The sequence below is a fragment of the Micromonospora sp. NPDC049201 genome, from assembly GCF_055586805.1.
The window spans coordinates 1-55156 of record NZ_JBVJHM010000008.1 but is presented as its reverse complement, the minus strand read 5'-3'; the positions used below and the strand labels follow the sequence as shown (position 1 = coordinate 55156).

Annotated in this window: 55 protein-coding genes and 1 tRNA gene; 24 read left to right on the top strand and 32 right to left on the bottom strand. The window is 71.7% G+C overall.

Going from position 1 to position 55156, the window contains the following annotated elements; all coding sequences use genetic code 11:
* Positions 1-31: 31 nt before the first annotated feature.
* Positions 32-1363 carry a hypothetical protein gene (locus ACZ6O5_RS18440; RefSeq protein WP_465978581.1) on the top strand — a complete coding sequence of 444 codons (1332 nt, stop codon included), beginning with the start codon at positions 32-34 and terminating at the stop codon, positions 1361-1363.
* Between the two features lie 224 nt (positions 1364-1587).
* On the opposite strand, the gene ACZ6O5_RS18435 is transcribed toward ACZ6O5_RS18440, so the two are convergent.
* Together ACZ6O5_RS18435 and ACZ6O5_RS18430 are read right to left on the bottom strand one after the other, a co-directional pair.
* Positions 1588-3066: a glutamate-cysteine ligase family protein gene (locus ACZ6O5_RS18435; protein ID WP_465978579.1), complete on the bottom strand. Its 1479-nt coding sequence runs from the start codon at positions 3064-3066 to the stop codon at positions 1588-1590.
* Between the two features lie 256 nt (positions 3067-3322).
* Positions 3323-3904, bottom strand: a complete 582-nt coding sequence (locus ACZ6O5_RS18430; RefSeq protein ID WP_107158171.1) for a YceI family protein — start codon at positions 3902-3904, stop codon at positions 3323-3325.
* 101 nt (positions 3905-4005) lie between these two features.
* Here ACZ6O5_RS18430 and ACZ6O5_RS18425 point away from each other — a divergent pair, with 101 nt between their 5' ends.
* Positions 4006-4500 carry a MarR family winged helix-turn-helix transcriptional regulator gene (locus ACZ6O5_RS18425; protein WP_107158170.1) on the top strand — a complete coding sequence of 165 codons (495 nt, stop codon included), beginning with the start codon at positions 4006-4008 and terminating at the stop codon, positions 4498-4500.
* Positions 4501-4721: 221 nt separating this feature from the next.
* On the opposite strand, the gene ACZ6O5_RS18420 is transcribed toward ACZ6O5_RS18425, so the two are convergent.
* From ACZ6O5_RS18420 to ACZ6O5_RS18390, 7 genes are all read right to left on the bottom strand, one after another.
* A complete protein-coding gene (locus tag ACZ6O5_RS18420; protein ID WP_465978576.1) occupies positions 4722-7262 on the bottom strand; it encodes an ATP-binding protein in 2541 nt (846 codons plus the stop codon).
* 101 nt (positions 7263-7363) lie between these two features.
* Entirely contained in the window at positions 7364-8512 is a 1149-nt protein-coding gene (locus ACZ6O5_RS18415) for an acyl-CoA dehydrogenase family protein (protein WP_281933805.1), read from the bottom strand.
* Positions 8513-8630: 118 nt separating this feature from the next.
* Positions 8631-10163 (bottom strand): acyl-CoA carboxylase subunit beta, encoded by a 1533-nt coding sequence (locus tag ACZ6O5_RS18410; protein ID WP_465978575.1) that lies wholly within the window; start codon positions 10161-10163, stop codon positions 8631-8633.
* A 223-nt stretch (positions 10164-10386) separates the two neighbouring features.
* Positions 10387-11298, bottom strand: a complete 912-nt coding sequence (locus tag ACZ6O5_RS18405) for a hydroxymethylglutaryl-CoA lyase (RefSeq protein WP_405094102.1) — start codon at positions 11296-11298, stop codon at positions 10387-10389.
* 35 nt (positions 11299-11333) lie between these two features.
* Positions 11334-12671 carry an acetyl-CoA carboxylase biotin carboxylase subunit gene (locus ACZ6O5_RS18400; protein ID WP_465978574.1) on the bottom strand — a complete coding sequence of 446 codons (1338 nt, stop codon included), beginning with the start codon at positions 12669-12671 and terminating at the stop codon, positions 11334-11336.
* Positions 12672-12730: 59 nt separating this feature from the next.
* Entirely contained in the window at positions 12731-13372 is a 642-nt protein-coding gene (locus tag ACZ6O5_RS18395) for a TetR/AcrR family transcriptional regulator (protein WP_465978573.1), read from the bottom strand.
* 42 nt (positions 13373-13414) lie between these two features.
* Positions 13415-14581, bottom strand: a complete 1167-nt coding sequence (locus ACZ6O5_RS18390) for an FAD-dependent monooxygenase (RefSeq protein ID WP_465978572.1) — start codon at positions 14579-14581, stop codon at positions 13415-13417.
* Between the two features lie 93 nt (positions 14582-14674).
* On the opposite strand from ACZ6O5_RS18390, the gene ACZ6O5_RS18385 reads away from it, so the two are divergent.
* Positions 14675-15262 (top strand): TetR/AcrR family transcriptional regulator, encoded by a 588-nt coding sequence (locus ACZ6O5_RS18385; RefSeq protein ID WP_465978571.1) that lies wholly within the window; start codon positions 14675-14677, stop codon positions 15260-15262.
* A gap of 35 nt (positions 15263-15297) precedes the next feature.
* On the opposite strand, the gene ACZ6O5_RS18380 is transcribed toward ACZ6O5_RS18385, so the two are convergent.
* From ACZ6O5_RS18380 to ACZ6O5_RS18340, 9 genes are all read right to left on the bottom strand, one after another.
* Positions 15298-16200, bottom strand: a complete 903-nt coding sequence (locus tag ACZ6O5_RS18380; RefSeq protein WP_107158164.1) for a sulfurtransferase — start codon at positions 16198-16200, stop codon at positions 15298-15300.
* Positions 16201-16294: 94 nt separating this feature from the next.
* Positions 16295-19234 carry a hypothetical protein gene (locus ACZ6O5_RS18375; RefSeq protein ID WP_465978570.1) on the bottom strand — a complete coding sequence of 980 codons (2940 nt, stop codon included), beginning with the start codon at positions 19232-19234 and terminating at the stop codon, positions 16295-16297.
* 164 nt (positions 19235-19398) lie between these two features.
* Entirely contained in the window at positions 19399-19845 is a 447-nt protein-coding gene (locus ACZ6O5_RS18370; RefSeq protein WP_465978569.1) for a hypothetical protein, read from the bottom strand.
* A 3-nt stretch (positions 19846-19848) separates the two neighbouring features.
* Positions 19849-20619, bottom strand: coding sequence for an SGNH/GDSL hydrolase family protein (locus ACZ6O5_RS18365; RefSeq protein WP_281933824.1), 771 nt, complete (start codon positions 20617-20619; stop codon positions 19849-19851).
* A gap of 193 nt (positions 20620-20812) precedes the next feature.
* Positions 20813-22000 carry a TolB family protein gene (locus ACZ6O5_RS18360; RefSeq protein WP_465978567.1) on the bottom strand — a complete coding sequence of 396 codons (1188 nt, stop codon included), beginning with the start codon at positions 21998-22000 and terminating at the stop codon, positions 20813-20815.
* Positions 21997-22527: a SigE family RNA polymerase sigma factor gene (locus ACZ6O5_RS18355; RefSeq protein ID WP_107158158.1), complete on the bottom strand. Its 531-nt coding sequence runs from the start codon at positions 22525-22527 to the stop codon at positions 21997-21999. Before ACZ6O5_RS18355 ends, ACZ6O5_RS18360 begins: the two co-directional genes overlap by 4 nt.
* 102 nt (positions 22528-22629) lie before the next feature.
* Complete coding sequence (locus tag ACZ6O5_RS18350) at positions 22630-23145, bottom strand: putative immunity protein (RefSeq protein ID WP_465978565.1); 516 nt, start codon at positions 23143-23145, stop codon at positions 22630-22632.
* Positions 23142-23708 carry a putative immunity protein gene (locus ACZ6O5_RS18345; protein WP_465978564.1) on the bottom strand — a complete coding sequence of 189 codons (567 nt, stop codon included), beginning with the start codon at positions 23706-23708 and terminating at the stop codon, positions 23142-23144. Before ACZ6O5_RS18345 ends, ACZ6O5_RS18350 begins: the two co-directional genes overlap by 4 nt.
* Positions 23705-24055, bottom strand: a complete 351-nt coding sequence (locus ACZ6O5_RS18340; RefSeq protein WP_465978562.1) for a hypothetical protein — start codon at positions 24053-24055, stop codon at positions 23705-23707. The genes ACZ6O5_RS18345 and ACZ6O5_RS18340 overlap by 4 nt, the downstream gene beginning before the upstream one ends.
* Before the next feature lie 95 nt (positions 24056-24150).
* On the opposite strand from ACZ6O5_RS18340, the gene ACZ6O5_RS18335 reads away from it, so the two are divergent.
* Positions 24151-24954, top strand: a complete 804-nt coding sequence (locus ACZ6O5_RS18335) for a helix-turn-helix domain-containing protein (protein WP_465978560.1) — start codon at positions 24151-24153, stop codon at positions 24952-24954.
* Positions 24945-25154: a DUF397 domain-containing protein gene (locus ACZ6O5_RS18330; RefSeq protein ID WP_465978558.1), complete on the top strand. Its 210-nt coding sequence runs from the start codon at positions 24945-24947 to the stop codon at positions 25152-25154. Before ACZ6O5_RS18335 ends, ACZ6O5_RS18330 begins: the two co-directional genes overlap by 10 nt.
* A gap of 16 nt (positions 25155-25170) precedes the next feature.
* Here ACZ6O5_RS18330 and ACZ6O5_RS18325 read toward each other — a convergent pair whose 3' ends face one another.
* The gene (locus ACZ6O5_RS18325; RefSeq protein WP_281933871.1) at positions 25171-25545 is read right to left on the bottom strand and encodes a VOC family protein; all 375 of its coding nucleotides are present in this window, start codon (positions 25543-25545) and stop codon (positions 25171-25173) included.
* A 111-nt stretch (positions 25546-25656) separates the two neighbouring features.
* Between ACZ6O5_RS18325 and ACZ6O5_RS18320 the strand changes: the two genes are divergently transcribed.
* The 4 genes from ACZ6O5_RS18320 to ACZ6O5_RS18305 all read left to right on the top strand — a co-directional run bounded on the left by ACZ6O5_RS18320 (position 25657) and on the right by ACZ6O5_RS18305 (position 29058).
* Positions 25657-27426 carry a proline--tRNA ligase gene (locus tag ACZ6O5_RS18320; protein WP_465978555.1) on the top strand — a complete coding sequence of 590 codons (1770 nt, stop codon included), beginning with the start codon at positions 25657-25659 and terminating at the stop codon, positions 27424-27426.
* 55 nt (positions 27427-27481) lie between these two features.
* A complete protein-coding gene (locus ACZ6O5_RS18315) occupies positions 27482-27901 on the top strand; it encodes a CBS domain-containing protein (RefSeq protein WP_405091806.1) in 420 nt (139 codons plus the stop codon).
* 78 nt (positions 27902-27979) lie between these two features.
* The gene (locus ACZ6O5_RS18310) at positions 27980-28405 is read left to right on the top strand and encodes a SufE family protein (protein WP_465978553.1); all 426 of its coding nucleotides are present in this window, start codon (positions 27980-27982) and stop codon (positions 28403-28405) included.
* Between the two features lie 20 nt (positions 28406-28425).
* Complete coding sequence (locus ACZ6O5_RS18305; RefSeq protein WP_465978551.1) at positions 28426-29058, top strand: DsbA family oxidoreductase; 633 nt, start codon at positions 28426-28428, stop codon at positions 29056-29058.
* A gap of 36 nt (positions 29059-29094) precedes the next feature.
* Here the strand turns inward: ACZ6O5_RS18305 and ACZ6O5_RS18300 are convergent, their stop codons facing one another.
* The 4 genes from ACZ6O5_RS18300 to ACZ6O5_RS18285 form a co-directional block, all read right to left on the bottom strand.
* Entirely contained in the window at positions 29095-29643 is a 549-nt protein-coding gene (locus ACZ6O5_RS18300; RefSeq protein WP_396772569.1) for a YbaK/EbsC family protein, read from the bottom strand.
* Positions 29644-29740: 97 nt separating this feature from the next.
* Positions 29741-29890, bottom strand: coding sequence for a hypothetical protein (locus ACZ6O5_RS18295; RefSeq protein ID WP_199199841.1), 150 nt, complete (start codon positions 29888-29890; stop codon positions 29741-29743).
* 70 nt (positions 29891-29960) lie between these two features.
* Positions 29961-31334 carry an MFS transporter gene (locus tag ACZ6O5_RS18290; RefSeq protein ID WP_465978549.1) on the bottom strand — a complete coding sequence of 458 codons (1374 nt, stop codon included), beginning with the start codon at positions 31332-31334 and terminating at the stop codon, positions 29961-29963.
* Between the two features lie 54 nt (positions 31335-31388).
* Positions 31389-31649: a hypothetical protein gene (locus ACZ6O5_RS18285; protein WP_281933880.1), complete on the bottom strand. Its 261-nt coding sequence runs from the start codon at positions 31647-31649 to the stop codon at positions 31389-31391.
* 158 nt (positions 31650-31807) lie between these two features.
* On the opposite strand from ACZ6O5_RS18285, the gene ACZ6O5_RS18280 reads away from it, so the two are divergent.
* A complete protein-coding gene (locus ACZ6O5_RS18280) occupies positions 31808-36280 on the top strand; it encodes a cation-translocating P-type ATPase (protein WP_465978546.1) in 4473 nt (1490 codons plus the stop codon).
* A 7-nt stretch (positions 36281-36287) separates the two neighbouring features.
* Here the strand turns inward: ACZ6O5_RS18280 and ACZ6O5_RS18275 are convergent, their stop codons facing one another.
* On the bottom strand, positions 36288-37235 hold the full coding sequence (locus ACZ6O5_RS18275; protein ID WP_465979058.1) for an L-threonylcarbamoyladenylate synthase: 948 nt from the start codon (positions 37233-37235) through the stop codon (positions 36288-36290).
* Positions 37236-37378: 143 nt separating this feature from the next.
* On the bottom strand, positions 37379-37960 hold the full coding sequence (locus ACZ6O5_RS18270) for a helix-turn-helix domain-containing protein (protein WP_465978544.1): 582 nt from the start codon (positions 37958-37960) through the stop codon (positions 37379-37381).
* A gap of 64 nt (positions 37961-38024) precedes the next feature.
* Between ACZ6O5_RS18270 and ACZ6O5_RS18265 the strand changes: the two genes are divergently transcribed.
* Entirely contained in the window at positions 38025-38615 is a 591-nt protein-coding gene (locus ACZ6O5_RS18265) for a dienelactone hydrolase family protein (RefSeq protein WP_465978542.1), read from the top strand.
* Between the two features lie 11 nt (positions 38616-38626).
* Here the strand turns inward: ACZ6O5_RS18265 and ACZ6O5_RS18260 are convergent, their stop codons facing one another.
* From ACZ6O5_RS18260 to ACZ6O5_RS18245, 4 genes are all read right to left on the bottom strand, one after another.
* On the bottom strand, positions 38627-39013 hold the full coding sequence (locus tag ACZ6O5_RS18260; RefSeq protein WP_405091798.1) for a VOC family protein: 387 nt from the start codon (positions 39011-39013) through the stop codon (positions 38627-38629).
* Positions 39010-39312, bottom strand: coding sequence for an ArsR/SmtB family transcription factor (locus tag ACZ6O5_RS18255; RefSeq protein WP_465978539.1), 303 nt, complete (start codon positions 39310-39312; stop codon positions 39010-39012). Before ACZ6O5_RS18255 ends, ACZ6O5_RS18260 begins: the two co-directional genes overlap by 4 nt.
* A 407-nt stretch (positions 39313-39719) precedes the next feature.
* Positions 39720-40409, bottom strand: coding sequence for a hypothetical protein (locus ACZ6O5_RS18250; RefSeq protein WP_465978537.1), 690 nt, complete (start codon positions 40407-40409; stop codon positions 39720-39722).
* 755 nt (positions 40410-41164) lie between these two features.
* On the bottom strand, positions 41165-41443 hold the full coding sequence (locus tag ACZ6O5_RS18245) for a hypothetical protein (RefSeq protein WP_465978535.1): 279 nt from the start codon (positions 41441-41443) through the stop codon (positions 41165-41167).
* 601 nt (positions 41444-42044) lie between these two features.
* On the opposite strand from ACZ6O5_RS18245, the gene ACZ6O5_RS18240 reads away from it, so the two are divergent.
* The gene (locus ACZ6O5_RS18240; RefSeq protein WP_465978533.1) at positions 42045-42692 is read left to right on the top strand and encodes a hypothetical protein; all 648 of its coding nucleotides are present in this window, start codon (positions 42045-42047) and stop codon (positions 42690-42692) included.
* Between the two features lie 91 nt (positions 42693-42783).
* Positions 42784-43929, top strand: a complete 1146-nt coding sequence (locus tag ACZ6O5_RS18235) for an ImmA/IrrE family metallo-endopeptidase (RefSeq protein WP_465978532.1) — start codon at positions 42784-42786, stop codon at positions 43927-43929.
* Positions 43930-45436: 1507 nt separating this feature from the next.
* Here ACZ6O5_RS18235 and ACZ6O5_RS18230 read toward each other — a convergent pair.
* Both ACZ6O5_RS18230 and ACZ6O5_RS18225 read right to left on the bottom strand, forming a co-directional pair.
* A complete protein-coding gene (locus tag ACZ6O5_RS18230; protein WP_465978530.1) occupies positions 45437-46084 on the bottom strand; it encodes a 2'-5' RNA ligase family protein in 648 nt (215 codons plus the stop codon).
* Positions 46085-46093: 9 nt separating this feature from the next.
* The gene (locus tag ACZ6O5_RS18225; protein WP_465978528.1) at positions 46094-46879 is read right to left on the bottom strand and encodes a GntR family transcriptional regulator; all 786 of its coding nucleotides are present in this window, start codon (positions 46877-46879) and stop codon (positions 46094-46096) included.
* A 206-nt stretch (positions 46880-47085) separates the two neighbouring features.
* Between ACZ6O5_RS18225 and ACZ6O5_RS18220 the strand changes: the two genes are divergently transcribed.
* The 11 genes from ACZ6O5_RS18220 (at position 47086) to ACZ6O5_RS18170 (ending at position 55010) form a co-directional block, all read left to right on the top strand.
* Complete coding sequence (locus ACZ6O5_RS18220) at positions 47086-47484, top strand: transcriptional regulator (RefSeq protein ID WP_107159292.1); 399 nt, start codon at positions 47086-47088, stop codon at positions 47482-47484.
* A complete protein-coding gene (locus tag ACZ6O5_RS18215; protein WP_465978526.1) occupies positions 47484-47690 on the top strand; it encodes a hypothetical protein in 207 nt (68 codons plus the stop codon). Before ACZ6O5_RS18220 ends, ACZ6O5_RS18215 begins: the two co-directional genes overlap by 1 nt.
* A gap of 265 nt (positions 47691-47955) precedes the next feature.
* Positions 47956-49596, top strand: coding sequence for an FtsK/SpoIIIE domain-containing protein (locus ACZ6O5_RS18210; protein ID WP_465978524.1), 1641 nt, complete (start codon positions 47956-47958; stop codon positions 49594-49596).
* Positions 49593-49904 carry a spread protein gene (locus tag ACZ6O5_RS18205; RefSeq protein WP_465978522.1) on the top strand — a complete coding sequence of 104 codons (312 nt, stop codon included), beginning with the start codon at positions 49593-49595 and terminating at the stop codon, positions 49902-49904. The genes ACZ6O5_RS18210 and ACZ6O5_RS18205 overlap by 4 nt, the downstream gene beginning before the upstream one ends.
* A gap of 25 nt (positions 49905-49929) precedes the next feature.
* A complete protein-coding gene (locus ACZ6O5_RS18200; RefSeq protein WP_465978520.1) occupies positions 49930-50118 on the top strand; it encodes a hypothetical protein in 189 nt (62 codons plus the stop codon).
* Positions 50115-50642: a hypothetical protein gene (locus ACZ6O5_RS18195; protein ID WP_465978518.1), complete on the top strand. Its 528-nt coding sequence runs from the start codon at positions 50115-50117 to the stop codon at positions 50640-50642. Before ACZ6O5_RS18200 ends, ACZ6O5_RS18195 begins: the two co-directional genes overlap by 4 nt.
* Positions 50642-51256, top strand: a complete 615-nt coding sequence (locus tag ACZ6O5_RS18190; protein ID WP_465978516.1) for a hypothetical protein — start codon at positions 50642-50644, stop codon at positions 51254-51256. Before ACZ6O5_RS18195 ends, ACZ6O5_RS18190 begins: the two co-directional genes overlap by 1 nt.
* A complete protein-coding gene (locus ACZ6O5_RS18185) occupies positions 51253-51690 on the top strand; it encodes a hypothetical protein (protein ID WP_465978514.1) in 438 nt (145 codons plus the stop codon). The genes ACZ6O5_RS18190 and ACZ6O5_RS18185 overlap by 4 nt, the downstream gene beginning before the upstream one ends.
* Before the next feature lie 217 nt (positions 51691-51907).
* Positions 51908-53665: a replication initiator gene (locus ACZ6O5_RS18180; RefSeq protein ID WP_465978512.1), complete on the top strand. Its 1758-nt coding sequence runs from the start codon at positions 51908-51910 to the stop codon at positions 53663-53665.
* Positions 53665-53862 carry a helix-turn-helix domain-containing protein gene (locus ACZ6O5_RS18175; RefSeq protein WP_465978511.1) on the top strand — a complete coding sequence of 66 codons (198 nt, stop codon included), beginning with the start codon at positions 53665-53667 and terminating at the stop codon, positions 53860-53862. Before ACZ6O5_RS18180 ends, ACZ6O5_RS18175 begins: the two co-directional genes overlap by 1 nt.
* A 35-nt stretch (positions 53863-53897) precedes the next feature.
* Positions 53898-55010, top strand: a complete 1113-nt coding sequence (locus tag ACZ6O5_RS18170; RefSeq protein ID WP_465978509.1) for a tyrosine-type recombinase/integrase — start codon at positions 53898-53900, stop codon at positions 55008-55010.
* A 55-nt stretch (positions 55011-55065) separates the two neighbouring features.
* Here the strand turns inward: ACZ6O5_RS18170 and ACZ6O5_RS18165 are convergent.
* A tRNA-Ala gene (locus ACZ6O5_RS18165) sits at positions 55066-55141 on the bottom strand.
* Positions 55142-55156: the final 15 nt, after the last annotated feature.

Here is a 55156-nt window from a genome sequence, read left to right as displayed (position 1 = left end):
GGGCCGACCTCGGGACGCTACGCTGCCCGGCATGGCCAGACGGGGCTGGGGAGGATCGACCGCTGCCGCGCTCGGCGTCGCTGCCGGCGCGGGCGCCGCTCAGCTCGGCTTCGGCTACGGGCTGGGCATCATCAACTGGGCGCCCACCGGCACCGTACGCGTCGAGTCGGCGTGGGTGGCGAGCCTCGCCTGGGCCACCTGGATCGCCGCGACCTCGGTCATCGCCGGTGCGGTCTGCGCCCAGCGCCTGCGCGGTGGTGGGGACGAGCCGGTGGGTGTGCTGCCCCGGCTCGGGCTCACCCTGGCCGCCGGTGTCGGCGCGCTGGTCACCGTGCTGCTGGTGGCGGTGCCGGCCCGGGCCGCGCGGGTGCCGGACACCACCGCGCCGCAGACCGTCGCCGCCGCGTACGCGGCGGCGGGGCTGGTGCTCGGTGTGCTGCTGGCGACCTGGGCGTTGCACACCCGTGCCGCCGCCACCAACCTGATCGCCACCACCGGCTGGCTCTGGCTGCTCGCCGTGGTGTCGGTGGTGGACGGGGTGCTCTCCGGCCGGGGCCTGACCACCGCCCAACTCGGCATCTGGCAGATCAGCGCGGACAGCGCCCGCTTCTGGATCCGTGACTACTTCTACTGGCCCGGGGCGCTGCTCTCGCTGGGCTCCGCGCTGGTGATCGGGGTGCTGGCCGCCCGGCGCGCGACCCGGTCGCCGCGGGTGCGGGTGGGTGCGGCCGCCTCCGGCGCGGCCGGGCCGCTGCTGGTGGCGTTGGCCTACCTGCTGGCCGTGCCGCGACTGGCCGGGATCGCCGCCGAGCAGTTGTCGGCCCATCTGATCGCCCCGTACGCGGTGATCGCCGGGGTGGGCGGCTCGATGCTGATGGCCGCGCTGGCCCAGCGTGCCGACCGTCGGGGCGGCGCGGAGGCGGAACCGCCGATCGACGCGACCGGCCCCGACCCGGCGGAGCCGGCCGGGTCTGCCTCGCAGACGTCCGTCGATCCGAAGCCGGCCGGGTCCATGTCGCCGAGGGCCGTCGGGCCGGAGCCGGAGAGCACACCGGGCACCGAGCCGGCCGGCGAGGCCGACCCCGGTTCGCCGCCGACGACCGCGGCGGAGCCGGACGCGTCACCCGGCCCCGCCGGCGAGCGGCCCGCGTCGCCGAGTCGCGCCGCCCGGACCGGTGCCGATCGTCGGGGCCGGACGGTGCCGCAGCAGCGGCAGCCCGAGGTGGTGCCGGACCGGCCCGCCGGCAGCCGCGACGCGGAGCCGGGCCCGGGCGCGTCGGGCACCGAGGACACGCCGGCCGAGCCACAGCCCGAGTCGGCGTCCCCGACCGTCGAACCGAAGACGCGCCGCCGCGCCCGCTGATCCCGCCCGACTCCGACAGCCGGCCCGACAGCCAGCCGGTGCCCGGGCCGGCACGACGCAGGCGAACCGACGGATACGCTCCGTCACGTCTGCACGGGAGGAAACCGCGGGAAGCGATATACCTCCAGGGCATATTTATGCCTCTGTGTCATACCGCTCCGGACCGGCTTCCTTCCTGACGGCGACACGCCCGGATGGCCGGCGAACAGCCGGGCGGGCGACGATCAGTCGACGGGCCAGGTGTGGACGGGCTCGTTGGTGCGTTGCAACTCGGCGTAGCGCTGGACCATGTGGTGCAGCGCGGCCTTCCGGTCCATGTCCCGGTGCCGCTCGGCCGCCCACACCGTCTCGGTCTGCCAGACCGCCCCGTTACGGCCGGTACGGCAACGCCCCTCGATCACGCCGAGGAGGCGGTCCCGCTCGGCCGGGGCGACGCCGAACCGGTCCAGCCCATGCGCGGCCACCGGCAGCAGCGTGTCGAGGACGAGCGTGGTGACCGGCACGTCGCCGAGCTTGGGCCAGTGCAGCACCGCGTCGATGCCGCGCCGGGCGGCGGCGTGGAAGTTCTCCTCCGCCGAGCTGAACGTGAGCCGGCTCCAGATCGGACGGTCCGACTCGGCGAGGCCACGGGCGAGGCCGAAGTAGAGCGCCGCGTTGGCGAGCATGTCCACCACGGTCGGGCCGGCGGGCAGCACCCGGTTCTCCACCCGCAGGTGCGGGCGGCCGTTCATGATGTCGTAGACCGGTCGGTTCCAGCGGTAGACGGTGCCGTTGTGCAACCGCAGCTCGCCGAGCTGGGGCACGCCGCCGGCGTGCAGCACCTCGACCGGGTCCTCCTCCTCGCAGATCGGCAGCAGCGGCGGGAAGTAGCGGACGTTCTCCTCGAACAGATCGAAGATCGAGGTGATCCAGCGTTCGCCGAACCAGACCCGCGGGCGTACGCCCTGGGCCTTCAGCTCGTCGGGCCGGGTGTCGGTGGCCTGCTCGAAGAGCGCGATGCGGGTCTCCGCCCAGAGCTGCCGGCCGTAGAGGAACGGCGAGTTGGCCCCGACGGCCACCTGCACGCCGGCGATCGCCTGGGAGGCGTTCCAGTGGTCGGCGAAGCTGTCCGGGGCGACCTGGAGGTGGAACTGGAGGCTGGTGCAGGCGGCCTCCGGCGCGATCGAGTCGGTGTGCGTCCGCAGCCGCTCGACGCCGTTGATGTCCAGCTCGATGTCCTCGCCGCGGGCCCCGACGATCTGGTCGTTGAGCACCCGGTAGCGCTCGTCGGTGGAGAGGTTGTCGGCGACCAGGTGCCCCTCGGTGAGGGTGGGCAGGATGCCGACCATCACGATGGTGGCGTCGGACTTGGCGGCCCGCTCGTCGGCGCGGCTGAGGCTGCCGCGCAGATCCTGCTCGTAGTCGCTGAACCCGGTGCCGTCGATCAGCCGGGGCGAGGCGTTCAGTTCGAGGTTGAACTGCCCCAGCTCGGTCTGGAAGAGCGGGTCGGCGATGTCGGCCAGGATCTGGTCGTTGCGCATGGCCGGTTCGGCGGCGGCGTCGACCAGGTTCAGCTCGATCTCCAGCCCGGTCATCGGCCGGTCGGCGTCGAAGCCGAAGTCGTCGAGCATCAGCGCGAAGACGTCCAGGCATCGCCGGACCTTCTGCCGGTAGCGGACCCGATCCTCCCGGGAGAAGGCGCCCTGCCCGACGTCCCTGCCCATGTGTCCTCCCGGCGCCGGTGCCACGGAACCGTTGGCGTTCCGCAACGCATTGTGAACCATTCAGGTGTTGTGCGTAAGAGCGCCCGGCTCGTGAACTGCCGACCGGGCGCAGGTCTGCACCTGTACCCCGCCACCGCCCCGCCCAGCGCCGTTAACCAGCGAACAACACGTGACAATCCGCACCCGGCGGGGCGGGAGACGGGGACGGGCCCGCACCGTCGGTGGACGGTGCGGGCCCGTGGGTCCGGCGAGGGGCTCAGCCCTGGCGGATGGCCTCGCCCTCGATCTCGATCTTGACCTTGCGGCCGACCAGGACGCCACCGGTCTCCAGCGCCACGTTCCAGGTGAGACCGAAGTCCTCCCGGTCGATCTCGGTGTGCGCGGAGAAGCCGAAGATGTCCTGCCCGAAGGGGCTGCGGCCGACGCCCTCGAACTCGACCTGGAGGTCCACCGGACGGGTCACGCCCTTCACGGTCAGCTCACCGGCGAGCACGAACTCGTTGCCCTCGCGGGACTTCACGCCGGTGCTGCGGAACTCCAGCGTCGGGAACTGCTCGGCGTCGAGGAACTCCGGGCTGCGCAGGTGCCCGTCCCGGTCCGCCTGCGCGGTGTTGATGCTGGCCGCCTGGATGCTGGCGGTGACCGAGGACTGCAGCGGGTCGTCGGTGACGGTGATGGTGGCGGTGGCGTCGGCGAACTCGCCGCGTACCTTGCTGACCATCATGTGCCGGGCGACGAAGCCGACGCGCTTGTGCGCGGCGTCCAGGAGGTACGTGCCGGGGGCGGGGATGGTGAGACCTTCCCAGTCGCGGGTAGTCGCCTCGGTGCTGCTGGTCATGATGCGCTCCTCCGGAGAAGATTGTTTAGTAGCCCAACGACTGACTGAGCAACTATAGCCATAGCAATATTCCCTGTGTCAAGTGTTGCTAGGATGGTGACGTGGATCAGAACGTGTTCGACGACCCCCGGATCACCGCCGTCGGCCTGCTCGTCGAGGCGCACGCCGGGCTCTCCGCCCGGTTCGCGGCCCAGTTCGAGGAGCACGGACTCTCCCCGGTCGAGTTCGAGGTGCTCACCCGGCTGGCCCGTTCCCCCAACAACCAGCTCCGGATGACCGACCTGGCGGCCCAGACGTCGCTCTCCACCAGCGGGGTGACCCGGGTGGTGGACCGGATGGAGCGGGACGGCCTGATCCGTCGGCGGGCCTGCCCCTCCGACCGGCGCAGCTCGTTCGCGGTGGTGACCGCCGCGGGCCTGGGCCGGCTGGACGAGATCCTGCCCGGCCACCTGAAGATCATCGAGCAGTGGTTCACCGGCCAGCTCGAACCGGCCCAGCTCGACGGGCTTCTGGACGGGTTGCGCCGGGTCCGGGACGCGGTCCACCCCGGCGCCACGGCCGGCAGCACCGAACCGGCCGGGAACGCCGCCTGCTGAGGCCGGTCGCTACCCGCCGGTCACCGGCAGAAAGACCGGCAGAACCGCCGGTACGCCAGGGCAAAAGCGATCAATAACGCCCAAAGCCGTCGGGGTGGCTGGATAAGCTTTCGACGCGGGGGAGCACCGGGGGGTGCCGGCGCGAGCGTGGAGCGAGGGGCAGCACCAGGGGGCTACTTCGCTCGCGCCACCCCCGCGCCCTCCGCCACAGCGGCCCGGCATCAGGTCCGGCCCGGGCGTCCCCGCTGCGCAGCCAGCGCGTAGAGCAACTCCTCCTCACGGGGCAGCAAATTCACGCCGGTGATCTGCCGCGCCCGGTCCAGTCGGTCCAGCACGGCCGGGTCGCCGGTGCTGGCCGCCAACCCCACCAGCGCCTCGACCAGATCCCGCCGGTCCGCGCCCCCGGCCGCCGCTTCCGCCGCGGTGGCGAACCACTCCGCCGCCAGCTCTCGGTCGCCGCGGTGCAGCGCCACCTGGCCCTCGATCAACGCGCGGAGCGCGTCCTCGGTGTGGGCGTCCCGACCCGTACCGGCCGGTTCCCACCGCTCGACGGCCGGTACGCGACGCGGGGGCGGCACCGGGCCGGACGGCCACAGCTCGGTCACCACCGCGAGCGCCTCGTCGTCCCGCCCCTGGAGCGCGAGCGCCAACCCGACCGTACCGATGGTCCGGCGACGCCGCCCCGGATCACCCAGCTCCACGAGCGCGGACGCCGCCCGCCGACCCTGCTCGACCGCCTCGGCGTAGCGACCCTCCAACCGGGTCAGCTCGGCCAGGTCGGCCCGCGCCAGCAGGCGGAGCCGCTGGTCGCCGCACTGCGCCGCCAACCGGTCCACCGTGGCCAGCCGCCGCCGGGCGTCGGCCAGCTCCCCCACGCGTACGTCGTGCCAGGTCAGGTGGTGCTGCGCCACCGCCATCTCGCGTACCCGGCCGTGCCGGGTGGCCAGCGTCAGCGCCGCCTCGGCCTGCGCACGCGCCTCGTCGTGGGCCCCGAGGCCGCGCAGCACCGCGCAGAGCACCGACCGGGCGGACAGTTCCCCGGTCACGTCGCCGAACTCGGCGAAGACGGCCAGCGCCGCCTGGGCCGCCGGCAGCTCCTCCGGCCCCGCGCCGTGCTCCGCGGCCAGCCGCGCCGACCCGAGCAGGGCCCAGGCCCGCAGCACCGGCCGGGCGTCGGCGGTACGCGGATCGGCGAGCAGCCGTCGCAGCCAGCGTCGGCCGGAGACGTCCCGTCCGCGCAACCGCCACCACCGGGGCAACGCGGCGGCCAGCAGCAGCGCGGTGGCCGGCGCCTCCTCGGCGGCGTACGCCAGCGCGGCGGTGATGTCACCGGTCGCCTCGTCGAGCAGGTGCACGGTGCCGGGCAGATCCGCGCCGACCAGGCCGGGCGCGGCACGCCGGACCAGTGCGGCGATCACCGACGCGTGCCGGAGCCGGATCGCCGCCGTCTCGCCCGCCAGGTCGGCCTGCTCGGCCGCGAAGTCGCGGACCGCGTCGAGCAGCCGGAACCGGAACGGGCCGGCGCCCCGGACACTCAGCAGGCCCAGCTCGCTGAGCCGGTCCAGCAGCGGCACCGCGTCCCACCGGTCGTCGCCGTCGGCGAGCAGTTCCTCGGCCAGCGCGACCGACCAACGGTTACGGAAGGCGGAGAGCCGGCGCAGCGCCGCGCGTTCGGCCGGGGCGAGCAGGTGGTAGCTGGTCGCGACCGCCTCCCGCAGCGTCACCGTGCCGGCGACCGGGTCGGCGGGTGCCCAGCCGGGACGCCCGCCGGCCAGGTCGAGGACCCGGTCGCCGTACCGGTCCAGCAGCTCGGGGACGTCGAGGATGCGGCCCCGCGCCGCCATCAGCTCGATCGCCAGCGGCAGGCCGCCGAGGCGGCGGACCAGCGCCGCGAGCGCCGGCAGCTCGGCCGGGGCGGGCGGCGCGTGCCGGGCCTGGGTGAACCGGGCGGCGAAGAGCGCCGCGGCGGGCCAGCGGTCCAGGTCGGCCCGGTCCGTCGGCTCGGCGCCGGCGGGTGGCACGTCGAGCGGCGCCACCGGCCGGACCTGTTCGCCGGCCAGCCCGACCGGACGACGGCCGGTCGCCAGGATCCGTACGGTCGGCGCGGCGGCGGTCAGCGTCCGCACCGCCTCGGCCACCGGCCCGGGCGCCCGCTCGACGGCGTCGACGAGCAGCAGCGCCGGTCGGCCGGCGAGCCGGCAGGGCAGGTCGGCGAGGCGGCTCACGCCGAACACCGTCACCGAGGCGGCGAGCACGTCGGCGGCGTCCGAGCCGTCGCCGACCAGCACGCCGACCACGCCGCCGGGGTGCCGGGCCGCGACCGCGTGGGCGACGGTGAGCGCGAGCGCGGTCTTGCCGACGCCGGCGAGCCCGACCAGGCTCACCACCGGGTGCGCGCCGAGCAGGGCGGTCACCTCGGCCACGTCGCGGTCCCGGCCGAGCAGCGGCACGGGCTGGGGCAGCGCGACCGGCGTACCCGGATCGGCCTCGACCGGCGCGGCCGGCGCGGGCCGGGCGGTGGCGACGAACTCCCGGCGGACCGAGCCGGTCAGGCCGAGCGCGTCGGCGAGCAGGTCGACGGTGGTGCGTTGGGGTCGGGTCGCGTGCCCCCGCTCCAGATCGCGGACGGTCCGCACGCCCACGCCGGCCCGGCCCGCCAGCTCGGCCTGGGTCAGGCCGAGTGCGAGCCGGTGCCCGCGCAACAGATCGGACAGCGCCGCCCGACCACCCGGGCTCCGCGAACGATCATGTTCGGGAGTCATGGGCAGGAAGAGTACGGAGGGGATCCGACGCTCCACAGTCCACCGTCAACCACCCGACCGTCCGACGCTGATATCCGACAGACGGCCGAGGCGGGCCTCGGTCACATGCCGAGGTCGCGTGCGATGATCATGCGCTGCACCTCGCTGGTGCCCTCGCCGATCTCCAGGATCTTGGAGTCGCGCCAGAAGCGGGCCACCGGGTACTCGTTCATGAAGCCGTAGCCGCCGTGGATCTGGGTCGCCTCCCGCGCGTTGTCCACCGCGACGGTGCTGGCGTGCAACTTCGCGATCGCCGCCTGCCGCTTGAACGGCTCACCGGCGAGCATCCGGGCGGCGGCGTCGTAGTAGGCCAGTCGGGCGGTGTGCGCCTTCAGCTCCATGTCGGCGATCTTGAACTGGATCGCCTGGTAGTTGCCGATCGGCTGGCCGAACGCCTGACGCTCCTTGGCGTACTTGATCGACTCGTCGACGCAGCCCTGGGCCAGACCGACCGCCAGCGCGGCGATGGCGATCCGGCCCTCGTCGAGGATGCGCAGGAACTGGGCGAAGCCCCGGCCGCGCTCACCGAGCAGGTTGCCCGCCGGCACCCGGCAGTCGTCGAACGTCAGCTCGTGGGTGTCCGAGGCGTTCCAGCCGACCTTGGAGTAGCCGGGCGCGACCGTGAAGCCGGGCGTGCCCGACGGCACGATGATGGTGGACAGCTCCTTGCTGCCGTCCGGCTTGGTGCCGGTGACCGCGGTGACCGTGACCAGCGCGGTGATGTCGGTGCCGGAGTTGGTGATGAACGCCTTCGAGCCGTTGATCACCCACTCGTCGCCGTCCAGCACCGCCCGGGTCTGGGTGCCGCCCGCGTCCGAGCCGGTGCCCGGCTCGGTGAGCCCGAAGCCGGCCAGCGCCTCGCCGCTGAGCAGCTTCGGCAGCCACCGCTCCTTCTGCTCCGCGGTGCCGAACCGGTGGATCGGCATCGCGCCGAGCGAGACCGCCGCCTCCAGCGTGATGGCCACGCTGGAGTCGACCCGGGCCAGCTCCTCCAACGCCAGGCAGAGCGCGAAGTAGTCGCCGCCCATGCCGCCGTGCTCCTCCGGGAACGGGAGCCCGAACAGCCCCATCTTGCCCATCTGGCGGACGACCTCGTACGGGAAGGTGTGGTTCTCGTAGTGCTCGCCGATCACCGGGGCGACCACCTCGCGCGCGAAGTCCCGCACGCTCTCCCGCAGCGCCTGCTGCTCCTCGTCGAGCCGGAAGTCCATGTCGATCCTCCTGGAAGGGGGCGGGCCGCCGGGCGCTCGTGACGCCGGGAGCGGCGGAAGCGTCAGGAGGGTCCCCGTCCTCTGCACCAGGCGTTAAGAGGGGGCCCGTCCTTACCGGTCAGACGGGGGTGACGCCGTGGCGGCGGGTGGAGAAGTGTCGGGACTTGGTGCGGGCGGCGGCGTACCGGCGGACCAGCTCGGCGCGCAGTTCGTGCGGCTCGACGATCGCGTCCACCACCAGCTCGCTGGCGAGCCGGACGACGTCGATGTCGCGCTCGTACTCCTCGCGCTTGGCGGCGACGAACGCGGCCCGCTCGTCGGCGTCGGCGATGGCGGCGATCTTGTTGGCGTAGACCGCGTTGACCGCGGCCTCCGCGCCCATCACCGCGATCTTCGCGGTGGGCAGCGCGATCGTGGCGTCGGGCTCGAAGCCGGGGCCGGCCATCGCGTAGAGACCCGCGCCGTACGCCTTGCGGACCACCACACAGATCTTCGGTACGGTCGCCTCGGAGATCGCCGTGATCATCTTCGCGCCGTGCCGGATGATGCCCTGCTTCTCCACCGCGCTGCCGACCATGAAGCCGGGCACGTCGCTCAGGAACAGCAGTGGCACGTTGAACGCGTCGCAGAGCTGCACGAACCGGGTCGCCTTGTCGGCCGAGTCGACGAAGAGCACGCCGCCCTTGAACATCGAGTTGTTGCCGACCACGCCGACGACCTCGCCGTTCAGCCGGCCGAAGCCGATGGTCAGCTCCTTGGCCCAGAGCGCCTGGATCTCGAAGAAGCTGCCCTCGTCGAGCAGGCCCTTCACGTACCGGCGCATGTCGAACGCCTGCCGCTCGCTGGCCGGGACCAGCGCGGCCAGGTCGGCCTTCTCCGGCGCCGGCTTCGCCTCGGTGGCCGGCGGGTCCTGCTGCCAGTTCGACGGCAGGTACGACAGGTAGGTCCGCACCACGTCGAGCGCGTCGTTCTCGGTCTTGCAGAGGAAGTGCCCCACGCCGGACTCGGCGCAGTGCACCTTGGCGCCGCCCATCGCCTCCAGCGTGGTCTTCTCGCCGGTGACCATCTCGACCATGCGGTCGGAGCCGAGATACATGCTGGCGTTGCCCTCGACCATGGCCACCACGTCGCAGAACGCCGGGATGTAGGCCCCGCCCGCCGCGCTCGGCCCGAACAGCGCGCAGACCTGGGGGATCGAACCCGAGGCGCGGACCTGGTTCCAGAAGATCTTCCCGGCGCCGCGCCGGCCCGGGAAGAGGTCGACCTGGTCGGTGATCCGGGCGCCGGCGGAGTCGACCAGATAGACCATCGGGACGCTTGTCGAGTAGGCCCGCTCGATGATCCGGATGATCTTCTCGACGGTACGCGCGCCCCAACTGCCGGCCTTGACCGTGGAGTCGTTCGCCATCAGGCAGACCGGCCGCCCGTCGATGGTCGCGGTGCCGGTCACCACGCCGTCGGCGGGCAGGCCGTCGGCCATCGCGTTGGCGTAGAGCCCGTCCTCGACGAAGGAGCCCTCGTCGACCAGGTAGGCCACCCGCTCGCGGGCGAAGAGCTTGCCCTTGGCGGCGTTGGCCGCGTGGTATTTGTCCGCACCGCCGGCGCGGGCGCGCTTGCGCAGCTGCTCCAGTGCCTCACCGTCGAGCGTCACGCCGACTCCCTCTGCCACCCACCGACCTGAACGATCGTTAGGCTACCCCACCCCCACCCCCTCCAGCGACCCACCACCCCACCCCACCTCGTCCCCACCCCACCCCCACCCGCGCGATCTTGCACTTCCGGCCCCGACATTCGGCACAAAAGACGCACAACAGGGGCCCGAAGTGCAAGATCAACGGGGAGAGGGGCGGGGACGGGGGGCGGGAGGGAGGGGGTCAGGAGGGGCGGGGGGTCAGGCGGGTTCGGGGGCCGGCTCGGAGGACGCCGGAGGGGAGCTTCTTGTCGAGCAGGTGCTCGGCCAGCTCGGCCGCCTCGATCAGGGCGTCCAGGTCGATGCCGGTCTCGATGCCCATGTCGTGCAGCATGTGCACCGCCTCCTCGGTGGCCAGGTTGCCGCTCGCCCCCGGGGCGTACGGGCAGCCGCCGAGACCACCGACACTGGCGTCGAACTCGGTGACCCCCAGCTCCATGGCGGTCAGCATGTTCGCCAGCGCGGTGCCCCGGGTGTTGTGGAAGTGCAGCAGCACCGGCACCTGGGCGTTGCGGTCGCGTACGGCGGTGACCAGCTCGCGGACCCGCCGGGGCGTACCCATGCCGGTGGTGTCGCCGAACGCGACGCGGTCCGCGCCGTCCCGGACCACCCGGTCCACGATGGCGGCCACCCGCGTCGGGTCGACGTCGCCCTCGTAGGGGCAGCCGAAGCTGGTCGCCACGATCACCTCGGCGGTCGCGCCCGCGTCGTGCAGCAGCGCGATCAGCTCGGCGATGTCGTCGAGCGACTCGTCGGTCGAGCGGTTGACGTTGCGCCGGTTGTGCGTGTCGCTGGCCGACACCACCACCTCGATCTCGGTGAAGCCGGCGGCCAGGGCCCGCTGCGCGCCCCGGGTGTTCGGCACCAGCGCCGAGTAGCGCACGCCGTCGACCTTCTCGGCCCGCTGCCACACCTCGTCGGCGTCGGCCATCTGCGGGATCGCCTTCGGGTGCACGAAGGAGACGGCCTCGATGCGGCGTACCCCGGTCCGGGACAACGCGTCGAGCAGCTTCACCTTCGAGTCGGTGGGGATCGGTTCCTCGTTCTGGAGCCCGTCCCGGGGACCGACCTCGCGGATGCTCACCGACGTGGGCAGTTCAGCCATCAGGTTCACCTCACTCGTGTCGACGGTCAGCGCATTCGGGAGACGATGCCGGTGTCGTAGTCGCCGGAGCGGAACTCCGGGTTCTCCAGCAGCTCGGCGAAGAACGGCAGGTTGCACTTCGGGCCGGCGACCTCGAACTGCGCGACCGCCGCCTGCGCCCGCTCGACGGCCTCCTCCCGGGTGTCACCGCTGACGATCAGCTTGGCCAGCAGGCTGTCGTAGAACGGGGTGACCGTGTTGCCGGCGACGTAACCGGAATCGACCCGCACGCCGGTGCCGGACGGCTCGTTCCAGGTGGTGATGACGCCGGGGCCGGGCAGGAAACGCTTCGGGTCCTCCGCGTTGATCCGCAGCTCGATGGCGTGCCCGCGCGGGGTGAGCGCGTCCGGGTCGAACGTCGGCGGCAGGCCGGCGGCCACCCGCAACTGCTCCTCGACCAGGTCGACGCCGTAGACGTACTCGGTGACCGGGTGCTCGACCTGGAGCCGCGTGTTCATCTCCAGGAAGAAGAACTCCTGCGTGGTGGGGTCGAGCAGACATTCGACGGTGCCCGCGTTGCGGTAGCCGACCGCCTCGCCGGCCCGGACCGCGGCGGCCAGGAACCGCGCCCGCAGCTCCGCCGAGACCGCCGGGGAGGGGGACTCCTCGACCAGCTTCTGGTTGCGCCGCTGCACCGAGCACTCGCGCTCGCCGAGCGCCACCACCCGGCCGTCGGCCAGGCCGAGGATCTGCACCTCGACGTGGCGTACCCGGGGAAAGTACCGCTCGATCAGCACCGAGCCGTCACCGAACATGCGCTCGGCGAACGCGCGGACCTTGTCGTACTCGGTGCGCAGCGCGGCCTCGTCGACGGCCACGCCCATGCCCATGCCGCCGCCACCGGCCGCGGCCTTGACCATCACCGGGTAGCCGATCTCGGCGGCGGCGGTGACCGCCGCGTCCAGGTCGGCCGCCGGCTCGGTGGTGCCGGGCGCGACCGGCACGCCGGCCGCCGCCATCAGGTTCCGAGCGTTGATCTTGTCGCCCATCGCGGTGATCGCGTCCGCGCCGGGCCCGACCCAGACCAGGCCGGCCCTCTCGACGGTACGGGCGAAGTCGGCGTTCTCCGACAGGAAGCCGTAGCCGGGGTGGATCGCCTGCGCGCCGGTGCTCCGGGCCGCGTCGAGGATCGCCTCCACGTTGCGGTAGCTCAGCGCCGGGTTGGCCGGGCCGACGCAGACCGCCTCGTCGGCCTCGGTCACGAACGGCAGGTCGGCGTCCGCCTCCGAGTGCACCGCGATCGCCCGCACCCCGAGCCGTCGGGCCGTGCGGATGACCCGGCGTGCGATCTCCCCACGGTTGGCCACCAGCAGCGAATCAAACATGTTCGGCAAGGAAGGGCCCCTTCTCGACGCCTGAGGTGTAGGCCCCTTCTTAACATGCGTTAAGGCGCTTGCGGCGTGTCAGGTGGGGTCGCGGGGTCGGTGGGGGCCAGCAGGGCCGCCAGGGTCGCGCCGCGCAGCAGCTCGGCCCGGCGTCGGCGATCCACCTCGCCACCTAGGAACGGAGTGGAGTTCATCAGGCCGAACGCGGCGTGCGCGAGCACCCGGGCGGCGCCGTCCGGCAGGCCCGGGTGCAGCGCGGTCAGCACCGTGACCCACTCCTCGACGTACATCCGCTGGAGCCGGCGGATCCGGCGGCGCGGCTCGTCCGGAAGGCGGTCCAGCTCGTGCAGGTGCAGCGCGATCACCGCGGGGTTCGCCAACGCGAACTCGACGTGGAAGTCGATCAGCGACTCCAGCGCGCCGCGCGGGTCGCCCGGGCGGCCGGCGGCCCGCTCCCGGCCCCCGGCGAGCAGCCCCTCACTGACCGGCACCAGCGCCGCGACCAGCATCGCCTCCTTGCCGGCGAAGTGATGGTAGAGCGCCGGACCGGTGACGCCGGCCGCCGCACCGATGTCGTCCATCGACACGCCGTGATAGCCCCGTTGGGCGAAGAGGCCGACCGCGATCTCCAGGATCTCGTCCCGCCGGGACCGGCGTCGGGCCCCGCCCGTCGCCCCCCGCGCCTGCTGTTCCACCGCCACCGGGCCAGCCTAGACCTCGCCTCCGAGGTGGGGGACCCGTGGTTACCCGCCGGTCAGTGCGGGGTCGGGTGGGAGGGGAGCGGGCTCGAAGCCGGCCAGGCGGACGGCCAGCCGTCGGCGGGCCGGCGGCAGCGCCGAAGCGGTCCGGAGCAGCAGGTCACGCAACGGCCGGAGGGCCGGCGGGGCAGCGGCGAGCCGGGTGAGCCCGGCGGCGAAGCCGAGCACCTCCTCGGCGCGGGGGCGACGGTCGGCGGCGTACCGGTCGAGGGCCTCCGGGCCGACGGCGAGCGCCTCACCGAGGGCGACCGCGTCGCGCAGCCCGAGGTTCATCCCCTGCCCACCGGCCGGGCTGTGCACGTGCGCCGCGTCGCCGGCGAGCAGCACCGGGCCGGACCGGTACCGACTGGCGATCCGGTGGTGGATCCGGAACCGGGACGCCCACGCCATCTCGGTGACCCGGTCCGGCCGCCGGACCGGGCCGCGCTCGTCGAGCAGGGCCTGAAAATGGTGCGCCCGCGGCTCGCGCGGCGCGGCGTCGACGGTGGCGACCAGGCGGACCGTGCCGTCGGGCAGCGGCGCCCAGACCAGCGGGCCGCCGCGGGACAGGAACAGGTTGACCTGGTCGCGCGGGAGCGCGCTGTCCACCCGCACGTCACCGAGCAGGAACGACTCGCCGGGGTCGGCCGGGCCGCCGAACCCGATGCCGGCCAGCTCGCGGACCCGGCTGTGCATCCCGTCCGCGCCGACCACCCAGCGGGCCCGGACCTCGCCGCCATCGGCGAAGCGGGCGGTCGCGCCGTCGCCGTCGAGGTCCAGCCCGGTCAACTCGTACGGCCGCAGCACCCGCCCGCCGAGCGCGGTGAGCCGGTCGGCGAGCACCGCCTCGGTCTCCGCCTGCGAGATCAGCAGCGCGTACGGATAGCGGGACGGCAACCTGTCGAAGGGGACGGTGAGCAGCAGCCGGTCCCGGTCCCGGACGCTGAACCGGGCCGAGCGCAGCCCACGGGCGGCGAGCGGGTCCGCGACCCCGATGCGGTCCAGCACCTCCAGCGTGCCGGCGTGCACCACCGCGGCCCGCGAGGTGACCGGTGGTGCGGCCAGCCGTTCGACCACTGTGGTGGTCACGCCGCGCCCGGCCAGCGTGACGGCCACGGCCAGGCCGGTGGGTCCGGCGCCCACCACGAGCACGTCGGTGCGTTCGGGCAGCATCGCCCACCTCCGATGGGGTCAACAACTGTTTGCCAACGATTGTTGACATCACTCCGGAGCACTGTCAACGCTTGTTGGCCTACAGTCGTGGACATGACCGCACCGGCCTCCCCCGCCCGCCGCTCGGACGCCACCCGGGCGGCCATCCTGCACGCCGCCCGGGAACGCTTCGCCGCCGACGGCTACGACCGGGCCACCATCCGCGCCATCGCCGCCGACGCCCGGATCGACCCGTCCATGGTGATGCGCTACTACGGCAGCAAAGAGGGTCTCTTCGCGGCGGCGGCCGAGTTCGACCTGCGCCTGCCCGACCTCGCCCAGGTGCCCCCGGAACGGCTCGGCGAGACCCTGACCCGGCACTTCCTGCGCCGCTGGGAGGACGACGGCACGCTCGTCGCGCTGCTCCGGGCCGCCCACACCAACCCGGGCGCGGCCGACCGCATGCGCGGCATCTTCGCCGACCAGCTCGCCACCGCGGTGGCACGGTCCGGCGTCGACCGGGAGACCGCCGCCCGCCGCGCCGGACTGGTGGCCAGCCAGATCCTCGGTCTCGCCCTGACCCGGTACGTGATCCGACTGCCCCCGGTGGTCGACCTCGACGCGGACGAGCTGGCCCGGTGGGTGGGCCCGACGATCCAGCGCTACCTGACCCAGCCGTCCCCCGAGGCGATCGAGGGGTGACCGGCCGGCCCCGGACCGGAGCCGGCCGGGAACGCTCAGCGGGTCAGGCCGCCGGGCTGGTCGCCCTTGACGACGGGCGCCCGGACCAGGTTGCCCCACTCGGTCCACGAGCCGTCGTAGTTGCGCACCTGCGGGAACCCGAGCAGGTGGTGCAACACGAACCAGGTGTGGCTGGACCGCTCGCCGATCCGGCAGTACGCCACCACGTCGTCGGCCGGGCTCAGCCCGAGCTGGTCGGCGTAGATGGCGCGCAGCTCGTCGGCCGACTTGAACGTGCCGTCGTCGTTCGCGGCGGACTTCCACGGCTTGCTCACCGCGCCCGGGATGTGCCCGCCGCGCAGCGCGCCCTCCTGCGGATAGTCCGGCATGTGCAGCATCTCGCCGGTGTACTCACCCGGCGACCGCACGTCGACGAGCGGCCGGCCGGCCGCCACGTGCGCCATCACCTGCTCCCGGTACGCCCGGATCGGCGCGTCGTCGCGCTCCGGCACCGGGTAGGAGGCGCGGGGCCGGCTGACCTTGTCCCGGGTCAGCTCCCGCCCCTCGGCGATCCACTTCTGCCGGCCGCCATCGAGCAGCCGCACGTCGGCGTGGCCGAACAGGGAGAAGACCCAGAGGGCGTACGCGGCCCACCAGTTGAAGTTGTCGCCGTAGAAGACGACCGTGTCGTCGCGGCCGATGCCCTTGGCCGCGCACAGCTCGGCGAAGCTGGCGGCGTCCAGGTAGTCGCGGGTGACCTGGTCGTTCAGCTCGGTGTGCCAGTCGACCTTGACGGCGCCGGGAAGGTGACCGGTGTCGTAGAGGAGCACGTCCTCGTCCGACTCGACCACCACGAGGCCCTCGTCGCCCAGGTGCTCGGCCAACCACTCCGTGGTGACCAGGCGCTGCGGGTCGGCGTACGACTGGAGGCGGGGATGCGGATCACTCGGCACAGGCATGAGCCCAAAGGTACGCCGGATCGGACGCCCCGGATGTGACACCGGCCCCACCACCTCGACGGAGGTGGTGGGGCCGGGACGTCCGCCGGGCTCGTCAGCCCTGGACCACGAACCAGTGGTACGCGTAGTCCGACCGGTTGCCGGCCTTGTCCACCGCGTACACCGAGATCGGGTACCAGCGCGCCTCGGTCGGCGTCAGCGTCACCGAGGCGGACCCGTCCGCGCCCGCCGGCACGGTGACCTCCGGGCCGTTGTCGAACTGGTAGACGTACTTCTCGACGTCGGGCATGCACGGCGTGAAGGTGAAGACACCGGGCACGCCCACGCCGCCGCCCGACTCACCGGCCGGGTAGGTCGTGGAGCTGACCGTCGGCGCGGTGCTCACCATGAAGGAGTAGCTCGCCTCCGGGGACAGCTCGCCGGTCGCCGAGCGGGCCCGGACGGTGAGCGTGTTGCGGAAGCCCCGGTCCGGGGTGACGGTCAGCTCGGCGGCGGTGCCGTCGGTGACCGTCACGGTCTGCTCCGGCCCCCCGTTGAGGCGGTACACGAACGCGACCGTGTCCGGCAGCTCCGAGTCGAACCGGAACGCGCCCGCCACGCCGACGCCGCCCTGCGGGTCGTACTCGTTGTACAGGTACGAGATGATCGTCGGCTTCGGCTCGCGGACGCTGAAGGTGTACTCCCGCGGCTGGGTGGTGGTGCCGTCCGCGGTCTCCCCGACCACGGTGAGCTGCCGCCAGCCGGCCTGCTCCGGCGTCCAGGTGATCGAGGCGGTGCCGTCGGCCGCCGCGTCGACCGTCTTCGTCTCCTCGCCCCAGAACGTGTAGTGGTACTTCACCATCCCGGCCCGCTGCGGGGTGACGGTGAAGACGCCGGCCACGCCGGGCAGCCCGCTGTTCGTCTCCTTCGGATACTGCACGGACGCGACCAGCGGCGCGTCGTTCACCAGGAACGGGTACGCGCGCTCGGCGGACACGGTGCCGTCGGCGCCGACCCCGCGCACCGTCAGCTCGTGCGGGCCGCCCTGCTCGGGGGTCCAGGTGACGGCGGCGTTGCCGTTGGTGTCGGCGTCGACGCTCTGCTCGGCGCCACCGTCGAACCGGTAGCGGTAGGCCACCGTGTCGGGAACCTCGGAGCTGAGCCGGAAGTCGCCCGCCTGGCCGGGCCCGCCGGCCCACAGATCGGGCCGGTACAGGTCGGAGAAGACCCCGGGCAGCAGGTCACGCACCCCGAAGAACCAGGTCGCCGGTTCCGACTCGGTGCCGTCCCGGCTCACGCTCCACACGCCCAGGTCCACCCAGCCTGCCTCGGTCGGCGTCCAGGTCACCGAGGCGGTGCCGTCGGCGTTGGCGGCCACCGTGCCGTCCACGCCGTTGAAGTGGTAGCGGTAGCTGACCGTGTCGGGCAGGCGCGGCGTGAAGGTGAAGACACCCGGCACGCCCTGACCGCCGCCGGTGGCGTACTCCTCGTAGACGGTCGCCGAGATCTTCGGCTCGGTGGGCAGCGAGAACTGCCGGGTGCTGGTGACCTCCACACCGGCGGCGGTGATGCCTGTGACGGAGAGCGTGCGGTAGCCGCCCCGGGTCGCGGTGACCGTGAACGCGGCCGTGCCGTCGGCGGCGGCGTCCACCGTCCGCTCCGGGTCGCCGTCCAGGCCGTAGCGGTAGCGCACCACCCCGTCGAGCTGCGACCGCACCTGGAACGTGGCCGGCACGCCGATCTCGTCCAGCCGGCCGTCGACGATCGGCGACACGTCGGTGGCGAAGAACGTGTAGTCGGTGCTCGCCGAGCGGTTGCCGACCGCGTCGAAACTCTCGACCGACAGCGTGTTGAAGCCAGGTCGGGGCGTCAGCGTGACCGTGGCCGAACCGCCTGCGCGGTCGGCGGCCACCATCTTCGCGCCGCCGTAGTTCAGCGCGTAGCCGTAGGACACGACGTCCGACGCGCCGTTGGCGCTGAACGTGAACGCGCCCAGCACGCTCGGATGCGAACCGTGGTCGTCCGGGAAGTCGGTCGAGGTGACCGCCGGCGGCGAGGCCGGGCCCTGGAAGTCGGTCCGGAAGTAGCAGACCGGGCTCCAGTCGCCGGTGGCCCGGCTGTCCGCCGCCCGCATCCGCCAGGCGTACGTCCGGTCATGCTGGAACGGACTCGGGTGCATCCGGTCGACGCGGCCCAGGGCGCGGTCACCGTCCCAGGCCAGGTCCATCCGCTCGATCCGCGCGTCCGGCTCGTCGACCGGCCATGCCTCGAACGAGACGGTGAGCTGGTCACGACCGCCGGTGTCGTTCTGGTCCCGGTCGTGCACCACACCGGAGAGCGTGGGGTTGCGCACCACCTGGTACGGCTCGGCGGTGGTGCACGCCGTGCCGCTCGTCGTCTCCAGGCCGGTCGGGACGCCGGGGCGGAAGTTGAAGTCGATGGAGATGCCGGCCCGGGTGGCGTACTTCCGGGCCAGCGTGGGGTCCTGCTCCACGCCGGCGGGCAGGCGCAGCGACAGGGTCAGCGTCGACCGGTCCTCGGCGAGCGCCTGCCGCAGCGCGTCGGTCGCGTCGAAGGCGACGTAGGGGGCCGGGCAGATGAACTCGTCGGTGAGCTGGGTGGTGTCCACCAGGCCCACGTCGGCCGGGGGCTTCCGCCAGTTCGACTTCGCGGTGTAGGGGCCGGTCCGCCACAACTCGATCTTCGGACGCTTGGTGCAGTCCGAGCCGGCGGTCTCCTTCACGTCGAGCTTGGCGTGCTCGATGTCGGCGCCCCGGTAACGGGAGATGTCGAACGTGAGGTAGGCGCGCGACGTGTGCGGCTTGCCCTGGGCGTCCGGCCAGGTGCCGACCGGCAGGTCGCCGGCCCGCTTCAGGTTGTTCTTGTCCGGCGTCTTGGAGTCGGTCCAGCCCCAGGAGGTGTTGGTCTCGTAGCGGACGTCGTACGCGGCGGCCGGCGCCGCGGTGGCGGTCACCGTGCCGGCCGCGACCACCGTGGACAGCGCGACGGCGAGCAGCTTACGCCGGACGGTCCGCAGTGGATTTCTGTCAGGCATGAGGGTCATCCCTCATCCACCTTTCCCCGATTTCACCCCGTACTCGATCGACGGGGGCAGCGGATGCTATCCAGCCGGACAGACATCGGGCGATCCCGATTGGCACCGGACCTGACCACACCGGACGTACGGCGGGGAAAGTCCGGCTGTCCGGTGGACCTGGGTCAGGCGCGGCGGTGCACCAGCCGCCCGGCGACCACGGTGGCCCGGCAGGAGCCGTCCGCGTCGAACACGGCGAGGTCGGCCCGGCCACCGGCCACCAGCGTCGGGGGCCGGGCGGCGGGCAGCACCGCCATCCCGTTGCGGGTCGCGGCGGCGCGTAGCGCCGGATCGGTGACATGCGCGTCGAGCACCGCGGCGACGCCGCGCCGGAACAGCGCGTGCACCCGTTCACGCGGCGTCGGCGCGGGCGGCAGCGGGCCGTCGTGCACCCGCGCCGGCCCGAGCGTGCCGGCCCACCGCCGCACCCGCACCTCGGGGTACGCGCCGGTCAGCTCGCCCAGCGGCGCGACCGCCTCGACGCGGTCGCCGCCCACCAGGACCGCCAGCCCGGGGCGGGGCTCGTCGTCGAGGGTGAGCCGCAGCAGGTCCGCGACGTGGACGGTGCGCACCGCTCAGCCGGCGTCGACCGGGCCGAGCACGGGCCGCTTGGCGGTGACGAAGTCCCCGGAGGAGCGGCCGGTCAGCCGACGCTTGATCCACGGGGCCAGGTGCCGGCCGGCCCAGCGCAGGTCGGCGCCGCGGGCGGCGAGCCACGGGGTGGGTGCCGGGTGCGGCGGCACCATCAGCCACTCCTCCTCGCAGCCCACGCCGAGCGCGGTGAGCACCTGCGCGGCGACCCGCCGGTGCCCGGCCGCCGACAGGTGCAACCGGTCGGTGCTCCAGAGCATCGGGTTGAGGTACGCCTCGTCGGCGTAGAGGTCGACCAGGATCGCGCCGTGCCGCTCGGCGACCTCCCCGACGGCCCGGTTGAGCAGCGTCACCCGGGGCGCCACCAGCCGCTGGCCGGGCAGCCGGGCCATCACGTCGGCGAACCGGAACAGCACCACGTCGCTGCCGCCGGACCGCAGCCGCCCGATCACCGCGTCGAAGCGCGGGACGAAGACGTCCGGGTCGAAGCTGCGGCGCAGCACGTCGTTGCCGCCGGCCGCGAAGCTGATCAGGTCGGGCTTCATGGCCAGCGCGGCCGGCACCTGCTCGGCCACGACGTTCGGGAACAGCCGGCCCCGGATGGCCAGGTTGGCGTAGCGGAAGTCGGGGCCGGCCTCGGCGGCGAGCCGGGTGGCGACCAGGTCGGCCCACCCCCGGTAGCTGCCGTCCGGATATGCGTCGTCCATGCCTTCGGTGAAGCTGTCGCCCACCGCCACGAAGCTGCGCCAGCGCACGGCGCCTCCCTCCGACGTCCCCCGCAGAAGCGTCGTCCAGTCTGTCACCGCTCGGTGCGCTCCCGCTCACCCCCCGGCCCGGACGTGGTGGACGTCTCGGCGTCCGGTTCCGGCCAGCCGCCGCGATCACCTTCCCGTGGTGAACGACTGCGGGGACGGACCACCTTCCGGTGCCCGCCCCCGCAGTCGACAGTCACTCGACGACCTGAAGGATCTGCTTGTCCTTCAAGGTCGTCGGTTCCCGACTCTCGCCGATCTTCCGGCCGTCCGCGCCGACCAGCACGAGCGCGTTGTGGTCACCGTCGCTCACCCGGGTCACCAGCTTGCCGTCGGCCCGGAACCAGGCCTGGAGCAGCGGCCGGCCACCGAGCGGCAGGTCGACCTGCCGGCCGGTGCGGGTGTCGATCACGGCGTTCGCGTCGAGTTCCCGCGCCACGTCACCGGCCGGCTCGTCCGGCTTGCGCAGCAGGAGCGCCAGCCGGGACCCGTCCGGGGAGATGCTCGCGACGTCGAAGGACGAACGGGCGCCCGACCCCCCGACGCCGGGGATCACCTTTTCCGCCGAACCGTCGGGTCGGTTCACCGCCACCCGACCCTCCCCGTCCGCGTAGGCGAGGACCTTGCCGTCGGCCGACCACAGCGGGTGGCAGCCCTGGACTCCGACGATCCGGGTGTACGCGCCCGTGTCCAGGTCGAGAATGCCCTTCTCCGATACCCGGGACGGCTCGGTCCGCAGGATCACCGAGAGCACGAGCCGGCGGGAGTCCGGGGACCACACCGGCGTCCAGCAGTCCGGTTCCACCTGACGGTGGCCGCCCGGCGTGAGTTTCCGGGAGTTGCCGCCGTCGACGTCGGCCACCCGCAGGTTGTCGTCCGCATCGACCCAGGCGACGCGCCTGCCGTCCGGCGAGACGGCCGCGTTCACGATCGCGGGGAGGCTGGGGAGCTTCGCCAGCCGGGTCGGCTGTGAGCCGGGCTTGAAGGACCAGAGGTACCCGACGGCCGAGGCACCCTCGCCGGTGGTCGTCGGACCGTAGAAGAGCCGCCCGATCGCAGCCCCGGCCGGACTTCCGCCGGCGGTGGTGCTCGGATCGGCGCTCGGTGAGCGGGACGGCTCGACGGACGGCGTCGGGGTGGGCTCCACCGGCGGCGGGGTGCTGGTCACCGACGGGAGGGCCGGCGCGGGCGCCGAACCGTCCGGCCGGATCGCCAGCGCGGTCCCGGTCGCGGCGGCCAGCACCAGCAGTACGGCGGCGGAGGTGGCGACGGCCCGCCGGACGCCGAGCCGGTGGGAGGTACGCAGGGCCCGGTCCCGCAGGTCGACCGGGGTGACCTCGTCGGCCAGGTCGGCCAGGTCGAAGCGCAGGCGATCCTGGTTCATCGGACGGTTCCTTCCGTGGCGTACAGGTCGGCGAGTTCCGGGGCGACGGTGCGCAGCTTGGCGAGCGCCTTCGAGGTCTGGCTCTTGACCGTGCCGACGGTGACGCCGAGCAGGTCGGCGGCCTCGGTCTCGGTGCGGTCCTCGAAGAAGCGCAGCACCAGCACGGCCCGCTGTTTCGCGGACAGCCGGGCCAGCGCGGCCCGGAGCGTGAGCCGGAGCGTGGTCTGCTGGGCGTGGTCGGGAGCCGAGTCGCCTCCGCGTGGCTCGGGCAGGTCGCCCGTCATCGACTCGGCGACCCGGCGGCGTCGCCACCAGGAGACCTGGAGGTGGTACATGATCTTCCGGGTGTACGCCTCCGCGTTGCCGCTGTCGTGCAGCCGGCTCCAGGAGCGGTGGGTACGGGCGAGGGCGGACTGAACGAGATCCTCGGCCAGGTGCTGGTCACCGGTGAGCAGGTAGGCCGAGCGCAGCAGCGCCGGTGTGCGGGTGCGCACGAACGAGTCGAACTCACTCAGGAGAGGGTCCACACGAGCCGATCCTTCGGGTCAGTGGTGCGTCGGTCTGATGCCTCCCCAGACGTCGCCCCGCCACTCGATGGTTGCCGCCGTCGGATGGTCGGTCCCGGCGGCTCAGTCCTCGAACACCGACCAGCAGATGTCGTTGCGCAGCCGCTGGTCGTCGAGGACCAGCTCACGGATCGCCGGCGGGAGCTGGTCGCGCTGCCAGCGGCACTCGCGCCGGCCCGCCACGTCGGCCTCCCCCGGTGGCGCGGCGGCCCGTACCGCCTTGATGGCGTACGCGGCGGCGCCGAGTTCATGCGCGGCGACGTGGGCGACGACCCCGGCCTGGCCGGCCGCGTACGCCGCGTGCCGGGCGGCTCCTCGCAGGTCGCGGGCCGCCCCCATGGCGTGACCGCCGGCCGCGCGGGACACCATCATCGTGATGTCGCCGCGCACCCAGGCCCGGATGTGTTCGATCGCCTGGCGAGGTCGCGGATCGTCGGGTCGGACCGTCTCGAAGAGGCCGAGGACATGTTCCGCGCACGAGGCGGCCCAGAGCGCGAGCAACCGGTGGTCGTCGTCGGTGAGCGTCCCGCCCCGGCGGATGGTCACGAAGCGGGGGTCCCGGACCTTCGGCAGGATCACGACGGGTGCTCCGTTCCGCCCGCGCGCAGGGCATCGTCCAGTTTGCTCATCAGCCGAGCGGCCCGGCTGCTGCCGCCGGTCGCCGGTGGGTAGCGGCGGAGCACGTCGACGAGCACCGGGGTGGCCCACCGCCGCGAGCGGTCCAGCAGCGCGTCGCCGACCGCCGGGTCACCACCGGCGGCCAGCTCCCCGATCAGCGCCGCGCTCGCCGCGGCCCGCAGGATGTGACCGACCTGGCTGGCCTGCGCGAGCGGATGCAGGTACGCGGCGGCGGCGGCATCACCGGCCGACCGCGCGGCCAGGCGCGCGGCCTCGGTAGGCGCGGACCGGGCAGCCCGGTGGGCGTCCACGGACGTCACGCGTTGCCGTCGCGTCCGGTCGGCGCCGTCGACGAACGCGCGGGCCGCGTCGATCGCCGCCCGGGGCCGGGCATCATCGGGTACGGCGTGCTCGAAGACCGGCAGGACGTCCTCGGCGTGCCGGACCACGTAGTGCGCCACGACACGCAGCTCGTCCATGGTCAGGTCGAAGTCCCCGGACACGACATTCCTGCGGGCGGTCACGTCGGTGGATCGTAGCCCTCGACGGCGCGCCCGGCAGCGCCTCGACGGTAGGGCCCCCAGCCGACGAACCTGTCGAACAGTTCGCGTGGGGTCGGGCCGTCGTGCGGGGCGAGCCGGAACAGGTCGTGGGTGGCCTCGTGGTAGAGCCCGGAGAGGTAGACGGCCAGGTCGACCGGGTGGTCGGCGTACTCGGCGGTGAGCAGCAGGCGGGCCTGGGCGCAGGGCCACGGGCCGCCGCAGGCGCGGCAGAGCCACAGTGGTCGGATCGGCAGGTGCGCCGGGTGGCCCCGCTGGCAGGGACGCGGTCGGTCCGGGTACGGCCCGAGCCGGGGTACGGGCAGGTTCATGCGTGACAGTGTGCTGATCACACCACTACGCTCGGAAGTCGCCACGGCCGGGGCGGGAGGGATCCGGGAACCGCACGGCCGATCGAGGAGGACGGGTGGAGAACGAGCCGACCGCCGAACTGATCCGCGCACAACTCCGCCGGCTGCGGCTGAAGGCCGAGCTGAGTCAGGAGGAGTTCGGAAAACTCGTGCACTTCTCCAACTCGCAGGTGTCGGCCGTGGAGCTGGGCCAGCGTCCGCTGGACCGGTTCTTCCTGCGACGGGCCGACGAGGTGCTGGGCACCGGCGGGCTGTTGACGTCGCTGCTGAAGCTCGCCGAACGGGACGGCCAGCCGAGCTGGTTCCGCCCCTGGCTGGACGCCGAACGCCAGGCCCAACAACTGCGCACCTACCAGCCGACCCTCGTCCCCGGGCTGCTCCAGACCGAGAACTACGCCCGCGCCATGATCCGCACCGACGACCTGATCAGTGATGACGAGGTGGAGCGGCGGCTCGGGGTTCGACTGGACCGACAGGCGATCCTGTCGAGCGCCAACCACCCGAAATACATCGCGGTCATCGAGGAGTTCGTCCTGCGCCGCGCCGACGAGAGCTGCCGTGGGTTGATGGCCGAGCAGATCGCCCATCTCATCGAACGCACCGAGCACCCGCACATCGACGTCCACATCGTGCCGACGCGGGTCACCATGCACGTCGGCCTGGTCGGCCCGTTCGCTCTGGCCCGTGGCACGGACGGCGGCTGGGTGGGTCATCTCGAAAACCAACTCGGCGGCGTGGTGGTCGACAACGACGAAGACGTGGCGACGCTGCTGTCCAGATGGGAGAGTGTCCGGAGCGAGGCGCTTCCGCGCCACCAGTCGGCCGAGCTGATGAAGGAAGTGATGACCTCATGGAGCTGACCGACGCGATCTGGCGGAAGTCCACCCGCAGCGGCACGCAGGGCGACTGCGTCGAGGTGGCGGGCAACCTGGTCGGGGTGGTCGGGGTGCGGGACAGCAAGGACCCGACCGGTCCCGTGCTCACCTTCACCGCCGACGCCTGGCGTGCCTTCGTCCGGGTCGGCACCCGCCGCGACCCGTTCACGCCATCAAGTTCGTAGGCCCGCCGGCTGGGTCTCAGAGGTAGAGGCAGAACGGGTGGCCGGCCGGGTCGAGGTGCACCCGTACGTCGTCCTGCGGCTGGTGGTCGGCCAGCGTGGCCCCGAGCGACACCGCGTACGCCGAGGCGGCCTCCAGGTCGTCGACCTTGATGTCGAGGTGGAGCATCATCGGCGGGTCCCCCGGCCCGGCCGGCCACACCGGACGCACGTACGCCGGCTCGTCCTGGAACGCCAGCGTGGCCCCGCCGCCCGGCGCGGCCAGCACCACCCACTCCGGCTCGTCCTCGCTTCGCGGCCAGTCGAGCAGCCGCTCGTAGAAGCCGGCGAGTTCCTGCGCGGAGGGCGCGTCGAGCACGGTGGACGTCAACGAGAAACGCGGTCGCTCACTCATGGCTGTCTTCCTACCCGACGCCTACGACGGTCACCCGAACCGGCGGCCGGTGCGGCAGCACCGGGCCGAAACGGATCGCCCGGTCCCGGCTGGTCGCCGTACGCTGCGGCAATGCTGCTGCGCATGTCGACCCTGCTGCTCCGGACCCTGCGCGAGGACCCGGCCGACGCGGAGGTGCCGAGCCACCGGCTGCTGCTCCGCGCCGGCTACGTCCGCCGGGCCGCACCGGGCGGCTACACCTGGCTGCCGCTGGGCAAGCTGGTGCTGGACCGGATCACCGCGATCGTCCGGGACGAGATGGTCGCGATCGGCGACCAGGAGGTGCACTTCCCGGCGCTGCTGCCGGCCGAGCCGTACCGGACCAGCGGGCGGTGGACGGAGTACGGGGACGACATCTTCACGCTCGCCGACCGCCGGGGCGCCGAGCACCTGCTCGCGCCGACCCACGAGGAGATGGCCGCGCTGCTGGTGAAGGATCTGTTCACTTCGTACCGGGACTTCCCGGTGACGCTGTTCCAGATTCAGACGAAGTTCCGGGACGAGGCCCGCCCCCGGGCCGGCGTGCTGCGCGGGCGCGAGTTCCTGATGAAGGACGCCTACTCCTTCGATCTGGATCCGGCCGGGCTGGTGGCTACCTACGCCCGGCACCGCGAGGCGTACCAGCGGATCTTCACCCGGCTCGGGCTGGACTTCACGGTGGTGCGCGCGACGTCCGGCGCGATGGGCGGCTCGGCGTCCGAGGAGTTCCTGGCCGCCACGCCGGCCGGGGAGGACACCTACGTCGGCTGCACGGCCTGCGACTACGCGGCCAACACCGAGGCGGTGGTGACCCGTGCCCCGGCCGCCGGTGACCCGGACGCGCATCCCGCCACGGCGGTGCACGACACCCCGGAGACGCCGACCATCGCGGCCGTGGTGGAGGTGGCGAACACCCGCGCGCTCGCCGGCCGCACCGATTGGACCGCGGCGGACACGCTGAAGAACGTGGTGCTGGCCGTCCGCCGGCCCGGTGCCGAGCGGGCCGAGCTGCTGGTCGTCGGCCTGCCCGGAGACCGCGAGGTGGACCTGAGACGGGTCGGGGCGGTGCTGGCCCCGGCCACCGTGACCGTGTTCGACGACTGGGCCGCGCATCCGGAGCTGGTCCGGGGCTACCTGGGGCCGCAGATCCTGGCCAAGCACGGCATCCGTTACCTGGTCGACCCCCGGGTGGCCGCCGGCACCACGTGGCTGACCGGGGCCAACGAGCCGGGGCGGCACGCCACCGACGTGGTGTGCGGGCGCGACTTCGTGCCCGACGGCACCATCGAGGCGGCCGAGGTGCGGCCCGGCGACCCCTGCCCGTCCTGTGCCGACGGTGAGCTGACCATGCGGCGCGGCATCGAGGTGGGGCACGTCTTCCAACTCGGCCGCCGGTACACCGACGTGTTCGCGGTGGACGTGCTCGGCCGCGAGGGCAGGCCGGTCCGGCCCGTCATGGGCTGCTACGGCATCGGCGTGTCCCGGGCGGTCGCCGCTGTGGCCGAGCAGCACCACGACGACCGAGGGCTGGTCTGGCCGGCTGCTGTCGCGCCGTGCGACGTACACCTGGTGGTGGCCGGGAAGGGGCCGCAGCTCGACGCGGCGCTCGCCCTCGGCGGGCGGCTGGCCGACGCCGGCCTGCGGGTGCTCGTCGACGACCGGGCCACCGTCTCCGCCGGGGTGAAGTTCACCGACGCCGAGCTGATCGGCATCCCGCGCGCCGTCGTGCTCGGCCGCCGGCTGGCCGACGGGTACGCCGAACTGCGTGACCGGGCCACCGGTGAGCGCACCGAACTGGCGGTGGAGGTGGTCGTCGAGCGCCTGTGCGACGAGTTGGGCGCGACGCGCCGCAACCGGGTGTAGCGATCCTGCCACCGGGTACCGCAATTGGATCGACCGAGGCGTTTCGGAGGCTCTCATGTACCGCGTCAGTGACGTGATGACCAAGCAGGTCGTCTATCTTCCCGCAGAGACCCCGTTGGACGAGGCGGCCCGGGTGATGAAGGAGTCGGACATCGGCGACGTGGTGGTGACCGACGGCGCCACGCTCGCCGGCATGCTGACCGACCGCGACATCGTGGTACGCGCCGTGGCCGAGCGCGCCGATCCGGGCACCACCACGATCGGCTCGATCATCACCCGCGAGGTCGTCATGATCGAGCAGCACTGCACCGCGAACGAGGCGGCGGCGCTGATGCGCGAGCGCAACATCCGGCGCGTCTTGGTGTGTGACAGCGACCGAAAACTGGTCGGCATCGTCTCCCTGGGCGACCTAGCCATGCAGCTAGACCCCCAGTCGGCCCTGAGCGACATCAGCGAAGCCGCCCCAAACGCGTGAAAGGCGGGGCCCCTTCTTAACGCCTCTGGTAGAGAAGGGGCCCCTTCTCACCACCAGGCGGGCGGATAGCCTCGACCCATGCCCGAGATGCCGACCAAGCTGGCCGAGATCGTCGACGAGTTCGCCGCCGCCCCGCGCGACGTCGTGTTGGAGATGCTGCTGGAGTTCGCCGACGTGATCCCGCCCCTGCCGGAGGGAGTCGACCGGGAGGAGCTGGAGCAGGTCCCGGAGTGCCAGACCGCGTTCTTCCTGCGCGCCGAGGTGACCCCGGACCGCACGGTGAACACGGTCTTCGACTGCCCGCCGGAGGCGCCGACCACCCGGGCGTTCGCCGGCATCCTCGCCGACGGGCTGGCCGGGGCGAGCGCCGAGCAGGTGCTGGCCGTACCGGACGACCTCTACCAACGGATGGGCCTGGCCCAGGCGATCAGCCCGCTCCGGGTGCGCGGCGGCACGGCCATCCTGGCCCGACTGAAGCGGCAGGTCCGGGAACAGATCGCCTGACCGGCGGGTTGTCGCTGGTCATGGAGATCGAGATCTACGCCGACGTCGTCTGCCCCTGGTGCTGGATCGGCAAGCGCCGACTCGAACAGGCCCTCGACTCGTACGACGGCGAGGTGACCGTCCGGTTCCGGCCGTTCCAGCTCGACCCGACGCCGGTCACCGAGCCGAAGCCGCTGCTGGACGCGCTGGGCGACAAGTTCGGCGGCCGGGACAAGGCCGAGGGCATGGCCGCCCACGTCTCCGGCGTCGCCGCCGGCGCGGGGCTCGACCTGCGGTTCGACCGCGCGGTGGCGGCGAACACGTTCGACGCGCACCGGCTGGTGCGGTTCGCCACCGAGCACGGTCGGGCCGCCGAGACGGTCGAGCGGCTCTACCGGGCGCACTTCTTCGACGGCCTCGACGTCGGCTCGATCGACGTGCTCGTCACGCTCGCCGGTGAGGTCGGGCTGGACGAGACCGAGGCGCGCCGCTACCTGACGTCGAACCTCGGTCGCCGCGAGGTGGCCGCCGAGCTGAGCGCCGCGCACCAGCTCGGCGTCTCCAGCGTGCCGACCTTCGTGCTGGCCGGGAAGTACGCGGTCACCGGCGCCCAGGAGCCGGAGACGCTGCTCGCCGCGTTGCGCGAGGTCGAGCAGCGTGAGGCGGCCGGGTGATGTTTCACGTGGAACAAGATCGATGCCAGTGAGCGGCTAGGCCGGTCGGGCCAGCCCGTCCACCACCTGCGCCCCGGGCAGCGCGCCGAGCGCCGGCCCGGGCAGGGCGATCTTGCTGTGGCGTACGCCCGATCCGATGATCACGTGCGGCGTGGCGATCACCCGCGCGTCGACCAGGATCGGCCACTCCTCGGGCAGCCCGATCGGGGTGATCCCGCCGTACTCCATCCCGGTCAGCTCCACCGCCTCGGCCATCGGCGCGAAGCTCGCCTTGCGGACGTCGAGCAGCTTGCGGACCACGCCGTTCACGTCGGCGCGGGTGGTGGCGAGCACGATGCAGGCGGCGTACCGGGTCTCGCCGCCACGCTTGCCGGCGACCACCACGCAGTTGGCCGACTCCGCCAGCTCCACCTCGTACGCCGCGCAGAAGGCCGCGGTGTCGGCCAACTCGGCGTCGATCGGGGCGACCAGCACCTCGGCCACGTCGACAGGTGCCTCGTCCGGCCACCGCTCCACCGCCGCGGCGACCGGCGGAGCCAGCAGGTCCAGCCGGAGGCGGGCCGGCTCGGTCTTCAGCGTCCCCATCACGGGTGCGATCCTCGCACCTGTGCGGAGAATCCGCTCGCCAGCGTGTTAAGCGGGGCCCCTTGCTATGCAGGATCCGTTAACAGGGGGCCCCTCCTTACACCTCGGTGAGCTGGCGGCGTTGCAGCGGCTCCGGGCGGTTCGCCTCGGCGTCCTGGATGCCGTGCCGGACCCCGACCCGGATCACGCCGTAGAGGAAGACGAAGCCGAAGACGTAGAGCACCACGGTGGCGACAAAGACCAGCATGGGCTCACGGTAGGTCGACGGCGGACGCGACCGGCTCTCGTCTTCGCCCCGTTCCCCCGTACGGGTCCGGTCAGCCCGCTGCCGACGGGGTCACCCGTCCCGCGAGCACCAGACCGAGCAGGCCGCAGCCGGCCGCGACGGCGAGCGTGGCCGCGTAGCTGGCCGGGCCGGGCGACGAACCGGCGGCCAGCACCGCCCCGGTCAGCGCCAACACGGTGGCCGCCGCCAGCGAGTCGCCCAGTTGCAGCGCCGAGGAGTTCCGGCCCTGCTCGGCCGGGGCGGACAGCTCCAGCGTGAGCACCGACAACGAGGGATAGAGCAGCCCCATGCCGAGGCCGGCGACCGCCCAGGCGGACACCGCGAGCGCCACCGGAACTGCCGGCAGCAGCGCCGACGCGACACCCGCTGTACCGACCGCGATGCAGGCCAGCCCGGCCCGGGGCAGGCTGGCGGCGGACCGGGGCGCGGCGATCCGCCCCTGGAACCAGGAGCCCACCGACCAGGAGAGCGCCCCGACGGTGAGCACCAACCCGGCACCGGTGGGCGTGAACCCGCGTTCCCGGGAGAGCATCAGCGGGATCACCACCTCCGCGCCGACGAACGCCGCCGACGCCAGCCCGCGCAGGCCGATCACCGTCGGCAGCCCGCGCGCCGCCCGCAGGAACCCGGGCGGCAGCAACCGGGGTACGCAGGCGAGCATCCCGGCCAGCGCCACGCCGATCAGGCCGACGGCGTACGCGCCGCGCTGCTGCCCCCCGTAGTGCAGCAGCGCGGCGCTCGCCCCGGCGCCGCAGGCCCAACCCACCCGGGCCAGCGCGCCGACCGGCGGCCGGGTCGGCACGACGCCGGCCAGCGTCCGCAGCCCCGGCTGGATCAGCAGCACCGCCGGCACCGCGACCGCCGGCACCGCGAGGAACACCCAGCGCCAGCCCAGGTGCTCGACGATCAGGCCGGCCAACGCCGGACCGACGAGCGACGGCACCACCCAGGCCGCCGCGAAGGCGGCGAACATCCGCCGCCGCAGCCGCTCCGGGTACGCGTGCCCGACGATCACGTAGAGCGCCACGGAGAGCAGACCGGAGCCGAAGCCCTGCACCACCCGCCCGACGACAAGCGTCCCCATGCTGGTGGCGGCGCCCGCCACCGCCAGCCCGGTGACGAACCAGGCGACCCCGTGCCACATCGCCGGCCGGGGTCCGCGCGCGTCGCACCAGATGCCGGATGCCACCATCGCCACCACGCCGGAGGCGAACGGGCCGCCGAAGGCCAGCGCGTACAGGCCGAGCCCGTTCAGGCTGCGCGCGACCGTCGGCATGGCGGTGCCCACCGCGAGCGCCTCGAACGCCAGCAACGACACCAGGGCGACGCTGCCCACGGTCATCGCCCGCAGACGTGGTGACCAGAGGTCCCGGTCCTCCGCTGCGGCGGTGGCGGCGATCGTCATGTACCCAGCCTGTGACCTCAACCGTGGTTGAGGTCAACTGTGGGCTCGGTCTCGTCAGGCGGTCTCCAGCGCCTCGCCCACGCCCTTCACCAGGCCGGAGAAGTGCTGGTCGGCCAGGACGTGCCCGGCGGTGATGACCAGGGCCAGCGGCCACTCGATGACCTGCAACGCGGTGAGCACCCCGATGCCGGCGTAGTAGGCCAGCTTGTCCGGCGGGGGCACCGCCACCTCACCCAGCAGCGGCACGTCCACCCGCCGGCTGTACGCCCGGACCATCTCCCGCGATCCGCTCAGATGTCGGGTCAGTGTGCTCATCCCAGCCTCCCCGGTTGCGACGACGGCATCGACCCGATCGGCATTCCACCACCCCCGTCGTCCATGCCCCGGGCGGTGGGGGAAACTTCCCCCTCCGGGAGGGCATAACGGACGTCGCGCCGGGAAGTCGGGCCGCCGGGACGAGTCCGGGAGGCGAGATGGCGTACGGCTTCGCCGGTCTCCTGCTGGCTCCGGCCGCCGTACCGGACGCGGTCGCGCGGGTCGCCCGTACCGTCGGTTCGGTCCTGCCCGGAGCCGCCGTGCCGACCGGGGTGACCGAGGCGGCGGGCGCGGTCGGCACGGCCGCCACCCGGCTGGCCCGGGTGGCCGGGCTGACCCGCCGTCGGGTGTGGTCCGCCGACGGCCGGCACCACATCGAGGTGCACGGTGTCTGTCAGGACGGCGGGGACCGGCTGGCCCGGCAGGTCGAGGCGGCGCTGGAGGCGGTGCCCGGCGTGGCCTGGGCGCGGGTGAACGCGCCGTCCGGCCGGGTGGTGGTGGCGACCCGGGAGCCGAGGCCGAAGCTGCGGGACCTGATCGACACGGTGGCGCGCGCCGAGCACACCTGCCCGTACGAGCCGGACCCGGAGATCCCGCCGCCGCATCCGCCCGAGGAAGGGCCCCGTACCCCTCGTACGCTCGGCGCGCTGGCTTCCGACGCGCTCGGCCTGACCATCTCGGCGGCCACCCGGATCCTGCCGTTCACCCCGGTCCCCGGGGAGGTCGCGGGACTGCTGAACGCGGTCGACCTGCACCCGAAGCTGCACGCGCTGGCCGACCGGGGTCTTCGCGCCGACCCCCGCGCCGAGGTGTTCTTCCCGCTGGCCGAGGCGGTGGTGCAGGGCCTCACCGGAGGGTGGGCCGGCATCGTGCTCGACGGCGCGCAGCGGGTGGTGCAGTGGGGTGAGGCGCGCGCCCAGCTCGCCGCCTGGAGCCGCGCCGAACCGCGGCTGACCGGCGACCCGGACCGGGCGGTCGCCCGGGTGCCGGACGGTGAGCGTCCCTGCCCGGTCCCGGACGGCCAGGCCGAGCGCTACGTCCAGCGGATGCTTGCGGCGGGCGCGGCGACCGGCGCGGCGGCGGTCCCGTTCGCCGGCGGCAAGCGGGCCGCCGCGCTGGCGCTCTCCGCGCTGTCCAAGGCGCCCGGCAGCGGTCGCGAGGGGTACGCGGCGCAGCTCGGCCGGATGCTGGCCCGGCGTGGCGTGATCGCGATGGACCGCAGCGTGCTGCGCGAGCTGGACCGGATCGACACGGTGCTGCTGGACGCGGCGGTGCTCGGCTCGGACCGGGGCGTGCTGGCCGACCTGGCGCCGCTGCCCGGCGCCGACACCGGCCAGGTGGCCGCCCGGGCGTTCGCCCTCTTCGACCCGGCCGACCCGAACGCGGTACGTGCCGACGACGGCTGGCAGATCGGACCCCTGGACCGGCTGGCCGCCGAAGACCCCGGCGACACTCCGGACAGCGAGCGGTTGCGTGCCGACGGCGGACGGCTGCTCGGGCTGGCCCGGGACGGTCGGCTCGCCGCCGTACTGCGGGTCGAGGCGGAGCCCGCCCCCGGGGTGGACGCGCTGGTGTCCGCCACCCGCCAGGCCGGGTTCCGGCTCGTGATCGGTGGTGCCGAGGACGGCCGGTACGACGTGGGCGACCGTCGCGTACCGGGTGGGACCCGGCTCGCCGACGCGGTACGCGACCTGCAACGCGAGGGCGCGGTGGTGCTGGTGGTCTCCGGCGAGCGGTCGGCGCTCGCGGCTGCCGACTGCGGTCTCGGCGTGGCCGCGCCCGACGACCTGCCCCCGTGGGGCGCGCACCTGCTGGTCGGCGACGACCTGCGCGTCCCGGCCCTGCTCGTCGACGCCGCCGGGGTGGCCCGCCGGATGGCCCGGCAGAACATCCGGATCGCCATGGCCGGCAGCGGGCTCGGCGCGCTCGGCGCGTTCACCGCCGACCGGCGGCAACTGCCCGGCCGGACCATGGCGGCGGTGAACGGCGCCGCCGCGGTCGCGTTCGCGCACGGCGTGTTCCGGGCGCACCGGCTGCCGGACCGCACCGGTACCCCGGTGCCCGCGCTCACCGCCTGGCATCTCATGCCGGTGGAGACCGTCCTCGACCAGCTCGGCACGCACTCCGGCGGGCTGACCGACGAGGAGGCGGACCGTCGGCGGGGTGCCGGTCCCGGCGACGGCCACGGGCCGGCCGGGCTGCTCCGCGCGTTCGTCGACGAGCTGTCCAACCCGCTCACCCCGGTGCTGGCCGCCGGCGCGGTGCTCTCCGCCGCGTTCGGCTCCCTCGTCGACGCGGCGCTGGTCGGCGGTCTGGTCGGCGGTTCCGCGCTGATCGGCGCCGTGCACCAGCGCAACACCGAACGGTCGCTGGCCGAGCTGCTGTCCCGCTCGGCGGTCACCGCCCGGGTACGACGCGACGGCGCGGAACGGGTGGTGCCCGCCGAGGACCTGGTGCCGGGCGACGTGGTGAGCATCTCCTCCGGGGACGCCGTACCGGCCGACTGCCGGGTGCTGACGAGTGACGGCCTGGAGGCCGACGAGTCGTCGCTGACCGGCGAGTCGCTGCCGGTGGCGAAGAGCCCCGACCCGGTGGTCGCGGCGGCGATCGCCGAGCGGCACTCGATGCTGTTCGAGGGCACCACGGTGGCCGCCGGGCACGGCACCGCCGTGGTGGTGGCCACCGGCGCGGAGACCGAGTCGGGGCGGAGCCTGACGTTGGCCCGGCAGGCCCCGCCGGTCAGCGGCGTGGAGGCGCGGCTGGGGAAGCTGACGAAGAGCGCCGTACCGCTGGCGGCCGGCTCGGCGATCGCGGTGGCCGGGGCGGGACTGCTCCGGGGCGTACCCCTGGCCGAGACGGCGGCGACCGCCGCGAACCTGGCCGTGGCGTCGGTGCCGGAGGGGCTGCCGTTCCTGGTCAGCGCCGCGCAGTTGGCGGCGGCGCGGCGGCTGGCCGCGCACGGCGCGCTGGTCCGCAACCCGCGCACGATCGAGGCGCTGGGCCGGGTCGACGTGCTCTGCTTCGACAAGACCGGCACGCTGACCGAGGGGAAGCTGCTGTTGGCCGGCGTGGGCACCGGCGACGACCGGTACGCCCCGGCGGACCGCCTCGACGACGAGCCGCTCCGGTCGACGCTGGCCGCGGCACTGCGGGCCACTCCGGCCGCGGCCGACCCGGACGAGTTGCCGCAACAGACCGACCGCGCGGTACGCCGGGGCGCGAACGCGGCCGGGGTGACCGAGCGCACCGGCGCGGCGGAGTGGACCGCGACCGGTGGGCTGCCGTTCGAGCCGTCCCGGGGGTACAGCGCCGCGGTCGGTCGCACCGCCGACGGGTCGCTGCTCAGCGTGAAGGGCGCGCCCGAGTCGGTGCTGCCGCGCTGCGCGTCCCGGCGGACCGCCACCGGTGACCGGCCGTTGGACCCGGCCGGCCGGGACGAGGTGCAGGCCATGCTGGCCGACCGGGCCGGCGCCGGGCACCGCATCCTCGCCGTGGCCGAGTGTCGGGTGTCCACCGACGCGGTCACCGACGAGCAGGTCGACGGCCTGGTGTTCGTGGGTTTCCTGACGCTGGCGGACGGGGTGCGGGAGAGCGCCCGGCCGGCGGTGGAGCGTATCCGGGCGGCCGGCGTGCACACCGTCATGATCACCGGCGACCATCCGGCCACCGCCGAGGCGATCGCGGCCACCATCAGCCCCGACCACGGTCAACAGCGGGTGGTGACCGCGACCGACCTGGACCGGCTCGACGACGGCGCGCTCGCCGAGCGGCTGATGGCCACCGACGTGGTGGCCCGCTGCACCCCCGCGCACAAGGTCCGGATCATCCAGGCGTTGCAGCAGCGGGGCCGGACCGTGGCGATGACCGGCGACGGCGCCAACGACGCCCCGGCGATCCGGCTGGCCGACGTGGGCATCGCGCTCGGCCAGCGGGGCACCCCGGCCGCCCGCGCCGCCGCCGACCTGGTGGTCACCGACGATCGGCTGGAGACGATAATCGCCACGCTGGTCGAGGGGCGGGCCATGTGGTCGTCCGTCCGGCACGCGCTGAGCATCCTGGTCGGCGGCAACCTCGGCGAGATCGCGTTCAGTGTGCTGACCGCCGCCTCGACCGGCCGGTCCGCGCTGAACGGGCGGCAACTGCTGCTGGTCAACCTGCTCACCGACCTGGCGCCGGCGCTCGCCATCGCGGTCCGGCCACCGGCCGACGACCGCGCCGACCACCTGCTGCGGGAGGGCCCCGACTCGTCGCTCGGCGCCACCATGACCCGGGAGATCGGGCTGCGCGCGGCGGCTACCACGCTGGGCGCGACCGCCGGCTGGACGCTGGCCCGGTGGACCGGCACGCGACGCCGGGCCGGTACGGTCGCGCTCGCCTCGCTGATCGGCACCCAGCTCGGCCAGACCGTGCTGGCCGGCGGCACCAGCCCGACCGTGCTGGCCGCCACCGCCGCGTCCGTCGGCGTGCTGGTCCTGGTGGTGCAGACGCCCGGGGTCAGCCAGTTCTTCGGCTGCACCCCGCTGGGCCCGGTGGGCTGGACCATCGCCACCGGTTCGGCGCTCGGCGCGACGTTCGCCAACGGCGCGCTGACCCGGCTGGTGGACCGCCTGCCGCAGCCCGGCTCGTCCTGACGGGGCCCTATTGCCAGGTGGCGGCAGCCCGGCGCAGCCGGTCGTTGATCGCCCGCCCGACCCCTTCGTCGGGCACCGGCTCGGCGACGATCTCGGTCACCCCGGCCGCGTCGAGCCGGTGCAACGCGTCGAAGAGCCGCGCGGCGGCAGCCGTCAGGTCTCCCGCCGGCGACAGCACCTCCACCGCCGCCCAGTCGCCGTCCGCCGGTGGCTCCCGGAAGGCCAGGAATCCCCGCCGGCCGCCGTCGCGCGCGTCCGCCGCACCCAACCGCAACGGGGTACGCGGGGCGTAGTGCGCGGCCAGCGTCCCGGGCGCGACCGGCTGACCGGAGCTGCCCTGGCGGATCTCGACCGGCCCGACGGCCTCGACCAGCGCCTCGACCGGCAGCGCGCCCAACCGCAGCACCACCGGCCGCTCGCCCCGGGCGTCCACGATCGTCGACTCGATGCCGCAGCGGGTGGGCCCGCCGTCGAGCACCACGTCCACCGCGCCGCCCAGCCCGGCCACCACGTGCTCGGCCCGGGTGGGGCTGAGCTGGCCGAACCGGTTGGCGCTCGGCGCGGCCACCGGCACGCCGGCGGCGGCGATCAGCGCCCGGGCGGCCGGCTCGTCGGGCACCCGGACGGCCATCGTGTCCAGGCCGGACGTGACGATCGGCGGAATGGTCGCCGGCCGGTCCACGATCAGCGTGAGCGGACCCGGCCAGAACCGCCGCACCAGCGCGTCCACGGCCGGCGGCACGGCACCGACCAGCGCGGGCAGGTCGGCGGCGTCGGCCAGGTGGCTGATCAGCGGGTCGAAGCTGGGCCGCGCCTTCGCCTCGAAGATCCGCGCCGCGGCCCGGGCGTCGAGTGCGTTCGCGCCCAGCCCGTAGACCGTCTCGGTGGGGAACGCGACCAGCCCGCCGGCGCGTAGGACGGCGGCGGCCTCGTCGATGCCGCTGCCGGCCGGCAGGACACGCGGGGATCCGTTGCTCACGCTGCGACGCTAGCCTGCCCCGCTCCCCGTCCCGTCCCGGCCCCGCCGCACTGCGGTGATCATGAAGTTGGCCGCACGTTTCGTCCGTTTCACCGCCGCCAACTTCATGATCACCGCAGTCAGTCGGCGGGGTGGTCCGGGTCAGGGAGGGTGGGTGCGTCGGTGGGGTAGAGGCCGGCGGCGAAGCCGTAGACCTGGTCACCGGCGCGGGGGATCTGGGCGAACCGTCGGGCCAGCGCCTGCACCTCCGCCCAGAACTCCCGCACGTCCTCGATCGGGATGCGCGCGTGCACCAGCGTGCACCGCAGCTCGTCGGCGGCGTGCGCGGCGGCGGCCTCCGCCGCGGCCTCGGCCAACCCGTTGATCCGGGCGACGACCTGCTTGTCCTCGGGCCGGTTGAGCACGCCGACGTAGAACGTGCGCGCGACCCGGCCGTAGAAGCGTTCCTCGATGGCCCGGACCCGGCGGGTACGCACCACCCGCAGCAGCCCGGCGTCGACGAGCTGGTTCACGTGGTAGGCCACGCTGCTCTTCGGCCGGTCGACGGCGCGGGCCAGCTCGTTGACCGTGGCCGCACGCTCCAGCAGCAGCTCCAGCAGGGTGCCGCGCAGGGGGTCGGCGAGCGCACGCAACTGCTCGGGCGCGGTGACCACGAGCAGGTCGTCGAGGTCGTAGTCCGGGACCCGCTTATTGACCGACATTTCTCGACCGTTCTAATATTCTGGTTCGTTCGATGATTCCGGTCCGACAATTGGGAGTCTAGAGATGGCCGAGATCCTCCTCTTCCACCACCTGCAAGGGCTCACCGACGGCGTACGCGCCCTCGCCGACGCCCTCGGCGACGGCGGGCACACCGTGCACCTCCCCGACCTCTTCGACGGCGAGCGTCCGGCCAGCGTCGAGGAGGGCTCGGCGCTGGTCAAACGCATCGGGAGGGACGTCCTCGACCAGCGTGCCGACCGGGTCGCCGCGGACCTGCGCCCCGACCTGGTCCACGCCGGCGTCTCCTGGGGCGCCGCCATCGCCCAACGGCTCGCCCAGACCCGGCCCGGCGCGCGGGCCGCCCTGCTCTACGAAGCCTGCCTGCCGGTCACCGGTGAATGGGCGATCGGCCCCTGGCCCGACGGCGTGGCGGTGCAGGTGCACGGCATGGAGCGGGACCCGTTCTTCGGGCTGGAGGGTGACGTCGATGCCGCCCGCGAACTGGTCTCGATCGTCGGCCCGGACCGGGGAGAGCTGTTCGTCTACCCCGGTGACCGGCACCTGTTCACCGACAGCTCGCTCCCGTCGTACGACGCGGAGGCGACCGCGCTGGTGGTGACCCGCAGCCGCGACCTCCTCGACCGGCTGGGCTGACCGCTCGCCCGCTACCGGTACTGGGCGATCTGGATGAGGTTGCCGCAGGTGTCGTCGAAGACGGCGGTCACCACCGGCCCCATGTCCACCGGCTCCTGCGTGAACAGCACACCGAGCTGTCGCAGCCGCTCGTGCTCGGCCGCCGCGTCGTCCACCGCGAACTGGGTGAAGGGAATGCCGTCGGCCGCCAGGGCCTCCTTGAACGCCTTGGCGGCCGGGTGGGCCTCCGGTTCCAGCAGCAGCTCGACCCCGTCGGGAGCGTCCGGCGAGACGACGGTCAGCCAGCGGTGCTCGCCGGTCGGCACGTCCGTCTTCTTCAGGAAGCCCAGCACGTCGGTGTAGAAGCGCAGAGCCTTCTCCTGGTCGTCGACGTACACGCTGGTCAGGTTGATTCTCATGGGGTCTCCCGGTTGGGTTCGGGCCTGAGCCACCGCTCGGTGATGGCGCGCAGCGGCCGGGTGTCGAGGTGGTGGAACTTGTACCGGCCCTGCCGGCGCGTGACGATCAGGCCGGCGGCCTCCAGCACGTCGAGGTGCTGGGAGATCGCCTGCCGGGACGAGCCGACCTGGTGCTTGGTGGCCAACCGGCCGCAGATCTCGAACAGCGTCTGACCGTCGCGCTCGGTCAGCTCGTCGAGGATCAGGCGGCGGGTGTGGTCGGCCAGCGCCTGGTACAGATCACCCACGTCGACCACCATAGGCAAGTCATGGCTTACCTATCAAGGGACCACCTGCCGCCAGGTGGATTCGACCTCGTCGACGTGCCGTCGGCTCCGCTACGGAACGTGATGCCCCCTCCATGGCCGGCACCGCTGATGTAGCTAGCTCGGCGCGTAGTCCTGGCGGACGATGCTGCCGCAGGCTCGCGATTCGTCTACGGTCATCCGCTGACCCGCCGAAGAGTGGAGTCCACGAGACTCGAACCCTTGATGCCGGGTGCAGTGACAGATCATCGTGATGCGGACAGATCGCCGTGCTGATGCTGTCCGCCGCAATTGTCTGCTGCTGTGAGGGCCCCCAGCTCACGGACAGTGATCAGGGAAGACTGATGCGCTTGTGCCCATCAGTCACGCAGATCGAGGTCCGGTTTCCCGGGCGGAGCCGACTACGCCTGCTCACCCCGCATGACGCGGCCTTTCGCGGCCTCGAATTGCTCGGTGCTCAGCGCCCCCGCGTTCCGCTTCGCGGCCAGCTGCCGGATCACGGTGAAGCGGTTGCCGTCGGCTGGCGATCCGTCGAGCTCGGCCTTGAGGACGTCGTACTCGGCGCGAGTCAGGGCCCCGGTGCTGCGCAGATCGTTGAGCCCCTTCAGCCGGGTCCACGGATCCGAGCGTCGCGTGCCGCTGGTCGCGCGCTTCTCCGGCGGCGCTGGGCGGCGCCGTCGGTTGACCAGCTGCACGATGCCGACGACGCCGAGGACCAGGCCGTTGGCCAGGAATGTCGCGCCGGCGATGGTGGTGCCGAGCTTCGCGTCCGGTGGCAGCGACGACTGGGTGAACGCCTTGATGAGCATGGCGGCGCCGCCACCGGCGAAGCCGACGACCCACAGCACCTGTCCGGCACCCGGTGTGAAGATCCGCGTGCTCACCAGCATGCCCGCGATCCACATGATCGCACCGGCGAAGGACAGCCAGAACAGGGTGTCCGAGCCTTCGGGGCAAGGACGTGCGACCTCGTACGAGCCGCCGGAAACGCAGCTACCAATGTCGATGACCTGGTTGAGCCCGATGGCCAGCAGCACGATGCCGGTCAAACCGATCAGCAGGCTTGCGGCCTCACGTACCACCGTGTTCATCCATGCTCCCCAAAGCGATCGTGGCCGCGAGAATAGCAATCGCCGGCGACTCAGAGCGGCTCCCGGGCCCGGTCGCCGGGGTGTGAACGATCCAGGCAGTCATGACCGTCGGGAATGTGCCGCTGCTATTCGCCGCCAGCCGGAACGACCCGTTCACGGATCGAAGCTGGTCCCGGCAGTGGGCGGACGGCAGAAGGTGGCTATCCCATATCAATTCGTCCCAAACAGCTAGATCATCTTTGCAGGATGCAAATTGCACGTGCAAAAAGGTTTGAGTGTTTAAAACAGGCCATGCGTGTATAAATTATCCGGCGGCACACCTTTGGCGTCGCACAAATTTTTGAGATGTCCACGAGTGGAGGTCACTTTCGACCATCCAAGTCGTTCTGAGGAGAGAGCAGGCAGAGCGCCTGCTTGGGATGGGGCGGCACGGCGACTTCCTAGGGCACCAGTGCCGCCCCACACCTGCAACTTCGACCATGCAAAGGCGCAGGCTCGATGAGCGTAACGAACGTCCGACGCAAAAAGTCTCGGGAGAAGCGGAAGGATGTACCCAGAAAGACCTGGTCAGCGACTGAATGGGTGGCCATTCTCGGTGCTCTGACTGCCTTGTTGGCTGGACTTGCCGCCCTGTTGGCCGAAGTCGCGAAGATCTTTCTCTAAGCACAGGGCCGGAGAGGTCGCTCACCTCTCCGGCCCGCCGCATGGAGTAGGCCGCAGAGCAAGCGACCTACTCGCGGCATCGTTCTACCTGATCAACCCGCCTGGCTCAGTGGAAGCCCCTCGACCGTCTGCCACTCGTACATCTGCCGATCGCGGTGCGTCTCGATGAGGTCGACATGGGTGATCGTCACACGGACCTTCTCGGCCTCGACGCGGCTAACCGTCTCGATGTAGGGCGCTGAATCCGTCCGCGGTGCTCCGAACACTCGGCAGAGCATGACGATCGCTTCGTCCGCGACGGTCATGGAGCCGATGCCCTGCATGGTGAGGTGCAGCCATTGGTTCGGGATCAGGGTCAGCTGCTCGGGCACTCCACGATCCGGATGACGGCCGACACCTACTGGCACGTCCTGCCTGCGCGGGCTCGTCAGGCTGCCTCTGCTGCCATCGACCCGAGCCCCGGTGAGGAGAGGACAGCGTGACCGCTTGGCTGCACTCGGACCGAGATCAGCCGAGGAACGTGCTGGTGGAGCCCAGGGGACTCGAACCCCTAACCCCTGCCTTGCAAAGATCAAGCCTCATGTCGGCCAGCGTCGATGACTGCTGCTGACCTGCTCGTCGTGTCGACTTCCGTCGCCCTCGGCCGGCGTTCGTCGATCGGCTTGGCTGTACGAATGGCTGTACAGCCACGTATAGAAGTGGCGCCGACAGCAGCCAGTGCCTTGCGATCTCGCCAGGCACCTTGAGCCCTACTCAGTCATCTCGCCACTATCCCGCATATGGTTCTTTTCGGGCGTGGCCAAGGCTGCCATCCTGAGGTATCTTCATGATCAACCCCTCCCTTCCGAACAAGTGATCTAATGCCTCAAAGGATGCAATCAGCCCTAATCACCTCCCTGAACACCAACAACGTCGGCGTGTCGCGCGGCCACCTCGTTGCAAGTGGAGCTATCGACCCGCAAAATTTCATGCGTGGAACTACACCCCCGAATCCGCGAGGTCTTGGTCGAGATCGAGGAGCGGAACAGCGAAGGCTTGCTCTACGTGACGGCAGCGTTGGATGCAGCGATCCAGGAGACCTACGCGCAGAGCGCCGCCAAGTTCCAGCCCCAGGAGCTGCGCGGCGTGGTGCTGGCGACCAACGTCCGGAACCTCGTGCTCTGGCACACGACGCAGCCGGAGTTCGCGGGCTCAGGCTTGGAGGCCCACGAAGGGGGCAACTGCTCCGTCGTGCTGTACGACCCGCGGGAGGTCCCGATCCGGGTTCGCAAGCATCCGCGGAAGCGCAGCAAGAAGCGGGAGCTGGTCTCGGTCACCAACCCCGACACGCTCCTGGCCCCTATCACGCACCCCGAGGAGACCACCCTCTTCGGGACGGACTGGCTTGCCGCGTCATGGGAGCCAACAGTGCTCTGGGATGCGGATCCTCGAACTCAGTCACTCCGCAAAGCTTGGCTCGGCGCCTTGGAGAAGGAAGTGGACGCCCCTCGCGTTTTCGGACGCCTTCCCATCCCTATTGGCTCGCCCGATCTCTACGCCAAGAAGTCGAGCAAGCCGGCCATCAACCTGGACTTCGACGACCTTTTCCCCAACGAAGGAACCGGCGACGAACCAGCATAAATTTCCTATTAAATGAAAGAATCGTCGGTGACAGGTCATGCTAATTACCGTGTACGGTGATCGCGTTCGCGCCGCCCGTATCCTTCGCCGCATGAAGTCGTCCGACGTCGCCGCTAAAATCGGCTGGCCTGCTTCCAAGCAGACCCGCCTAGAATATGCGGAAAAGTCATACCTTCATCCGGCGCAACTAGCGGAAGTAAGTCAACTACTCGACTTTCCTGAGAAATATTTCCAGCAAACGCCTCCGGCTGCACTAGCGCCGGAGGATCTGCTGTTTCGAGCGCCTGTGGCTACGCCAAAGAAAGAGAAGTCTTACCTCGCAGAATTTGCGAGGAGCGTGGGCGAAGTGCTCGAATGGCTGGACGACCATCATCGACTTCCGCCCGTGAAGATACCCTCAATGCCTTCGACCACCCCGGCGGCTCAGGCAGCATCGGAGGTGCGCAGGAGCCTAGGAGTGGGAGATGACCAGCCCATCCCGCACCTAACGCATCTAGCTGAGAGAGCCGGGGTGCCCGTAGTGATGCGTGGCAGCACCAGGCCTGTGGCTCTTCATGATCCCGATGAAGCGGACTATGAAGCGGTTACCGAGAAGCATCTCGGATATTCGGCCCGCGTAGGACAACATGGGGATAGACCGGTAACGGTAATTCGTGCCAATCATTCTTGGGAGCGAGTACGTTGGACCGTCGCCCATGAGATTGGTCATGTCACGCTTCATGCACAAGGCGTTAATGAGCAGTCGGAAGAGCAAGCGAGTTTATTCGCCAGCGAACTACTTGCACCAGCGGATGCGATTCAGGTAGAGCTACCGTCCCACGTGACGCTCGCTTCACTGACTGAGTTGAAACTCAAATGGGGGATTTCCCTAGGCGCATTGATCACCCACCTGCACTCGAACAGGCTTATCGATTCCGAGCGGTTCGAGACATTGCGGCGACAGTTGTACACACGCACTAATAGCTCCACTGGACGAAGTTGGGGAAGAGATGAGCCGGGCTGGGACTCTCGTGAAGTCGAAAAGCCGCGGCTCCTGGTAACTTGGATGGAGCGCTGTCTAGGCTTTGCCGCACCTCATGCAGTCGCTCAGCTTTCTGGATTGTGGCCCTCGGATCTCATCGCATCGATGATTAGTGGCCAGCGTGAGAAAAGTCTGGGTGGCCACGAGAAGCCGACTCCGAAGGAGCGTCCCATGAGCAACGTGGTGAATTTGGCCGCATGGCGGCGTGAAGCCTAAGCAGGGCTAGACCCTAGCTGCCATCCCGTCTGCCGCCGACCCACACAACGTGGAGCAGACCAGGGCCAGGGTGACAAGGTGGAGCACACCACTGTCTGAACGACCTTGTCGCCCTGGCCCTGGTCTGCTCGGCTTGCCTGGGTCGGTGGCTGGCGGGATGGCATCCCACCTCAACCACCCACCCACCGGAACGTTCGGCAACTCCATCCTGGAGTCGTCTGGCCCCCGCCGGAGGCACAGCTCCAACTTTGCCCTCTCCCTCACCCCACCACCCCCACACCCACCTCCACCCCTTCCCCACCCTGGGCCTGAGCGACCGTGCGGAACCGTTCGGCAACTTCGTCCGCTGCGGTTGGCCTGCCGGATCTCGTGCTGCTTCGGGATCGCCGGCATCGGGTAGAAGCGTGTCCGCCTGGGCCTGGTCGTCCTTCGGGACTCGTCACCGGGTCACCTCACTGACCCAGGTGTGACGCGCGGGGCGGGGCGTGGGGTTCGGGCCGGTTGATTTTCCGCCCCGGCGCCGTAGGCGGCCGGGGCGGCGGCTCCGCAGGAGCCGTTTGCCGCGCCCCGGCCCGCGCCGCGCGGAACGCGCTTGATCTAGTACAGGCCAATTCGGCAACAGATCACGGACAGCGCGCAGAGTCGACCCCGGCCGGCACCACAACAACGCCACCCCGGTCGCCGCCGACCGGTGCTGCCCTGCGAACCGCCTTGACTCATCGCTGTCGATGAGGGTCGCCGCAATGTCGCCTCGCGCCTGGTCGCCTTCACTCTCCTCCTGATTCCGGCGGCTCCTCTCACGGTCCATCTGCCCAGGCGTACACCATCTCTTCACGCCTTCCCCCGATACGCATACCGCTCCAGGGCAACAGGTCCACGGAACACGCCTGCCATTGCCCTTGAGAACTAGGAATGTGACGGAGGTTACACAACGGACAGTAGTGTGCGAACGCCTTGACCGGGCTAGGACGTTCGGTGCTAATTACTTGTACAAATATGGTCATTCTCTATGAATATCTAGATCATCTTTGCGTTATGCAACTTGCATGTGCAAGAAAACTTGCCCCATAAATGCGGTCCATACATGACAAAACGCCCCGCAACGCCAAAAAAAAAGTCGCACAAGAAAGTGCGACCTTCGAACTGATGTGTGACCTTCGCGAGAGCGCGTCGTTTCTGTTCATGAGCGGGCGCAGTGCCTGCTTGGGATGGGGCGGCACGGCGAGCTTGGCAGGGCACGGGTGCCGCCCCAGACCTGCACTTCGACGATGCAAAGGCGCAGGTTCGATGAGGGTAACGATCGTTTGGCGGCGGAAGCTTCGGTCCAGCAGAAAGGATATCCAAAAGAAGTCCTGGTCCCCGGCCGAGCGGGCGGGGCTGGTTAGCGCTTTCGGCGTCCTACTGACAGGGCTCGCGGCGCTGTTGGCTGAGCTGTCCAAGATCGTCTTTTAGTCTCAGGGCCCCGGGGCTGACTGTGCATCCCCGGGGCTCCCGCCTCTGCCTCCGGCTAAGCGAGGGGCAAGATCTCGACTGTCTCCCACTCATACATCTGCTGATCGCGGTGCATCTCGATGAGGTCGACATGGGTGATGGTCACCCGGGCCTTCTCGACCTTTGCCCGGCTGACCGTCTCGATGTAGGGCGCTGACGATCCGTCTGCTGTGAGGTAGGCGATGCTGACGTGAGGCCGGAACTTGTCGGCCTTCTCGGGCACCTGCTCCTCACCGAACACGCGGCCTATCGCAGTCCGCGTCAGCCGCCTCAACTCCTGCACTGGCTGCGGAGGCTCGGCGGGCATGACGATCGCTTCGTCCGCGACGATCGCCGAACCGAACTCCACCTCAAACGCCGGAACAGCGGCTAGCAGGTTTCGGGCCTCCTCCGCGAGCCGGCTGAGGACAGCCGGTTGAATCTCGTCGGTAAAGCCGACGCCCTGCATGGTGAGATGCAGCCACTGGTTCGGGATCAGGGTCAGGCTGGGCATCTCAGCGAGAGCGGTCCGGTACGTGGCGGCCAGGTCGTGCAGAGCCGGTTGGTTGTCGAAGGTGATGTGGAAGGCAAAGAAGCGCCGCCCGATGTGCCAGCCAGGGCGCCACCACCAGTGGTTGCGTACCTGATCGGCGTTCTGGCCGGGCGGAAGGTCAGCGAGGGACACCTAGCCTCCTCAGATCTCGGACGGAGCGTCAGGTTCGGCCGGTTCCGGCTCCACCTCGTACTCGTCAATCACGACGATGCGATCCGCCGGCCACACCGACTCGGAGACTTCCAGCAGGGAGCCGTCCTCCGCTCGGGCGACGTGGATCACCTGCATCACCGGCGCCCCCGTCGGCAGCTCCAACGCTGCTGCTTCTTCGGCGGTGGGTAGCCGGGAGAACCAGTGGTCGCGGGCAGTGGTGTAGCGCTTGCCGCTCAGCTCTTCGAGGCAGAGGAACAGGGCCTTCGGCACCACCTTGGGCTCTTCGAGGTACGTGCCGCCGGCAACCTCGGTGAGGATGTAGCTCGCCCCGATCTCCTCGGGCCGACCGGTCTCTCGGTCATAGAGGTGCCGACGACGGACCACTACCTCTGTGCCGGCTGGCAGATCCATCGCTGCGGCGATCTCACCTCCGACCGGAGCCCGGCCTGCAAACACGATTTCGTGACGCAGATGAGCGGTGAGCAGCTTCTGATCGCTTCTGGCCCGGCCATACCGGTGCCGTGAGCGGCGTTGAAGGCGCCGGCTTTCACGCACGAACGTGCCGACACCATGTCGGGACTCGATCAGACCTTCTGCCCGGAGAACGCCGATGGCGTTACGCAGAGTGATCGGGCTTACTCGGAACCGCTCGGCCAATGCCGTCTCGGCCGGCAGGCGTTCGCCTACCTTGATCTGGCCATCGCGGATACTCCGCCGCAGCTCCGCTGCGATCTGTAGGTATTTGGGCGCCCTTGCGCCCAGGTCGTCGGTCATCGCCGTCCTAACTCGGTCGGTCCTCTCAAGGACAACCCCTCTACTTCACTGTACGTGCGTTGGCCGGCTCACGCACCGGCGCTTCTCGCGCCTCGCGCCAAACCGAGTCCTGTAGAGGACTTGTGGACACACTCGACCTCCGCTACGGTCCTCTATAGGTCTACATGAGTAGACGGAGCGTTCGAGACGCGTGGAGGTTGAGAGCGATGGCTCTTCGTGGTGGTACTCGGTTCTCGGTTCCGTTCGAGGCGGTCTTTCCGCATGGCGCGGTGTTCGTGCCGGACTCGATCGCTGAGGCGCAGGACTTCAACGAGGTGACTCGTCAGCGGACGCCGGCGAAGGACAAGGTGACGGGGCAGCGGGTGTGGCAGTGCCGGGTGATGGACATGGACCCGGAGTTGGGGTCGCGGTCGCGTGAGGTGGCGATCAAGATCCTGGCCGATCACCAGCCGGTGCCGCCGGTGGGTCCGTTCGAGCGGGTGGAGTTCGAGGGCCTGAACGTGACGCCTTACGTCGGTTCGAATGGCCGGCTGGCGTTCTCCTACCGGGCCACCGCGTTGGTGGCGCCGAAGACCCTGGCTGAGACGCGCGGGAAGGCCGCCTGATGGCCGCCGGTAACGCTGGTCCGGTGCGGCGGGAGCAGGTGGCGAAGCTGATCCGTCTGGCCCGCGCGGAAGACCGGGCCGCCGACCGCGACATCTTGAGCGCGGAGTTCGAGCAGGCGCGGGCCGCCACGTATGCGGCGTTGGCGGAGTCGTCGCCGGAGGAGAAGTACCAGGCTCGGCGGGCTCGCGGGTCCGCCAAGAACTGACCAGATGTGGCGCGGGGCGGCCCATGCCCTAGGAAAGCCGGCCGCCCCGCTGCCCTTCAAAACCCATCTCGGCCTGGAAGGGCAGGTTCATCATGCCTGTTGTCCTGGACTGGACGCGCGGTGCGGGTGCCGGCGAGCCGGTTCCGTGTGTCATCTGCGCTAAGCCCGCGATTTGTCGGAGCCCGGCGGGCAAGCCGGTGCACAAGGTCTGCGCTGAGGCGTGGATCGAGCAGCGCAACACCAACAGCCGTCAGGCGGTGGCGTGATGGTGCGCGCGCCGCTGGTCAACTTCCGCCGGTTCCAGATCAGCGCCCCGTGGCCCCTGGTCTGGACCGTCACCGCTCTGTTCCTCCTGCTCCGGCTCGTCACCGCCGTGGTGCGCCTCATCGTGTTCGTGGTGCGGCATTGGCGGGCCTGGCCGCTCGTGGCCTTGGTCCTGCTCGCCATCGACACCTACCGCGCTTACGGGTGGTGGCCTCACCTCCTGGCCGCCGTCGTCCTTACCGCTGCTGGCGGCTTCTGGTGGTGGCGGGGCCGGGACTCGTTCCACCGTCACGTTGTCCTGCGGGCCGTCTCGGTGTGGCGGCGGTTGTGGGTGTATCGGCGTCAGTGGCACGAGGTGATGTCGCTGTGTGGGCTGGTGAAGAAGTACGACGGCGGGGAGGTGCTGCCGCGGCTGTTGTCGGTGCGCTGCTCCTACGCCACTGACGAGCTGGTGCTGCGGATGCCGAAGGGCCAGAACCCGGAGGTGTACCAGAAGGCGGCCCGCGACCTGGCCTACTCGTTCGGCACCCGCCACTGCCGGGTCTTCTCCACCCGCCGCCACCCAACCCCGCACCGCACCGGCCGTCTCGCCGTCGTGCTGCGGCTGATCGACCGGGTGCGGCTGCGGGACCGGCCCCGGCACGTGTGGCTCGTGTTCATCCGCCGCGACCCGCTCACCCGCATCGTCGCTCCACTGCCGGTGCCGGCCCGCCCGGACTTCACCGCCCTGCCCCTGGGACTGCGGGAGGACCTGGCCGCGTACTGCTTCCGCCTTCTCGCCACCCACGTGCTCATCGGCGGCGCCACCCGCATGGGCAAGGGCTCCGTCATCTGGTCCCTACTCCGCGCTCTCGCCGCCGGTATCCGCTCGGGGTTGGTGCGGGTGTGGGCGATCGACCCGAAGGGCGGCATGGAACTGGCGATCGGCCGGCCGCTGTTCTCCCGCTACGTCGATGACGACTGGCACCGCATGGCGGACCTGCTCGAAGACGCCGTGGCCCGGATGCGCGCCCGTCAACAGATCCTTCGCGGCAAAGCCCGCGTCCACACCCCGACCGTCGATGAGCCGCTGATCGTCGTCGTCATCGACGAAATCGCCGCCCTGCTGGCGTACCTGCCTGACTCCGACATCCGTACCCGGATCGCTCAGGCGCTCGGGTTGCTGCTGTCGCAGGGTGCCGGCCTCGGCATCCTGGTCGTTGCCGCGACCCAGGACCCGCGCAAGGAAGTCGTCTCGGTGCGCGACCTGTTCCCGACCCGCATCGCCCTCGGCCTGACCGAACGCGGCCACGTCGACCTGCTCCTCGGAGACGGCGCCCGCGACCGCGGAGCACTCGCGGATCAGATCCCACTGTCCGGCAAGGGCGTGGCCTACGTCCTGCTCGACGGCCAACCCGAACCCGCCCGCGTCCGCTTCTCCTACATCTCCGACGACGTGATCCGCGACATGACCGCCACGTTCCCGGCCCCACCGGAGACGCAGCCCGAACCCGTCGTCCAGCCGGCCGCCCCGAAGCCCCGCACCGGCAACGGCCGGCACACCTACCGACCGACCCCGCCGAAGCAGGGCGCGCCGCTGCTGCCGTCGTCGCTGCTCAACGCCCTGGACCTCAACGCCACGAACGGGAGTGACCCCCGATGAACCACGAGATGACCGAGGGCGCTGCGGTGCGGATGCCCTACGCCGACGACCCCGACCAGGACCAGGCCCTGGAGCCGCGCCGCTTCTACCGGCTGCGTGCCCCGCACGTCGACAAAGCCTCGGTACCGGTGACGGTCCGGGTCACCCCGGACGCCGACCTCTACCTCGCCGTGGGTGCCGGCCGCCGCCGCATGTACCTCACCCCCGCTGAGGCGTGGGCGCTGTGGCGCTGCCTGTCCGAAGCCGTCGCGTCGACCGGTGAGCCGCCGGAGTGGATTCGCGTGCACGTCAACCCCACCACCCGCTGACCCGCCTGCCTGCTTGGAGATCCTGATGGCTACCCGTCGTCTCAACCTCCGGCCGATCCGCCGGACCTGCCTCGACCTGCTCCACGTCGACCCCGACCAGTCCTGCCCCTACTGCGCCCCCGACCCCGACACCGCTGACGTCATCGCCGCCGCGCTGCGCCAGCACGCCGAGATTGCCGCCGAAGACGCCGAAGCGTGGGGGTGGGCGGCATGAACCCGCAGATCTGGTCCTGGCTCCTCATGGCCGTCGGCGTCACCGGCCTGTGGCTGGCCGGCAAGCGCTCCTGGACCGGCTGGGCCGTCGGCCTCGCTGGCCAAGGACTGTGGCTGGCCTACGCCATCGCCACCCGCCAGTGGGGCTTCCTGGCCTCCTGCTTCGTCTACGGCCCGGTCTACCTGCGCAACCTGCACGCCTGGCTCCGCCCCACCCCCACCACGCCGACGCCGACGCCGGCCGTCCCACAGGCCCCGGCTCACGTGGAGCGGAACCTCCCGGCTGCGGCGCCGCGTCCCCGCCGCCAGCACACCGGCCCGGCCCGCTGCCTCACCCCGTACTGCCTGCTGCCCGCCACGCACTGGCACGACGGCGCACCCCGCTGCCTGCCCTGCGCCAACGCCTGCATCCGCGAAGAAGGACTCACCGGAGTCGAGCCGGTCCCCGGCAGTGATGCCGACTTCGCCGCCTACTACCTGACCCGCGACCTGAACCCGGCCCTGCGCACGGACGGTGCCCGCTGATGCGCCGCTACCTCACCACCGACGGCCTCGAAGCCGTCGCCCTGGTCCTCATCCTCCTCGTCGTCGCCGGAACCGCCGGATGGGCGTCGTTCTCCCACGTCCACGACTGGACCATGCGCCACGTCCCCGACGGCACCCCCGACGCCTTCGGCTGGGCCAACGCCGTCCTGTCCGACCTCGTCCCGGTCGCGTGCCTGCTCGACATCCGCCGACGCCGACGCCACCGCCAGCCGATCGGCTACCCGGTGTTCCTCATGCTGGCCTTCGCCGCGTTCTCCCTCGCCGCCCAGCTCGCCGTCGCGGATGCCAGCCCGTCCGGGTGGCTGCTGTCCGCGCTGCCGGCGCTGGCGTTCATGGCCCTGACCAAGCTCGTCTTCACCGGCACCCCCACCCCGGCACCCGCCCCCGCCCGGCCGACCCCGGCACCGGTACCGGCTCCCGCGCGGGAGGCCGTCGACGCCGAACCCGTCAACATCCCGACCACCCCGGCGCCCACCTTCGCCCCGCCCGCTCCGTCCTCGGCTGCGGCTGTCGGCCAGGTCCGGTCGGCGCTCGTGTCGTCAGTCGTCCAGGCACCGCGCAACGGCCACATCGTCTCGGAGGTGACCCGATGACCCGCTCACTCACCCACCGCACCCCCACCCCGCCGCGCACCCTGACCCGCCGCGTCGTCGGCACCCCCGCCGAAGTCGCCGCCGCGCTCGCCGTCCTACGCGAGTCAGGCCGGCTGATGTTCGCCGACCGCCCCCGCCACCACCCCGACGGCCGGGTCACCGTCACCGTCCGGTTCCTCGACACCGCCCGCACCGCCCCGCCGGTGGTGCGTCGGCTGCGCCGGGGCCGGGTCATCGCCGCCACCGCCATCACCGCCACGGCCGTCGGTGCCCTGGCCGGGATCGGCTACCTCGCCGTCCAGGTCGCGAACACCGTCCAGCAGACGGCACCCGCCGCCGTCGGCGTGGTCCTGGTCCTCATCGTCCTCGCCGTGTTGCTGCTGCGCCGTAAGACCACCTGCGGCGGGCTGCACTGCTCGGGATGCCGGCACTGACCGCCACGGGTCGGCCCACCTACTGCGCGCGCTGCCGTAGGTGGGCCACCGCCCTCATCGAAGCCGGCCACCCCGGCACCGGCCGCTACCGCGCCGAAACCACCTGCCCCCGCCACGAAACCGCCGCCCGCCGCTGGGCCAGCCACGCCGGCCCACCCCGCACCACACCCATCGGCCCGACACCCGCTGCCCTGTTCGAACTTCCGGAGGTGACCCGATGACCGCCCCGACCCTGCCCGGCCTCACCCCCGACCCGGTGCCGCCCGCCGGTCCGGTGACCATCCCGGCCGACGTCGCACCGGCGCCCGGTACTCGTGCCGCTCGCCTCGCGCTGCCGATGTCGCGCAAGGTCCTCACGGAGATGGCCGCCGAGTACGGCGTCTGCCTGCACCCGGTCACCCTGCGCCGCACCGACCTACACACCGGCCTGACCGAAGTCGTGGACCTGCCCTGCGGCTCCACCCGCGAAGACAAATGCGAACCCTGCGCCAAACGCGCCCGCCGGCTACGCCAGACCCAGATCCGCGAGGGCTGGCACCGCACCGACGAACCCGCCCCCGCACCCAACCCCGCCACCGACGCGCAACGCGAGCTGATCCTGCTACGCGCGCACCTGGAGTTCGCCCGCGACGAAGCCCAACGCGCCGCCCAGTTCGACCAGCTCCCCGACATCGACGAGGCGATCGGGGAGGTAGAGGAAGCTATCGCCGCCGAAGGACTCCGCGGCACTGTCGCCCCCGCCCACGACCAGGACGACGACGACAACCACGGCCGGCGCAAGCGCTCCACTCGCCGCCGCCAGGACGCACCCGACCTACCTCGCAAGAAGGTCGAGCCGCGAACGGTTGGAAAGGTCTACACCGCCCCGGACGGCACCGAACACCGGCCGTCCATGTGGCTGTCGCTGACCCTCGACACCTACGGGCGGGTCCTGCCCGACGGCACCCCCGTCAACCCGAGCACGTACGACTACCGGCGGGCCGCCTGGGATGCGGTGCACTTCGCCCGGCTGTTGGACCGGTTCTGGCAGAACCTGCGCCGCTGCGCGGGCTGGAACGTCCAGTACGCCGGCTGCGTCGAGCCCCAGCGACGCCTCGCCCCACACGCGCACTTCGCCATCCGCGGCACGATCCCGCGTGCGGTGCTGCGCCAGGTCGCCGCCGCCACCTACCACCAAGTCTGGTGGCCTCCCGCCGACGAACCCGCCTACACCCTCGACCGGCCCCCGGTCTGGGATGCCGACCGCGCGGAGTGGGTCGATCCGGACAGCCGGGAACCGCTGCGTTCGTGGGCTGACGCCTTGGACCTCATCGACTCCGACCCCGACGCGCAACCCGCCCACGTCGTCAGGTTCGGCCCGCAGGTCCACGCCGAAGGTGTGACCCCCGGCACCGTGCACGCGAATCGCACGATCGGCTACATCACGAAGTACATCACCAAGTCCGCGGCTGACTGCCACAAGCCCGACAGCGACCGGCAGCGAGACCACCTCGACCGGCTCTGGCATCAACTCCGGGTCACGCCGTGCAACGAGCGGTGCGCGAACTGGCTGCTCTACGGCATCCAGCCAAAGAAGGCACACGGGCGTCTGCAAGCCGGCCGCTGCAAGGGAAAGGTCCACCAGCGGGCCACCCTCGGCATCGGCGGCCGACGCATCCTCGTCTCCCGCGACTGGTCCGGAAAGACCCTCGCCGACCACCGCGCCGACGCCCGCGCCTGGGTCCGCAACCTCCTCGGCGTCACCGTCGGCGCCACCGATGCGGAGGCTGTCGACCAGGACGACCCGCCCGCCTACGCCTGGGAACTCGCCCGCCCCGACGACCCCGACCTACCGCCGCTGCAACATCGGCTCCTCAAGGCGCTGTCGCAACGGGCGCAGTGGAAGGCGGCCCTTCTCGCGGCGAGGGATAAGGCCGCGCAGGTCGCGCCAGCTCCGACCCGATCCGACCTCGACTCCCCGGAAGGACGTGCGTGATGATCCAGCCCCGTGCCGTGGCTCCCAAGAGCGTCCGGCCCGCCGAAGCTGCCGCTCTCCTGGGCGTCTGCCGGGACACCGTCTACGTGCTGATGCGCTCCGGCCGTCTCCGGTCGATCAAGGCTGGTCGGGCTCGCCTGATCCCGCTGACGGCGATAGACGACTTCCTGTCGGCTGATGAGGAGTTCGCGGCATGACCGGCCGTCGTCGTCGGGCTCATGGGGAAGGCTCGGTGTACGAGCAGCGACCGGGCGTGTGGGCTGCCGTGATCGACCTCGGGTGGATCGACGGAAAGCGGAAGCGGAAATACGTCTACGCCAAGACCGAGGCGGAAGCGGTCCGCAAGCGCGACGAGTTGCGGCGCCAACTCCAGCTCGGCGTCGACCTCACCGCGCAGCCTCGGACCGTCGAAGCCTGGTTGACCGAATGGCTGAGGGACGTGAAGGCCCACGACGGCACCCGACCGTCAACACTCGTCCGCTACCGCCTGGCCGTGACCAAGCACCTGGTGCCAGGGCTGGGCCGGGTGAAGCTCGATCGGCTGACGCCTCGGGAGGTTCAGCGGTTCCTCACCGGGCTCCGGGGCAAGCTCGCGCCGGCCAGCATCATCAAGGTGCACGCGGTGCTGCGCGTCGCCCTAGCCGACGCTGAGCGAATGGACCTCGTCGCGCGCAACGTCGCCAAGGCGGCCAAGCCACCGGCCCTCGGTCGGGTCGAACGACGGGCTCTGACTCCCGAAGAGGCCAAGGAGCTGCTGTCGGTGCTCACCGGCGAGCGGCTGGAGTCCCTGTTCGTGCTGGCGCTGGCCACCGGGCTTCGTCGGGCGGAACTGCTGGGCCTGCGCTGGTCGGATGTCGACCTGCCCGGTAGAGCGCTGTTCGTCCGCCAGACGCTTCAGCGCACGGATCGCGGGGTGGAGTTCGTGCCGCCGAAGACTCACCGGTCGAGCCGTCCCTTGCCGCTGTCCGCGCTGGCGGTGCGGGCGTTGGAGTCTCAGCGGGTCCGGCAGGCCAAGGAACGGCTCGCGGCGGGGGAGCTGTGGTCGGACTTCGGGTTGGTCTTTGCCAGCACGATCGGCACCCCAATGGAGCCGCGGAACGTCAACCGGCGCTTCGAGCAGCTTCGGGCGGTGGCCGGTCTGGACTGGCTGCACCTGCACGACCTGCGGCATGCGTTCGCCACGTTCCTGCTCGACCAGGGCGAGGAGCTGCGCACGGTGATGGAGCTGCTCGGGCACTCCACGATCCGAATGACGGCCGACACCTATGGGCACGTCCTGCCGGCGCGGGCTCGTCAGGCTGCCTCGGCCATCGACCGCGTTCTCGGTGAGGAGGAGTCGGCGTGACCGCTTGGCTGTACGAATGGCTGTACTCGGGACCGAGATCAACCGAGGAAAGTGCTGGTGGAGCCCAGGGGACTCGAACCCCTAACCCCTGCCTTGCAAAGGCAGTGCTCTGCCAGTTGAGCTAGGGCCCCGAGGCGGCGCTCAGC

Excerpts from the sequence above, each read along its gene's own strand:
- ACZ6O5_RS18440 (WP_465978581.1), top strand. The coding sequence starts at position 32 with ATGGCCAGACGGGGCTGGGGAGGATCGACCGCTGCCGCGCTCGGCGTC.
- ACZ6O5_RS18435 (WP_465978579.1), bottom strand. The coding sequence starts at position 3,066 with ATGGGCAGGGACGTCGGGCAGGGCGCCTTCTCCCGGGAGGATCGGGTC.
- ACZ6O5_RS18430 (WP_107158171.1), bottom strand. The coding sequence starts at position 3,904 with ATGACCAGCAGCACCGAGGCGACTACCCGCGACTGGGAAGGTCTCACC.
- ACZ6O5_RS18420 (WP_465978576.1), bottom strand. The coding sequence starts at position 7,262 with ATGACTCCCGAACATGATCGTTCGCGGAGCCCGGGTGGTCGGGCGGCG.
- ACZ6O5_RS18415 (WP_281933805.1), bottom strand. The coding sequence starts at position 8,512 with ATGGACTTCCGGCTCGACGAGGAGCAGCAGGCGCTGCGGGAGAGCGTG.
- ACZ6O5_RS18400 (WP_465978574.1), bottom strand. The coding sequence starts at position 12,671 with ATGTTTGATTCGCTGCTGGTGGCCAACCGTGGGGAGATCGCACGCCGG.
- ACZ6O5_RS18390 (WP_465978572.1), bottom strand. The coding sequence starts at position 14,581 with ATGCTGCCCGAACGCACCGACGTGCTCGTGGTGGGCGCCGGACCCACC.
- ACZ6O5_RS18385 (WP_465978571.1), top strand. The coding sequence starts at position 14,675 with ATGACCGCACCGGCCTCCCCCGCCCGCCGCTCGGACGCCACCCGGGCG.
- ACZ6O5_RS18380 (WP_107158164.1), bottom strand. The coding sequence starts at position 16,200 with ATGCCTGTGCCGAGTGATCCGCATCCCCGCCTCCAGTCGTACGCCGAC.
- ACZ6O5_RS18375 (WP_465978570.1), bottom strand. The coding sequence starts at position 19,234 with ATGCCTGACAGAAATCCACTGCGGACCGTCCGGCGTAAGCTGCTCGCC.
- ACZ6O5_RS18360 (WP_465978567.1), bottom strand. The coding sequence starts at position 22,000 with ATGAACCAGGATCGCCTGCGCTTCGACCTGGCCGACCTGGCCGACGAG.
- ACZ6O5_RS18340 (WP_465978562.1), bottom strand. The coding sequence starts at position 24,055 with ATGAACCTGCCCGTACCCCGGCTCGGGCCGTACCCGGACCGACCGCGT.
- ACZ6O5_RS18330 (WP_465978558.1), top strand. The coding sequence starts at position 24,945 with ATGGAGCTGACCGACGCGATCTGGCGGAAGTCCACCCGCAGCGGCACG.
- ACZ6O5_RS18325 (WP_281933871.1), bottom strand. The coding sequence starts at position 25,545 with ATGAGTGAGCGACCGCGTTTCTCGTTGACGTCCACCGTGCTCGACGCG.
- ACZ6O5_RS18320 (WP_465978555.1), top strand. The coding sequence starts at position 25,657 with ATGCTGCTGCGCATGTCGACCCTGCTGCTCCGGACCCTGCGCGAGGAC.
- ACZ6O5_RS18315 (WP_405091806.1), top strand. The coding sequence starts at position 27,482 with ATGTACCGCGTCAGTGACGTGATGACCAAGCAGGTCGTCTATCTTCCC.
- ACZ6O5_RS18310 (WP_465978553.1), top strand. The coding sequence starts at position 27,980 with ATGCCCGAGATGCCGACCAAGCTGGCCGAGATCGTCGACGAGTTCGCC.
- ACZ6O5_RS18305 (WP_465978551.1), top strand. The coding sequence starts at position 28,426 with ATGGAGATCGAGATCTACGCCGACGTCGTCTGCCCCTGGTGCTGGATC.
- ACZ6O5_RS18300 (WP_396772569.1), bottom strand. The coding sequence starts at position 29,643 with ATGGGGACGCTGAAGACCGAGCCGGCCCGCCTCCGGCTGGACCTGCTG.
- ACZ6O5_RS18295 (WP_199199841.1), bottom strand. The coding sequence starts at position 29,890 with ATGCTGGTCTTTGTCGCCACCGTGGTGCTCTACGTCTTCGGCTTCGTC.
- ACZ6O5_RS18290 (WP_465978549.1), bottom strand. The coding sequence starts at position 31,334 with ATGACGATCGCCGCCACCGCCGCAGCGGAGGACCGGGACCTCTGGTCA.
- ACZ6O5_RS18285 (WP_281933880.1), bottom strand. The coding sequence starts at position 31,649 with ATGAGCACACTGACCCGACATCTGAGCGGATCGCGGGAGATGGTCCGG.
- ACZ6O5_RS18280 (WP_465978546.1), top strand. The coding sequence starts at position 31,808 with ATGGCGTACGGCTTCGCCGGTCTCCTGCTGGCTCCGGCCGCCGTACCG.
- ACZ6O5_RS18270 (WP_465978544.1), bottom strand. The coding sequence starts at position 37,960 with ATGTCGGTCAATAAGCGGGTCCCGGACTACGACCTCGACGACCTGCTC.
- ACZ6O5_RS18265 (WP_465978542.1), top strand. The coding sequence starts at position 38,025 with ATGGCCGAGATCCTCCTCTTCCACCACCTGCAAGGGCTCACCGACGGC.
- ACZ6O5_RS18260 (WP_405091798.1), bottom strand. The coding sequence starts at position 39,013 with ATGAGAATCAACCTGACCAGCGTGTACGTCGACGACCAGGAGAAGGCT.
- ACZ6O5_RS18255 (WP_465978539.1), bottom strand. The coding sequence starts at position 39,312 with ATGGTGGTCGACGTGGGTGATCTGTACCAGGCGCTGGCCGACCACACC.
- ACZ6O5_RS18250 (WP_465978537.1), bottom strand. The coding sequence starts at position 40,409 with ATGAACACGGTGGTACGTGAGGCCGCAAGCCTGCTGATCGGTTTGACC.
- ACZ6O5_RS18235 (WP_465978532.1), top strand. The coding sequence starts at position 42,784 with ATGAAGTCGTCCGACGTCGCCGCTAAAATCGGCTGGCCTGCTTCCAAG.
- ACZ6O5_RS18225 (WP_465978528.1), bottom strand. The coding sequence starts at position 46,879 with ATGACCGACGACCTGGGCGCAAGGGCGCCCAAATACCTACAGATCGCA.
- ACZ6O5_RS18220 (WP_107159292.1), top strand. The coding sequence starts at position 47,086 with ATGGCTCTTCGTGGTGGTACTCGGTTCTCGGTTCCGTTCGAGGCGGTC.
- ACZ6O5_RS18215 (WP_465978526.1), top strand. The coding sequence starts at position 47,484 with ATGGCCGCCGGTAACGCTGGTCCGGTGCGGCGGGAGCAGGTGGCGAAG.
- ACZ6O5_RS18210 (WP_465978524.1), top strand. The coding sequence starts at position 47,956 with ATGGTGCGCGCGCCGCTGGTCAACTTCCGCCGGTTCCAGATCAGCGCC.
- ACZ6O5_RS18205 (WP_465978522.1), top strand. The coding sequence starts at position 49,593 with ATGAACCACGAGATGACCGAGGGCGCTGCGGTGCGGATGCCCTACGCC.
- ACZ6O5_RS18200 (WP_465978520.1), top strand. The coding sequence starts at position 49,930 with ATGGCTACCCGTCGTCTCAACCTCCGGCCGATCCGCCGGACCTGCCTC.
- ACZ6O5_RS18195 (WP_465978518.1), top strand. The coding sequence starts at position 50,115 with ATGAACCCGCAGATCTGGTCCTGGCTCCTCATGGCCGTCGGCGTCACC.
- ACZ6O5_RS18190 (WP_465978516.1), top strand. The coding sequence starts at position 50,642 with ATGCGCCGCTACCTCACCACCGACGGCCTCGAAGCCGTCGCCCTGGTC.
- ACZ6O5_RS18185 (WP_465978514.1), top strand. The coding sequence starts at position 51,253 with ATGACCCGCTCACTCACCCACCGCACCCCCACCCCGCCGCGCACCCTG.
- ACZ6O5_RS18180 (WP_465978512.1), top strand. The coding sequence starts at position 51,908 with ATGACCGCCCCGACCCTGCCCGGCCTCACCCCCGACCCGGTGCCGCCC.
- ACZ6O5_RS18175 (WP_465978511.1), top strand. The coding sequence starts at position 53,665 with ATGATCCAGCCCCGTGCCGTGGCTCCCAAGAGCGTCCGGCCCGCCGAA.